A 55,875-nucleotide genomic window follows, 5' to 3' on the forward strand; every position below is an offset into this window, starting at 1 on the left:
AGCAGATGCCGGATGCCACTGATCGCGACGTCGTCGAAGGCCGGCTGCGTCCCGAACGCGACCGCGGCCAGGATCGACAGCTTGTGCGCCGCATCGACGCCGTCGATGTCGAAACTTGGATCGGACTCCGCAAACCCAAGCGTCTGTGCCTCCGCTAACACCTCGGCAAAGTCGCGGCCTTCGGATTCCATCTTCGACAGGATGAAATTGCAGGTGCCGTTGAGGATCCCGTACACACGGGCGATCTCGTTTGCCGCGGCGCCTTCCCGCAGCCCCTTGATGACCGGGATGCCGCCCGCGACCGCGGCCTCGAACTTCAGCGCGACCCCGGCTGACTCCGCCGCCTGCGCGAGTTCGAGCCCGTGATGCGCGATCATCGCCTTGTTCGCGGTGACGAAACTCCGCCCTGCCCCAAGCGTGCTACGCGCAAGCGTAAGCGCCGGTCCGTCCGACCCACCGATCAGTTCGACCACGACATCCGCACTCGGCTGTTTCGCCAGCGCGGTCGTGTCATCGACCCACGCGAACCGCGACAGATCAACGCCGCGATCCTTGCCACGATCGCGTGCGGATACCGCGACGACCTCAATCTCGCGCCCGGCCCGCCGCGCAATTAACTCGCGGTTCGCATCGAGCAGCCGGATCACCCCGCCGCCTACCGTCCCCAGCCCGGCCAGGGCTACGCGCAATGGTTCACTCATTTTCGTCCTCCACTCGCACGTCCGGTTACGTTTCGGCGGGCGTTTGCGCAATCCTGATGACGCACGCGCGCGGCGCCCCTATCTGGGCATCATGTCAGGCCGCTTCGATCATCTCCCCAACCGTCGCACGATCATCGATCGCCGTGCCGTCGCCGAAACCATCGCAGCCTTGGAAGGCGTCGACGCGGCCGCACTCCGCCGCGACGCGACCACGCTACTGAAGGCCGGGCTAGACAAGGGCCGGGTCGAGGTTGAGCGCCGTCTTGTCGAACATCCGTCGCGCGGGTTGGAAGCGTCCAGCGCACAGGCCTATCTGATCGATGCGCTGATCCGCATCCTATTCGAATTCACGACGCAGCGGCTCTACCCCCTGCCCAACCCGACGATCGGCGAACGGCTCACGTTGATCGCGGTCGGCGGATATGGCCGCGCTGAAATGGCACCGCACTCTGACGTCGATATCGGCTTCCTCACCCCCGGCAAGCAGACGCCTTGGGCGGAGCGGGTGATCGAATCGATGTTGTACGCGCTTTGGGATCTCGGGCTGAAGCTCGGCCAGTCCAGCCGCTCGCTCGACGAGATGGTCCGCCAAGCAAAGGCCGACGTCACCGTCCGCACAGCCTTGCTCGAAGCGCGCTACGTCTGTGGCGATACCGAGCTGTATGAACAGGCATCGCACCGCTTCAAGACCGAGGTCCAAACGGACACCGCGCGCACCTTCATCGCCGACAAGCTCGCCGAACGCGACGCCCGCCACCGGAAGATGGGCGACACGCGCTATGTCGTCGAACCCAACGTCAAGGAGGGCAAGGGAGGCCTGCGCGATCTCCACGCATTGTTCTGGATCGGCAAATACATCTACGACGTCCAGCGCGCTGCTGAACTGGTCGAGGTCGGGTTGTTCACCAAGGCCGAATACCGGCTGTTCCACCGCGCCGACAATTTCTTCCAGGCGGTGCGCTGCCACCTGCACAGCATCACCGGCCGCGCCGAGGATAGACTGACCTTCGACCTGCAACGTGAGATCGCCGACCGGATGCGGTTCTCGGATCGACCCGGCAAGTCTAAGGTCGAGCGCTTCATGCAGTTCTACTTCCTGCAGGCCAAGACGGTCGGTACGCTCAGCGGCGTCTTCCTCGCGCATCTCGACGAGAAGTTCGCCGCGCGTGGGCGAAGGTTCGGGTTGCCGACGATCCGCCGGTCCCCGCGCAAACTCAACGGGTTCGTGCTCGATCGCGGACGGTTGGCATTGCCTAGCGATGACTTCTTCCGGGCCGATCCCGAACGCCTGATCGAGATCTTCCAGCTGGCCGATAAGCACGGCGTTGAGATCCACCCACTTGCGATGCGCGCCGCGGCGCGAGACGCCAAGCTGGTCGACGACGTGCGCAACAGCCCGACCGCGAACGCGCTGTTTCTCGACGTGCTGACCTCGCCGCGCGATCCCGAACTCGTGCTGCGCTGGATGAACGAGGCGGGCGTGTTCGGCCGGTTCGTGCCCGATTTCGCGCGCGTCGTCGCGCAGATGCAGTTCGACATGTACCATCACTACACCGTCGATGAGCACACCATTCGTGCGATCGGCCTGCTCGCGCGCATCGAGAGCGGCGTATTGAAGGAAGAGCATCCACTCGCCAGTGCGATCTTCGAACAGATCGTGTCGCGGCGTGCGCTGTATGTCGCGGTGCTGCTCCACGACATCGCCAAGGGCCGCGGCGGCGATCACTCGATCCTGGGCGCAGAGGTGGCGCAGCGGCTTTGCCCGCGTTTTGGCCTCACGCCCGCCGAAACCGAGACAGTCGCCTGGCTCGTGCGGTGGCATTTGCTCATGTCCGCCACTGCGTTCAAGCGCGACCTTAGCGACTTCAAGACGATCCTCGATTTCTGCGACCTGGTGCAGAGTCCGGAGCGCCTCCGCCTGCTGTTGACGCTGACGATCGTCGACATCCGCGCGGTCGGTCCGGGCGTCTGGAACGGCTGGAAACGGCAGTTGCTCGGCGACCTGTACGAGTCGGCGGAAGAGGTCCTACGCCTCGGTCACAAGCAGAAAGGGCGCGCCGAGCGGATCGCCGCCAAGCAGGCGCATCTGCGCGAGGAACTCGGCTGGACCGAAGAGGTCTTTGCAACGCTCGTCCACCGGCTACCGGAGGCATACTGGATTGCCGAACCCGAGGACGTGCTCGCCCACAATGCGCGCTTCCTCGCCGATACCGGCGATGCACAACTCGCGATCGACGCACACGTCTATCCTGGGCGCGGTGCAACGCTGGTAACGATCTACGCGGCCGATCATCCCGGGCTGTTCTACCGGATTGCCGGGGCCATCCACGTGGCAGGCGGCAACATTATCGACGCGCGAATCCATACGACACGCGACGGCATGGCGATCGATAACTTCCTCGTGCAGGATCCGTTCGGGCGGCCGTTCGACGAATCCGGTCAGCTCTCGCGACTAAAAACCGCGATCGAGGACGCGCTGGCCAACCGCGGCAAGCTCGCCGACCGTCTGGTAGCCAAGCCCCTGCCGCGTACGCGTGCGGAAGCGTTCGACATCGTCCCGAACGCGCTGGTCGACAACAAGGCTTCGAACCGCTTCACCGTCGTCGAGGTCAATGCGCGCGATCGGCCCGCCTTGCTCAATCAACTCGCCAACGCGCTGTTTCAGTCGAAGGTGACGATCCATTCCGCGCATGTCGCGACCTACGGCGAGCGCGCTGTGGATACGTTCTACATCACCGATCTGACGGGGGATCGGATCACCCAGCCCGCGCGGTTGAGGACGCTGGAGCGGCGGCTGCTGGCGGCGGCGGCGGGCGAAGAGATCGATCTCGCGGCGTAAGGGCCGCCTTGGTTTCCCGCGAAAGCGGGAGCCCAGGGTAATGTCAAGAAACCCTGGACTCCCACGTTACCGGAAAGAACAAGTCGGAGGCCCCACGCGCTTCCAACAAGAAAAAGCCCGCCCGCAGCGAACTGCGGACGGACTTTCATTCAGTCACCCGATCAGAAACGCGAGCGCAGCGTCAGGCCGTAGGTGCGTGGCTCGGCGAGGAATGCCGAGTAAAGCGCGTTGCCGGTGCCGCCGAAGCGCTGCACGTTTGCCGAAGAGCCCGCACCCTGGAACGGCGTGTTGAACGCCACTTGGATGTAGTTCTTGTTAAACACATTCTGAGCCCAGAATTCGAGCGCCCAAGCCTGGTCCTTGCCACGCAGGCCGACGCGGGCGTTCACCAGCGCGAAGCCATCCTGCTTCTTCTCCGGTGCCAGATCCGAGCCGGTGTTATAATCGGACGTCAGGCGGCTATCGATATAAAACAGGCCAGACATACCGTTCGCGCCAATATCCGGGGTCCAGGCGAACGACGTTGTAACGACGTTCTTGGGGGCATTCGACAACTGGCTGCCCGGCAGCAGGAACAGCGCGCGGTCGAGTGCCTCTCCGGTCGTCGAGCTGCCGATCAGGTTCTTTCGGAAATGCGTGTCGGCATAGGTATAGCCCGCGGTGAACGTGACCTGCTTGATCGGCGATATCGTCGCTTCGAGCTCGACACCCTGCGAAATAACTCCAGGCTTCTTCGAGCGGTTCGTTGGGCAGGTGCCGGTCTGTGCACCGGTGACGGGATTGAAGCCGTTGTCGGTGTCGAGGCCGTTGAGATTGTCCTTACACGCCTCGATATTCTGCACGACGAAGATAGAGCCGTTGAAGGTGTTCAGCTGGAAATCGGTGAATTCTTCGCGGAATGCAGCGACGTTTAAGGTGAAGCCGCGCGTGTTGAACTTCGCACCGATCTCGTAGTTGTTCACCTTCTCGGCGTTGAAGCGGAGACCCGCTGCATCGGCGTTGCTGCGCCCCGAGAGCACACCGTTGACGCCGCCCAGATCCGAACGATCGAGGTTGTAGCCGCCGGCCTTGTAGCCTTTTGCGTACGAAGCATAGGTCAGCAACTTGGTGAACGGCTTCCACGACAGGACCGCAGTGCCGGTGAACTCACCGTCGCCAAAGCTGTCGTTGAGGCTGAGCGCATTCAGCGCAGGGCTGGAGTTGCCTGTGCAGGTCAGCGTGACGATACCCTGCGCAAACGCGGTCGCGCCACTCTGCGACATGGTCAGCGGTGCCAGGGCGGCCTGCTGGATCGGGCAGACAGTGTTGTTGTTGTTGAACTTGGCGTTGAACTTCTTCGTTTCATGCGTGTAGCGAAGACCGCCCGTCAGCGACAAGGTATCGGTCAGGTGCAGGATATTGTGCGTGAAGAACGCGTAGTTCTCGCTCTTCTGGCGATAGATTGAGCCTGCGTCGCCGACGCTGTTCACGCCACCGCCGAGACCGACGCCACCGGTCAGACGGTCAAGCGCCGACGTGATCAACGGACCCGCAACGGTGCCGAACGCACCATTCAGCGTTGCCCGTCCGGCAGCGCTCAAGCAACCCGGATTGTTCTGGTTCTGGAGCGCGGCAACCGGGCTGACCGTCGCGACGAGGCGGCAGGCGGCGAACTGCCCGTATTGCGAACCGAACGACGCGTTATCGACGAGCTTCAGCTTCTCGTTCGAATAGAAGCCGCCGACCAACCAGTCGAGCTTGTCGTTGAACAGCGAACCCTGCAAGCGTGCTTCCTGCGTGAAGGTCTTGAACTGACGATACGCGTTGCCGTCGTCGGCACGGTGGGTCAGATCGATATTGGTATAGTCGATGTCGCTTGCGTTGCCCGACTTGTACTCGCGGTACGCGGTGATGGAGGTAAAGGTAGCGCCGCCCAGATCCCAATCGGCCTGTAACGAACCACCGTAATCCTTGGTCAGGTTCCGATAGGTCTGGCCGGGCGTGACGGCGACCTGACGGCTGTACGGATCGGGCGTGTTGCCGGCCAGCGGGAACACTGCGCCTTGGCGACGCAGGATATCGACGATGCGGTTCGTCGTGTTGTTGGTGACCGCGCCATCGGTGTTGACCGTGGCGAAGAACGGCGCGACGCCGGCTGCGTTCGGGGTGGGATCGGTCGTCTCGACCTGGTTGTAATAGACCGCGCCGCAGCAGCTTTCCTTGCGGTGCGAATAGTCGCCAATCAGGCGGAAGCTCAAGGCATCGGTGGGCTTGAACAACAACTGGCCGCGGACGAAATACCGATCGCGGTCGTTGACACGGCTCTCGCTGCCGTTGGCCGCCGTGACGTTCTTGTAGAACCCGTTGCGATTCACGTAGACGCCGTCGACCCGGAAGGCGAGCTTGTCGGCGATCAGCGGGCCGGTGATGCCGCCCGCAAGCCGCTTCTGGTCGTAATTGCCGTAGGTCGCCTCGGCGTTGCCATGCCAGTCGAACTCAGGCGAGCGCGTGATGATGTTGATCAGGCCTGCGGACGCATTGCGACCGAACAATGTGCCCTGAGGTCCACGAAGCACTTCGACGCGGTCGATTTCGCCCAGTTCGTTGAGGCCAACGCCCGTACGGCTGCGATACACGCCGTCGATGAACACCGCGACCGAGCTTTCGAGGCCGGGATTGTCGCCCACCGTACCGATCCCGCGAATACGGGCAGACGCGTTCGATTCGTTGCCGGTCGACGAGATCAACAGCGACGGCGCGAGCTGGTTCAGCGAGCGGATATCGCTGCCGCCTGAATTCTGGAGCGCTTCCTGGCCGACGGCCGACACCGCGATCGGTACGTTCGACAGACGCTCGGAGCGACGCGTCGCAGTAATGACGATGTCGCTGGCGTTACCACCCGTGTCGGCCGCGGCACTGGCTGCGCGCGTCGTGTCGGCATCGGTAGCACCATTGGTCTGGCCTGCGACCGATGCGTTTGCAGTCCCTTGCGACGGCGTGGCCTGTGCCTCGACTGTGGAAGTCGCCTGCTGAGCGAAGGCCGGCGTGACGATCGCCGCGGTCGCAACGGCGGACAACAGATATGCGGTCATACGCATCGGCATTCTCTCCCTAGACGTGTTCGAATGTTTTCGAACTTATGGTTTGGACGTTAGGTAGAGATACATGGCCATGATCGTCTAGCGATTTCCGCATACGGAAAGAGATTTTTGAACATTGTGTCTCCAAATCGCCACAGAGCGACAGACAGCAAACCCTAGTTTCGAAATGCAACTTTTCAGGAAAGTAACGGTCATTCGCATGCCATGCTAATCGTGCTGCGACGTCCGCAGTGCGCCGCGCCCGTGAATCTGGGGTAGCGCGAACGGCAGACCGTAGGCGCGTACCTTGGCCTCCAGCGAAAGCGAGGGTCCGGCTTGGATCGCTGCCTTCGTGGGAAACACCGCTACCGCTCTACTGGGAAACGTGCGGTCTCTGGCCCTCACTCTTCACATAGCGAGAGCCGCCGCCCCGTCCGTCTTCCGTTAGGAGAAGCAGATGGCGAAGCCGGCAATGGGTGAGGACGCGCTACGAGCGTGGCAGATGTGAAAAAGGCCGGCTAGTCCTGTCGGACTGGCCAGCCTTTCGAACGTCACATCGTTGCGGCCGAAGCCGTATCGCCATTACTTAGGTGCGAGCACCATCAGCATCTGGCGGCCTTCCATGCGCGGATACGCCTCGATCTTGGCGATCTCCGCGACGTCGTCCTGAACGCGCTTCAACAGGTTCATGCCGAGCTGGCCATGGCTGAGTTCGCGACCGCGGAACCGCAGCGTGATCTTGACCTTGTCGCCCTCGCCGATGAAGTCGTTCACCTTCTTCATCTTGGTGTCGTAGTCATGGTCATCGATGTTCGGACGCATCTTGATCTCCTTGATCTCCTGCGTCTTCTGCGACTTGCGTGCGAGGTTGGCCTTCTTCTGCGCCTCGTACTTGAACTTGCCGACATCGAGGAACTTGGCGACGGGCGGATCGGCGTTAGGCGACACTTCGACCAGGTCGAGGCCATGCTCAGCTGCCTGCTCAATCGCTTCGCGCGTGTACATCACGCCCAGATTCTCGCCCTCGTGATCGATCACGCGGACCTTCTGGCTCTGGATGAATTCGTTGAATCGCGGGCCGTTCATTGCGGGCGTCTGCATCGGCCGGCGCATCGTGGGAGGACGTATGGGGTTTGCTCCTGAAGTTTCTGACGAAGTATTTGGGCCGGCCTATAGCGCAGAAACGCCCGCGCGGAAAGCCGGCCCCGTTGGATCACATATCGGGTGCGCGCGCCTCGTCCGCAAGACGTGCGATCGCTTCGTCGAGCGTCAGGATGGTCTGCGCCTGGCTGCCGAGCGTGCGCAGCGCGACCTTGCCCTCCTCGGCCTCGCGCTTGCCGACGACCAGCAGGTTCGGCACCTTCGCCAGCGAATGCTCGCGCACTTTGTAGTTGATCTTCTCGTTGCGCAGATCCGTCTCGATGCGGATGCCCGCCGCCTTCAGCTTCGCCGCAACCTCAAGTGCATAATCGTCGGCATCCGACACGATCGTCGCGACGACCGCCTGCACCGGCGCGAGCCAGAGCGGGAAGCGGCCGGCATGGTGCTCGATCAGGATGCCGATGAAGCGCTCGAACGTACCGAGGATCGCGCGATGCAGCATCACCGGGCGATGCCGTTCGCCGTCCGCGCCCACATACGACGCATCGAGTCGCTCGGGCAGCACGCGGTCCGACTGGATTGTGCCGACCTGCCACGTCCGGCCGATCGCGTCGGTCAGGTGGAATTCGAGCTTCGGAGCATAGAACGCACCCTCGCCCGGCAGTTCCTCGAAGTTCGCCTTGATCGTGTCGCTCAGGCCCGACTGCATCACCGCCTCGCGCAGTTCGGCCTCTGCCTTGTCCCACATCGAGTCTTCGCCGAACCGCTTCTCGGGGCGCAGCGCGAGCTTCACCGCGTAATCGTCGAAACCGAGGTCCTTGTAGACGCTATCGAGTAGCTCGCAGAACTTGCGCACTTCCTCGACCAGCTGATCCTCGCGGACGAAGATATGCGCGTCGTCTTGCGTGAACTGGCGGACGCGCATGATGCCGTGCAGCGCGCCGTGCGGCTCGTTGCGGTGGCAGCAGCCGAACTCCGCCATCCGGATCGGCAGGTCGCGGTACGACTTGATCCCCTGCTTGAAGATCAGCACGTGTGCCGGGCAATTCATCGGTTTCAGCGCCATCAGGTCGCCTTCACCCGACAGCACGGCGCCCTCATCCTCGACGTTCGGAATCTCGTCCGGCACGACGAACATGTTCTCGCGGTACTTGCCCCAGTGGCCCGACTGCTCCCACTGCTTGGCGTCCATCAGCTGCGGAGTCTTGACCTCGGCATAGTCGGCAGCATCGAGGCGACGCCGCATGTACGCCTCCATCTGGCGCCAGAGCACGAAGCCCTTGGGATGCCAGAACACCGAGCCCTGCGCTTCGGACTGGAGGTGGAACAGGTCCATCTCCGCGCCAATCTTGCGGTGATCGCGCTTGGCGGCTTCCTCGAGGCGGAAGAGATGCTGATCGAGCTGCTTCTTGTTGAGCCAGCCGGTGCCGTAGATGCGGCTGAGCATCGCGTTCTTCTGATCGCCACGCCAATACGCGCCAGACACGCGCGTCAGCTTGAACGCGGCAGGATCGAGTTTGCCGGTCGACGCCATGTGCGGCCCGCGGCACATGTCGAGCCACTCGCCCTGACGGTAGATCGTCAGTTCCTCGCCCTCGGGAAGTTCGGCGGCCCACTCAGCCTTGAAGCTCTCGCCCTGCTGCGTCCAGCGATCGATCAATTGCTGACGCGACCAGACCTCGCGCAGGAACGGCTCGTTCCGGGCGATGATCGCGCGCATCTCGGCTTCGATCGCGGGCAGGTCCTCGTCGGTGAACGGGCGGTCTTTCGGCGCGAAGTCGTAATAGAAGCCGTCGTCGGTGGCAGGGCCGAAGGTGATCTGCGTACCTGGGAACAGGTGCTGCACCGCCTCCGCCATGACATGCGCGAGGTCGTGGCGAACGAGTTCGAGCGCATCGGCCTCGTCGCGCGCGGTCACCAGCGCGAGCGCGGTGTCGCCCTCGAACGGCCGGTTGAGATCGCGCACCTGCCCGTCGATGCGCGCGGCGAGCGCGGCCTTGGCGAGGCCCGGGCCGATCGCAGCGGCGACATCCGCGGGGGTAGTCCCGGGCGCAACCTCGCGGACGGAACCGTCGGGCAGCGTGATTCGGAACATTGCAGACATGGGAGACTTTCTCTCGGGATGACGTGCGCGGACCGATCCGCGCACGGCGTGTATATAAGGTGATACGCGCACAGGGCTACTCCAGACGGACATGCGCCGGACTGGGGAGTGTCTGGGCGTTTTGAGAGAGTGCTATGCTGGGTCTGCTGATGATGCTGTCCGCCGCTGCCGCGCCTGCTGCGCCTGCTGCGGGCCCTGCTGCGACCTGCTGCGACCTGCTGCGACCTGCTGCGACCTGCGCGCCCGCGGTTGGCGGCCTGCCGCGACACGAACCAGTTGATCACGGCGCCAGCGTTCACCGCGGCAGTCCGGCGGTTCATCGGCAAGCGCAAGGCGTCGTATCTTTATGCGAACGGCGATGTCACGGATCAGCAGATCGAGGTGCTGCATGGGCCGCCCGACGAACCGACCCGGATCGGGGCGCTGTACCGCTTCACCGCGTGCCGGGCGCATAGTTGTCCTGAGAAGGGCGCAGCGGTGCTCGATCCGGCCGGAAAGATTGTGGCGCTGGCGATCCTGTATTCGCCGTGCGCGACCGCCGACACGCGCGACTGCAACCGGCGCGAGGATCTGGTGGTGTTCATGCGGGAGCGGGAGCGGTTGCAGCGGGTGGAGGTGGTGGCGAATCTGCGCCTGGGCGGTGGAGCAGGCGGCGGGGAGCTATACGCTGCCGGGTCAGCCGAAGGTGCGGTTCAGGGGATGCAGGTGATCGATCCGGCGGCGGCGCGGTGAAGCGTAATTCGGGAAAGAGCACCACCTCCGCGGAGGCCGGGGCCTAGGTGGGGAACGTCGCTAACGGAGGGCGCGCTCGGTTACCTCCACCTTTCCAACTGGGCCCCGGCCTCCGCCGGGGTGACGCTAGCTATTTTGAGATGCGAGGCTCCGCTCAAATCAACCCGAACGGCACCACATGGTTCGCCTGCGTATGCCCGACCTCCGCCCGCCCCAGATACGGCACCCCCATGTCCCGCGACCAGCGGATCATCATGTAGTCGAGCGTCTCGCCCCAGGGCGGATCATTCTCCTGCACCGCGGTCACCGCACCCAGCCGCAGCCCCGCGATGCCCTTCAACTGCGTGGCGTTGGCGACTTTGAACAGCATCCGATCGATCGCGTACATCGGCTCCGACACCTCCTCGACGATCAGCACGTGATCAGTGAGATCAGGCAGCCACGGCGTGCCGATCAGCGAGGTCAGGATGCTGAGGTTGAATGCGGCCGACGGCCGCCCGTCTAGCCCCGGCTCCAGCCCTGCCCGATCGCCGTGCACCATCCAGCCTAGCGACCGTGCGACCGTCGCCTCGCCGTCATGTCGGTTGACGTCGCTGACCATTGGCCCGTGCACCGGCCGCCCGATCCGCCGGGCATATAGCGCGCCGAGCAGGAACCCGACGTCCGAATAACCGAGATAGGTCTTGTGCCGCGCGGCACGGCCGAGCTCGGGCATGACCATCGCCAGGATGCGGTTCGCGCCATAGCCGCCGCGTAGGAACCAGAGCGCATCGAATCCCGGATCGTTGGCGTATTCGAGGAACGCCCCTGCCCGCCGAAAGTCCGAGCCAGCGAAATGGCCGTCGGTCTCCAGGCATTGCGGGTGGAAGACCAGCTCGACCTCGGGGAACGCGCTAGCCGCATACGCGGTGATCTTGGCGATCGCCGCGGGATTGGTCCGGCTCGACGCGGCGAGGACACCGATGCGCATTGTTCGTGTTCCCGACCTTGCCCCGTTACCAAACCGCCCATATCGCGGGCCGATGGATATCAGCAAACCCTGTTTCTTCGTAGGCATCGGTGGCTCGGGCATGATGCCGCTCGCGATGATCCTCGCGGGGCGCGGCGCGACCGTCGCCGGCTCCGATCGCAACCTCGACCAGGGCCGCGTACCTGCCAAGTTCGACGACCTTGCCGCGAAGGGCGTCGCGCTGTTCCCCCAAAACGGCAGCGGGATCGTCTCGGCCGACCAGCTCGTCATTGCCTCCGCGGCGATCGAGGCGACCGTGCCCGACATGATCGCGGCGGACGCTCTGGGCTGCACGCGCTCGTCCCGCGCGGCGATGCTGGCGTCACTGTTCAACGACAGCCGGTTGCCGATCGGCGTCGCGGGGACGAGCGGCAAGTCGACCGTAACAGGCATGATCGGCTGGATACTCCATGCGGTCGGGCGCGATCCGACGGTGATGAACGGCGCGGTGATGAAGAACTTCACCACCCCCGACGCGCCGTTCGCCAGCGCGCTGGTCGGAGAGGGTGATGCGTTCGTCAGCGAAGTAGACGAGAGCGATGGATCGATCGCCGGCTATGCGCCGAAGATCGCGGTGCTCAACAATGTCAGCCTCGACCACAAGTCGCTGGAGGAACTGCGCGTACTGTTCGGGGACTTCATCGCGAAGGCCGAGACGGCGGTCGTGAATGCCAACGATCCCGATGCGGCGGGCCTCGCCTCTCGCCTGCCGCGCGGTCAGATCACGACGTTCGCGATCGATGCGTCGGCAGATCTGCGTGCCGAGAATTTGAAGCCGGAGCCGTTCGCGATCCGCTTCGACATCGTCTCGCGCGGCGTACGGACGCCAGTGAAGCTTGCCGTCCCGGGTCGCCACAACGTGTCGAACGCGCTCGCTGCGATCGGGGCGGCGATGGCGGCGGACGTGTCGCTGGCGGATGCGGTGAAGGCGATCGCGGGATTCACGGGTCTGCGCCGCCGCTTCGATCTGGTCGGAGAGGCGGGCGGGGTCGCGGTGATCGACGATTTCGGGCACAACCCGGACAAGATCGCCGCGACGCTCGACACGCTTCACGCGTTCCCGGGGCGACTGCTGCTGTTCTTCCAGCCGCACGGCTATGGCCCGTTGAAGGTGATGGGCCGCGAACTCGTCGCCACCTTCGTCGAGCGGATGGCGGCGGACGACGTCCTCGTCCTCCCCGACCCTGCCTATTACGGCGGGATGGTCGCGCGGGAGGTCACCAGCGCGGACATCGTCGCGCAGATCGTCGAGGGTGGGCGCGATGCCCGGCACATCGCCGACCGCGCGGAGGCCGCCGCCGTGCTGGTGGCCGAGGCACGACCGGGCGACCGGATCGTGGTGATGGGCGCGCGCGACGATACGCTGAGCATGCTGGCGGCGGGGATGGTCGACGCGCTGGCCGCCGGCTGATACAGAGCAGGCAGGAGACTGCCGATGTTCCGCCGCCTGTTCCTCGACCATCCCGCCACCGTCGGCGAAAGCTATGCCGAGCATTTCGGCGTCGCCGGACGCTTCGGCATGACGATGATCAAGGGTGGCCTCGGTGCGCTGATCCACGCCTTTATCCCCGCGCTGTGCAAGACGCGCGGAAGCGACACGGTCGCCGAACTGCACCGCCAGATGGTGCTGAAGCGCGGCGCGGTCGCGGCCGACCAGACGCAGATGAAGACGGTCGAATTCATCATCTGACGATGCCAGGCGAGCCCGCCGGCTTTCCAAAGGTTACGATAAGGTCACACCTGGAACGCATTCGTGCGCACCTGACACGTGCGTCTAGCTGACGTGCGCGCCTGTCTTTTTGTAAAGGTCGGTTGACTCTAATCTCTGGCGCAGTGTAAAGCACACTTGTCCTATCTCTGGCGCAGTGTAAAGCACACTTGTCCTAAAACAGGGAGACCGTTCCGTGCTGACCATGCGACAAGCCAACCGCCGCTATCTCACTCGCTTCATCCCCAGCATGACCTGTTATGCGGTGTTCCTGTTGGGATCGAACATGGTCGAGGCTGCCTATAAGCCGACCGGGACCGCGCTCATCGCTCTGGCGATCCTCCCCGCCCTGCCGATCATCGCCGTCATCTGGGCGATGGGGATGGCGATCGTCGAACAGCCGGACGAGTATGTGCGGGCCAAGCTGATCCACGCCATGCTGATCGCGACCGCATTGATGCTGTCGGTCATGACGGTATGGAGCTTCCTCGAGGATACCGGCGCGGTGCCGCACAAGCCCGTGCATCTTGCCTTTCCCCTGTGGTGCGCCGGCTTGCTGCTTGGCCAAGCCTGGCTGTGGTCGCGCGACCGGTTCGCCGGTCATGAGGCATGAAGAACCGGCTCAAGATATTACGCGCCGAGCGCAACTGGAGCCAGGGCGACCTTGCCGAGCGGCTCGAAGTGTCGCGGCAGAGCGTCAATGCGATCGAGACGGGGCGCTACGATCCGTCGCTGCCGCTGGCATTCAAGATCGCCGAACTGTTCGAGCAGGCCATAGAAGACATCTTCACCAGTCCCTCAAAGACGGTCTAAAGCTGGCGGCATGACCGATATCGCTCCTGCCGCCCCCGCCCCGCCCCCCTTGAATACGCCGCCCGTCAAGGAACGCCCTCGCCTCGCCTACCACCATAGTCCCGGCACCGGCCCGACGATCGTATTCCTGTCGGGGTACGCATCCGACATGACGGGGACCAAGGCGGTGACGCTGGGGGCGTGGGCGAAGTCCGAGGGGCGCGCCTTCCTGCGGTTCGATTATGGCGGCTGCGGGCAGAGCGAGGGCGCGTTCGAGGACCAGACGCTGGTCGACTGGCGCGACGACGTGCTGGCGATGATCGATGCGCTCGTGGAAGACTCCGCGATCCTCGTCGGGTCGTCGCTCGGCGGGTGGCTGATGCTGCTGGCGGCGAAGATGCGGCCCGATCTCGTAAAGGGGTTGGTCGGAATCGCGCCGGCGCCGGACTTCACCGACTGGGGCTTCACCACCGACGAGAAGATGGCGCTGCTCACCAATGGCCGGATCGAGCGCAAGAACCCTTACGGCCCCGAGCCGACGGTCTACACCCGCGCGTTCTGGTCTTCGGGCGAAGCCAACCGGCTGATGTTCGGCGAGATCGCCTTCGACGGCCCGGTGCGGCTCGTCCAGGGCCAGCGCGATCCGGACGTGCCGTGGCACCGTACCGCGCGGCTCGCCGAGCTGTTGCGTTCAGCGGATGTGCAGACATGGCTGGTCAAGGACGGCGACCACCGCCTGTCGCGCGATCCCGATATCGCGCTCATCATCCGGGCGGTCGAGGATGTGATCGCCGCCTTATGATCCTTACGCTGCTGCTCGCCGCTGCTTCCGTTCAAGCTGGCCCCCTTCAAGCTGGCCGCCGTCAAGCTGGACCCGTCGATGCGCAGGAGGGGCGGTTTCGGCAATGCGTCGCGCTGACCCAGACAGATCCGGCGGCGGCGCGGGCCGAGGCCGGGCGCTGGCGGATTTCGGGCGGGCGGTATTTCGCGCGGGAATGCGCGGGAATCGCGTTTGCGGCAGAAAAGAGCTGGCCTTCGGCGGCGGGCGAGTTCGAGGAGGCGGCACGCGAGGCGCAGCTTGCCAAGGACGCGCGAGCGGCGAATTACTGGGCGCAGGCGGGCAATGCCTGGCTCGCTGCGGCGCAACCGGCCAAGGCGCGGACGGCGCTCGATTCGGCGCTGACGGCGGGGACGCTGACCGGGTTGCCGCTGGGTGAAGCACAGCTGGATCATGCGCGGGCATTGGTGGCGATAGGCGATCTGGAGTCTGCGCGGACCGATATCGATCTGGCGCTGACCAATGCGGCGGACGATCCGCTCGCGTGGCTGTTGTCGGCGACGCTGGCGCGGCGCGAGGGAAATCCGGCGCGGGCGAAGAAGGATATCGGCGAGGCGTTGAAGCGATCGGCGGACGATGCTTCGGTACAGCTGGAGGCGGGAAATATCGCTGCGCTGGCGGGCGACGAGACCGGGGCACGCGCGGCGTGGGGTCAGGCGGCGCGGTTGGCGCCGGATACGCCGGTGGGACGGAGTGCGGTTACGGCATTGCGGCAGTTCGACGGGCAAGGCACGGCTCCTCGTCCCAGCGCTCCGAACAGCGGCGCTCCGATCGGCCGCTAGCGCCACCACCCCGGCGGAGGCCGGGGCCCAGTTGGAAAGGTGGTTGTAACGAAGCGCCGTCCTTAATCAGCAACGTCCCATCTGGTCCCGGCCTTCGCCGGGGTGGTGGCTTTATGCCCCCCAGCAGTTGCAGCCCTTTCCCCCCACGGCCCCCATCCCTATCTGCGCTTCCGAACAACCCTCGGAGCCAGCATGAAATATCTCCACACGATGATCCGCGTGACCGACCCGGCGAAGACGATCGCGTTCTTCGAGACGCTGGGCCTGAAGGAGGTCCGCCGGATGGAGAACGAGAAGGGTCGGTTCACGCTGATCTTCCTGTCGGTCCCCGGCGACGAGGATGCGGAAGTCGAGCTGACGCACAATTGGGATCCCGAGGAATATGGCGAGGGTCGCAACTTCGGTCACCTCGCCTACCGCGTCGACAACATCTACGACACGTGCCAGCGGCTAATGGACTCGGGCGTGACGATCAACCGGCCGCCGCGCGATGGCCACATGGCGTTCGTGCGGACGCCGGACAACATCTCGATCGAGCTGTTGCAGGCGGACGGCGCGCTCGATCCCGCCGAGCCATGGGCATCGATGCCGAACACCGGCAAGTGGTGACACGCTGATGCTTGATATCGTCCGCGTGCCGGTGCTGGCTGACAATTACGCCTGGTTGATTCACGACACCATCTCGGGCGAGACGGTGGTGGTCGATCCGGGCGAGGCGGGGCCGGTGATCGCCGCCGCGAAGAAGCGCGACTGGCGGATCGACCGGGTGTGGACGACGCACTGGCATGCCGATCACACTGGCGGCAATGCCGAGATGAAGGCGTATGGCGCCACCGTCGTCGGACCGGCAGCGGAGGCTGACAAGATCCCGACGCTCGACGAGCAGGTCGGCGAAGGCGATGTCGTTCGTCTCGGTGCGCACGAGGCGACCGTGATGACGGTGCCGGGGCATACGCAGGGGCATATCGCGTTCCACTTTGCCAACGACGCAGCGATCTTCACCGGGGATACGCTGTTCGCGATGGGCTGTGGGCGGCTGTTTGAGGGGACGCCCGCCGACATGTTCGCGAACATGCAGCGATACGCGACGCTTTCGGATGAGACCGAGGTGTTCTGCGGGCATGAATATACGCAGAGCAACGGGCGGTATGCGCTGGTTGCCGAGCCGGACAATGCCGAGATCGTTGCACGGATGACCGAGGTCGATGCGTTGCGTTCGAAGGGTGAGCCTACCGTGCCGACCACGATCGGGCTGGAGCGAGCGACCAACCCGTTTCTGCGGGCGACGTCGGTCGAGCAGCTTGCGGGCTATCGTGCGGCAAAGGATGCGTTTCGCGGATAAAAGGCGCATGAGGGTGGCGGGGATTTTTAGGAGCGTTGTGATGCGGATGCGGACCCTGCCACTCTTGATTTTCCCGGTCGTCATGCTGGGCGCGTGTACGCAGACTCAGGCGGAGGTCGAGCGTGCACAGGTGCGCGAGGCGGGCGTGCAGGAGAAGCTCGCGAAGGAACTCGCCGGGCTGGTACCGGGCAAGCCCGAGACGTGCATCAGCCAGATCCCGCAGAAGCAGAGTTCGGGCTATGGCGCGACGATCCTGTACCGCGTGAATAATAGCCTGGTGTATCGCAGCGATACGGCCGGTGGGTGCGAGGGCATCGCGCGCGGGGACATTCTCGTTACGCGGACGCCGACTGGGCAACTTTGCCGTGGCGATATTGCGCAGACGCTCGACCAAAATACGCGTTTTCCGACCGGGGGTTGCAGCTTCGGCGACTTTGTCCCGTATCGCCGGCCATGACGCGTGTGCTTCTGCTCGCCGCGTTGTCGCTGACGTTGGTGGCGGGCAAATCGGATCCGCTTGCGGGGCGGGTCGCCGGGGCGCCGGTGCGGTGCATCGATATCCAGCAGAATAGCGGCCCGGAGATCGTCGATGCGCAGACGATCCTGTATCGGCAGTCGGGTAAACGGACGTGGAAGACCGGGCCGGTGGGCGAGTGCCCTTCGTTGCGGCCTTTCGATACGCTGATCGTCGATGTTCACGGCGGGCAATTGTGTCGGAATGATCGGTTTCGGACGGTGTCGCCGGGCATGTCGATCCCGTCGGGGTATTGCCGGTTCCGGGATTTCACGCCGTATGACAAGGTGAGGTAGAGAACATCCAACGCAACCCGAACTACACCACCCCGGCGAAGGCCGGGGCCCAATTGGGAAACGATACTGGCTGAGGATGGCGCTCCTTAATATCGACCTTTCCAATTGGGCCCCGGCCTTCGCCGGGGTGGTTGGTAGTGAGTAGCGCCTTTCGATCACCAGCCGCCCCCCCCCCCCCCCCGTCATCCTGACGAAAGTCAGGATCCCGGGTTACTCAAAGCGGCGCGTGGTACTCTGGATCCTGACTTTCGTTAGGATGACGGGAGTCAGTCGGTGAACACCGCAGCCCGCTTCTCCATGTTGGCGCGAACCTGTTCGACCTGGTTGGACGTACGGATTACCTTCAGTTGCTCTTCGGTTTCCGCATGCAGGACCGCCGCCGCGTCAGCATCCGCCGCGAGGTTGTAGAGCGCCTTCGAGCCGCGGATCGCGTGGGGGTTCCTTGCCGCGATCTCGCGGGCGAGCATCATCGCCTCGCCGAGCGGGTCTTCCGACAGCCGCGTGACGAAGCCGTGCCGCAACGCTTCCGCACCGTCGAACTCGCGTGCGGTGTAGGTCAGTTCGCGCAGCACGTCGTCGCGGGCTAGCGTGCGCCAGAGGGCGATGCCGGCCATGTCGGGGACCAGCCCCCAGTAGCTTTCGCGGATGGCGAAGCGCGCTTGCGGGTGGGCGATGCGGATGTCGGCGCCCGACATGATCTGGAAGCCGCCGCCGAACGCGACGCCGTGGACCGCGGCAATCACCGGCATCGGCAAGGTGCGCCAGCCCCAGGCGACCTGCTGGACGAGGTTCGCGCCCTCTTCGGTGCGGTCGCCGAGGGCCAGCCCGGAACCGCCGTTCGCCATCGATGCCATGTCGAGCCCGGCGCAAAACGCCTTGCCCTCGCCGGACAGCACGACGCAGCGGACGTCGGTCATCCCCTTGAGCCGGTCGATCGCGGCGGCGATGCCCTCGAACATGGCGGGGTCGATCGCGTTCATCTTGTCCGCACGCGCGAGGCGGACGTCGGCGATGCCGTCCGTGACGGAGATGGTGACCCGGTCGTTCATATTGGCGATCCTCTCGATCTTTGTGGGGACGCTAACCGGCCCCGCTGCCTCCCGCAATGTTGCGCGCGGCCACTCGGCGTGTAGAGGCTCGCGCATGGCTGGTTTTAATCCACAATGGTTTGCGACGCGCGGGTTCGGCGGGCACGGTTCAGCGCTGGGGATGCGCTATCACGCGCATGGCGACGACTGGGCGGAGCTGGCGCTGCCCTATGACGAACGGCTGATCGGCGACCGCGCGAGCGGCGTGATCGCGTCGGGGCCGATCATCACGATGATGGACATGGCGACGAGTCTGGCGATCTGGATCAAGCGCAATGCGTTCGTGCCGCATGCGACGCTCGACCTGCGGGTGGATTATCTGCGGCCGGCGACACCGGGGAAGACGGTGATCGGGCGCGGCGAATGCTACCGGATCACGCGGTCGATCGCGTTCGTGCGGGGGCAGGCGCATGACGGCGATCCGAGCGATCCGCTCGCGCATGTCGCGGGGACGTTCATGGTGGTGGGTGACGTTGCCGGCATGGGTCTCAACAGAAGGATCGAGGCATGACGATCGGTTTGCCGCCCTATGCGGAGATTCTCCGCGTGTCGGTCGAAGCCGAGGACGGCGCGCCACCGGTATTGCTAATGCCGTTTGCCGACGACGTGCTGGGGCGGCCGGGGTTTTTGCATGGGGGTGCGATCTCGGGGTTGCTGGAGATGGCGGCAATCGCGGCGTTGCAGCATGCGTTGGAGGCTGAGGGTGCCACCGGCTCCGAAGCCCGGATCAAGCCGGTCAACGTCACGGTCGATTTCATGCGGGGTGGTCGGGACAAGCCGACGCGGGCGGCGGGCGTGGTGACCCGGTTGGGGACGCGGGTGGCGAACGTCGAGGCGACGGCGTGGCAGGATGAGCGGGACAAGCCTATTGCCGCGGCACGGATGAATTACCTGATCGTGCGGGACTGATCTTCCTCCCCTCCCGCAAGCGGGAGGGGACCGAGGGGTGGGCACGCGGCTTCAGCGTTAGCTGCCGTGGCGATGATCCCGCCAAACTGCACCGTCAGCATTGGAGGTGAGCGCGTGCCCACCCCTAGCCCCTCCCGCTGGCGGGAGGGGGATGGTGTTGTGACTTACTTCGCGGTCAGTTTTATCAGGCGGCCTTGCGAGTCTCCGCCGTCTTCGAGCACCCAGATCGCGCCGTCGGGGCCTTGTTCGACTTCGCGGATTCTTGCCCCCATGTCCCATTGGTCGCCCTTGGCGGCGTTGGTACCGGTGAGGTGGACGCGGACGAGGGACTTCGACGACAACCCACCGATGAACGCATCGCCCTTCCACTGCGGGAACATGCTGCCCGAATAGATCATCAGGCCACCGGGCGATATCACCGGGTTCCAGAACACCTTGGGAGGTTCGTAACCATCGCCGGGCTTGTGATCGGGGATATCCGAGCCGTCGTAATTGCTGCCGTTCGAGGCGTTGGGCCAGCCATAGTTGAGGCCGGGCTTGATGAGATTGACCTCGTCGCCGCCCTTAGGTCCCATCTCCTGCTCCCAGAGATTGCCCTGCGCGTCGAACGCGATGCCGAGCAGGTTGCGGTGGCCGTAGCTCCAGATCTCGGGCGCGAAACCTTTTGCCACGAGCGGATTGCCGGGGGCGGGCTTGCCGTCGAGCGTGAGGCGCAACACCTTGCCGAGCGTCATCTTCGGGTCCTGCGCAGGGGTGAACTTCTGGCGCTCGCCGTTGGTGAAGAACAGGTATCTGCCGTCGGGCGAGAACGCGATGCGGCCGGAATAATGGCCGTTGCCCTCGACGAACGGCCGCGCGCTGAACAGCGCCTCGATCTCGCCAAGACGCTGGCCGCCGCCGCCATCCGGACGCAGGCGACCGCGAGCCAGGACGACGCCCTTGCCGCCCTCGCCTGCGGTCGAATAGCTGAAATAGACGCGCTGGCTAGTCGCGAAGTCGGGCGCGAGGACGACGTCCATCAGCCCGCCCTGCCCTGCCGAATCGACGGTGATCGTCGCGACCGTCTGGCGCGATTTACCGTCGGCGGAGACGAGCAGCATCTGCCCCTTCTTTTCGGTCACCAGCATCCGCTTGTCGGGCAGGACCGTCATCGCCCAGGGCGAATCGAAGTCGGCGACCACCGTCTCCTTGAACGGCTTGCCCGCCGCGGCCGGTTGCGCGGAACAGGCGGTCGAGGCGAGCAGCGTGGTTGTCAGCAACCCAGTGGCGAACAGCGTTTTGCGAATCATGATCTTCTCCCGGAAATCCCTGCGCTAACGCAGCGTACTAAACGAAGGTTGCTCCCGCTTGCGGAGCAGCGCCACCCCGCGTATAGAGGCACCACTTCTCTACATCGCCAGATGAAGAGGCTGCGGGGCTTGCTCCGCGGCGGCAATCACCTGTGCTTTGGCCCTGTTTGGAATTTCGATGGCGAATATCGCCCTGCTGACCGACCTGATCGAACCCGAGGCCAAGGCGCTCGGCCTCAGCCTCGTGCGCGTGCGCATGCAGGGCGGCAAGTCCGATCCGACGTTGCAGGTGATGGCCGAGCGCCCCGACACCCGCCAGCTGGTGATCGAGGATTGCGCCGAGCTGTCGCGCCGCATCTCCGACAAGTTCGATGCGCTCGAAGCCGAGGGCAAGGACCCGGTCGGCGAGGACGCATATCGTCTCGAAGTATCGAGCCCCGGTATCGATCGTCCGCTGACCCGGCTCCAGGACTTTGCCGACTGGGAAGGTCAGGAGGCACGCATCCGCCTCGTCGAGCCGTTCGAGGACCGCAAGCAGATCTCGGGCAATCTGATGGGCGTCGAGGGGACGAAGATCACCGTCGACGTCAACAAGCACAAGCTCATGACGATCGACTTTTCGCAGGTCGCCGACGCCAAGCTCGTCATGACCGACCGACTCATCGCCGCGACCGCGCCGCTTTCGATCGAAGGCGCGGACGAGGTTTTCTATCAAGATACGCCCACCGATGAGCCCGATGCTCACGAGGCCGACACCGAAGAAGGACAGCATTGATGGCCACGGCAGTCACCGCAAACCGCGCGGAACTGATCGCGATCGCGAATTCGGTCGCGTCGGAGAAGATGATCGACAAGGCGATCGTGATCGAGGCGATGGAGGACGCGATCCAGCGCGCCGCCCGCTCGCGCTACGGCGCCGAGAACGACATCCGCGCGAAGCTCGATCCGAACACCGGCGATCTGCGCTTGTGGCGCGTCGTCGAAGTGGTCGAGGCGGTCGACGATTATTTCAAGCAGGTCGACGTCAAGGGCGCGCAGAAGCTCCAGAAGGATGCGGCGCTGGGCGACTTCATCGTCGATCCGCTGCCCCCGATCGAGTTCGGCCGCATCGCCGCACAGGCCGCCAAGCAGGTCATCTTCCAGAAGGTCCGCGACGCCGAGCGCGAGCGCCAGTTCGAAGAGTATAAGGATCGCGCCGGCGAGATCATCACCGGCGTCGTCAAGCGTGTCGAGTTCGGCCATGTCGTCGTCGACCTGGGCCGCGCAGAAGGCGTGATCCGCCGCGACGCGCAGATCCCGCGCGAAGTGGTGCGCGTCAACGACCGCATCCGCTCGCTGATCCTCAACGTCCGCCGCGAGAACCGTGGGCCGCAGATTTTCCTCAGCCGCGCGCACCCCGATTTCATGAAGAAGCTGTTCGCGCAGGAAGTGCCCGAGATCTACGACGGCATCATCGAGATCAAGGCCGCGGCCCGCGATCCGGGTTCGCGCGCGAAGATCGGCGTCATCTCGCATGACTCGTCGATCGATCCGGTCGGCGCGTGCGTCGGCATGAAGGGCTCGCGAGTCCAGGCCGTCGTGCAGGAAATGCAGGGCGAGAAGATCGACATCATCCCCTGGTCGCCCGACATCGCGACCTTCGTCGTCAACGCCTTGCAGCCGGCTTCTGTGTCGCGCGTCGTGATCGACGAGGAAGAAGAGCGTATCGAGGTGGTCGTTCCCGATGACCAGCTTTCGCTGGCGATCGGCCGACGTGGCCAGAACGTGCGGCTCGCGTCGCAGCTGACCGGCAAGGCGATCGACATCCTCACCGAGGCCGATGCGTCGGAGAAGCGCCAGAAGGACTTCGTCGAGCGCTCGGCGATGTTCGAGAAGGAGCTCGACGTAGACGAGACGCTCGCGCAGCTGCTGGTTGCCGAAGGGTTCACGAACCTCGAAGAGGTCGCCTATGTCGAGGTCGAGGAGATCGCCGGCATCGAGGGCTTCGACGAGGACCTAGCGGGCGAGCTTCAGAACCGTGCGACCGAGGCGCTCGAACGTCGCGACGCTGCGAGCCGTGAGGAGCGTACCGCGCTCGGCGTCGAGGATGCACTGGCCGGCATGCCGTATCTCAACGAGGCGATGCTGGTCACGCTCGGCAAGGCGGGCATCAAGACGCTCGACGACCTCGCCGATCTCGCGACCGACGAACTGGTCGAGAAGAAGCGCGTCGAGCCGCGTCGTCGGAATGAAGACGCGCCGAAGCGGCCTGAGCCCAAGGGCGGGATTCTCGCGGAGTACGGCCTCAGCGACGAGCAGGGCAACGAGATCATCATGGCCGCTCGCGCGCACTGGTTCGAGGACGAGGCTCCCGAGGCTTCGGCTGATGACGCCGAGGCGGACGAAACTTCGGTGGAAGAGGCTTCGGCTGATGACGCCGTGGTCGAGGACGCTGCGACTGAAGAGACGACGGCCGACGAAGCCGTGGCTGAGGACGCTTCGGCTGATGACGTTGTGGTCGAGGACGCTGCGGACAAGACCGACACGAAGAACGAGGGCGACAAGGCCTGATGCCCTTCGTCAGCATCCGCATCTCGGGGTCCGCCACCAAGGACCAGAAGTCCGGCATCGTCGCCGACGTCACCCAGTCGCTCGTGCAGCGGCTGGGAAAGAACCCGGCTGCGGTGCAGATCGTGATCGAAGAGGTCTCGACCGAGAATTACGGCGCGGGCGGCCAGCTGCTGGTCGACCGCGACGCTCCGAAGACTCCCCCCACGGCTCAAGCGCAGGAGGACGCACATGCGGAACCCTCCCGATGAGGCGCTAGGCGCTACCGACACCCTACCTTCCTCCTCTCCCGCAAGCGGGAGGGGACCGAGGGGTGGGCGCCCGGCTTCGGCCAAGGGCGACGCTTCGGCCAAATCTCACGCGTCCAAGGCGAAAGCCAAGGGCGGCAATAAGGGTGAGCGCGAGCCCACCCCTAGCCCCTCCCGCTTGCGGGAGGGGGATGACGACTTGCCCGTTCGCAAGTGCATCCTTTCGGGTGAACGCGATGTGCGGCCGCATCTGGTACGACTCGCGTTGTCGCCCGATGGCCAGATCCTTCCCGACGTGCGCGCCAAGGCTCCAGGCCGTGGCGCGTGGATCGGTGTCACGCGAGTCGAGCTTGAGGCCGCGATCAAGAAGGGCAAGCTCAAGGGCGCTCTTTCTCGCGCGTTCAAGACCGGCGAGTTCACCATCGATCCCGAGCTTCCGGCCAAGATCGCATCCGCGCTCGAGCGTAACGCGCTCGATCGGCTCGGACTCGAATCGCGCTCCGGCACGGTGCTGATCGGCTCTGACCGGATCGAGCAGAACGCACGCCAGGGCAAGCTTAAGGCGCTGTATCACGCGTCCGACGCCGCCGAGGACGGCAACCGCAAGCTCGATCAGGCGTGGCGCATCGGCAACGATGTCGAGGGCTCGGGTTTGCGGGGGTTGGCACTCCCGGTGTCACGCACCATATTGGCGTTGGCGCTGGGGCGGGAAAATGTGGTACACATTGGCCTGACCGACCGCGCTGCAGCAAAGCGGGTGAGCGAAGCGCTCGACCGTTGGCTGCATTTTATCGGCCCCGAACCTTCTTCCGTGTCTTGCGAAACGGCCTCGCAGGGCGCATCGGCGTCACCACAAAATGGGGCGCCACCGATACAACAGGCGTCCGGATCGACCGGAACACGCCCGGCCGTGGACATGACTGAGGAATTTGAGTGAGCGACACGGACAACGAGAAGCCGAAACTTGGCATGCGCGCACCTTTGGGTGTGAAGCGCACGGTCGAGACCGGCCAGGTGAAGCAGAGCTTCAGCCACGGCCGATCGAATACGGTGATCGTGGAAACCAAGCGCGCGCGCGTCCTGCGCCGTCCGGGCGAGCCCGACGTGCAGGTCGCGGATGCCGCACCGGTTGCCGCGCCCGCCCCGGCGGCTGCCCCCGCAGCCCCGGCACCGCAGGCGCGCGCGCCGCAGCCTGCGCCCGCCCCCGTGCGTCAGCAGCAGAGCAATCTGTCGCCGCAGGAGCGTCAGGCCAAGCTGCTCCGCGAGGCTGAAGAGCAGCGCATGAACACGCTGGAAGAAGGGCGTCGTCGCCAAGAGGCCGAACGGGCCAAGGCGATCGAAGACGAGCGTAATCGCGTCGCCGATCGTGCGCGTGCCGAGGCTGAAGCCAAGGCGCCGAAGCCCGTCGAGGCGCCTTCGCCCGCACCGGCACCCGTGGTCGAAGCGGCTCCTGCTCCGGTTGCGGCACCGACGCCTGCGCCTGCGCCGGCTCCGGTCGAAGCTCCCGTTGCTGCGGCGCCTGCCCCGGCACCGGTTGCCGCGGCGCCTGCACCGAAGCCCGCTCCGGTTGTGGCTGCTCCTGCGCCGGCTCCCAAGCCTGCGCCGGCTCCCGTCGCGCCGCCGGCACCGCCGCCCATTCTCGAACTGACCCGCGATCCGGCGTTCCCGGCTCCGCGCCGGTTCTCGCCGGTGGCACGTCCCGAGCGTCCTCCGCCGCCGCCGAAGCCTGTCGCAGCACCCGCTGCCGCAGCGCCGACCACGGCTGCGAATGCCGGCACGACCGCGGCTCGTCCCGGTGCGACCGGCGTCAATGCTCCGGCCGGTGGCGTTCGTCGCGACGCAGTGCCAGCACGTCCGCAGCAGCGTGACCGCAAGGGTGACGATCGTCGCACTTCGGGCAAGCTTACCGTCAACCGCGCGCTCGGCGATGGTGATGGTGCACGCGCTCGCTCGCTCGCCGCACTGAAGCGTGCGCGCGAGAAGGAGCGTCGTGGTAGCGGCGGTCCGCGCGAGGCGCAGGCCAAGCAGATCCGCGACGTCGTCGTCCCAGAGGCGATCACGGTGCAGGAACTCGCCAACCGCATGGCCGAGAAGGGTGCCGACCTCGTCAAGGCGCTGTTCAAGATGGGCATGCCCGTCACGATGACGCAGACGATCGACCAGGATACCGCCGAGTTGCTCGTCACCGAGTTCGGCCACAACCTGACGCGCGTCAGCGATGTCGACCAGGATCTGGCCAACGACACGATCGACGATGCCGAGGAGACGCTGAAGCCGCGTGCCCCCGTCGTCACGATCATGGGTCACGTCGATCACGGCAAGACGTCGCTGCTCGATGCCCTGCGCGGCACCGACGTGGTGCGCGGCGAAGCGGGTGGCATCACCCAGCATATCGGCGCGTACCAGGTCACGCTAAAGGACAAGTCGAAGATCACCTTCCTCGACACGCCGGGCCACGAGGCGTTCACGCAGATGCGTGCGCGTGGCGCGGACGTCACCGACATCGTCATCCTGGTGGTGGCAGCGGACGACGGCCTGATGCCGCAGACGGTGGAGGCGATCGCCCACACCAAGGCGGCGGGCGTGCCGATGATCGTTGCGATCAACAAGATCGACAAGGAAGGCGCCAATGCCCAGAAGGTGCGCGAGCGCCTGCTGAGCGAGGAGATCGTGGTCGAGGACATGGGCGGAGACGTCCAGGACGTCGAAGTCTCCGCGACCAAGAAGATCGGTCTCGATGCGTTGATCGAGAAGATCCAGCTCCAGGCCGAACTGCTCGAACTGCGCGCCAATCCGGATCGCGCGGCCGAGGGTACGGTGATCGAGGCCAAGCTCGACAAGGGTCGTGGCCCGGTCGCGACCATCCTCGTCAACCGCGGCACCTTGAAGGTCGGCGACATCTTCGTGGTCGGCGGCGAGAGCGGCAAGGTCCGCGCGCTGGTCGACGACAAGGGCAAGCAGATCAAGGAAGCGGGTCCGGCGATGCCGGTCGAGGTCCTCGGTCTGTCGGGTGTTCCGCAGGCGGGCGATCCGTTCCAGGTCGTCGAGAACGAGGCACGCGCCCGCGAAGTCGCGGAATATCGTCGCAGCGTGAAGACCGACAAGCGGACCGCCTCGGTTCCGGCAAGCCTCGAGAGCATGTTCTCGGCGCTGAAGGAAAAGCAGGCGATCGAATATCCGCTGGTCGTGAAGGCGGATACGCAGGGCACGGTCGAGGCGATCGTCGGGGCGATCAACAAGATCTCCACCGACCTAATCAAGGCGCGCGTGCTGAGCTCGGGCGTCGGCGGCATCACCGAGTCGGACGTCACGTTGGCGGCCGCTTCGGGGGCTCCGATCATCGGCTTCAACGTTCGTCCGAACGCCAAGGCACGTGAAATCGCCGAGCGCCAGAAGGTCGCGTTCAAGTATTACGACGTGATCTACGACCTGATCGACGAGATCCGGGCGGGGATGGCAGGCGAGCTTGGGCCGGAAGCGTTCGAGACGGTCGTCGGTCGTGCCGATATCCGCGAGGTCTTCTCGGCGGGCAAGCACGGCAAGGCGGCAGGTCTGCTCGTTACCGAAGGCAACATCCGCAAGGCGCTCAAGGCACGCATCACGCGGAACGACGTCATCATCTACCAGGGCGAAATCGCATCGCTGCGTCGCTTCAAGGATGATGTCGCCGAGGTCCGTGCGGGGCTCGAGTGCGGCGTGACGTTCACGTCGAACTTCGTCGACATCAAGGCCGGCGACGTCCTCGAGACGTTCGAAGTCGAGATGCGCGAACGTACGCTTTGAGGCCGAGAGCCCTCTCCCCTGCGGGGAGAGGGTTGGGTGAGGGGCAGTACCGCGCGACAGCGTTCGTGGCAGCCCCTCACCCCCACCCTCTCCCCGGAGGGGCGAGGGAGTTAGAAGAATGAAGACCGATACCCCAGAAGCAAAAGCCGTCCGCTCGCTACGAGTCGGCGAACAGGCGCGTCATGCGCTGTCCGACATCCTAGCGCGCGGCGACGTGCACGATCCGGTGCTGGAGAAGCACCTCGTGACGATCACCGAAGTCCGCATGTCCCCCGACCTCCGCCACGCCACTGTCTTCGTGAAGCCGTTGCTCGGCAAGGACGAGGAAAAGGTGCTGAAGGCGCTCCGCACCAACACCGCCTACCTCCAGCGCGAAGTCGCGAACCGAGTGCAGATGCGGTATGCCGCAAAACTGAAGTTCCTCGCGGACGAAAGCTTCGACGAGGGCACGCACATCGACCAGTTGTTGCGCGATCCGCACGTCGCGCGAGATTTGGCGGCCGACGAGAGCTAGGCGAAGACGCTTCGCCGTCCCCGTTGGACAAGCGTGCCGCAGCGGGCCCACAGGATAATTGCGCAAGGAATACCGGTCGCCAAGTACCGGTTCGCCGCGGGCAGCAACAATGCAACCGCTCCTACCGCGATCATAGCCAACCCCGTCGCTTAGTAGACCGGCATCGGTATTCCCCGAGCGAGCGGCAGGAAGTGTAGGCCGACGATAATTGCTAAAATCGGCACCGCAGCGTCGGGAATACCGAGCTTCGGGCTCAAAGCGAACGTCGCGAATATCGCGATCCCCTGGACTACGGTCCAGGTTCCGATCAGCCGACCGATGCGCTTGGCGTCCGCCGCTGTCCGTACACGCGCCGGTACACGGCTTGCCCAGACGATCAACGCGGTCGAGATCACGATCGGAACAGCCATTGCCGGCCATCCGAACCCAGCGAGACCGATAGTGGCCCAGATCGCTGCGAAGATATTAAGAACCCAGATGGCACCGCGCATAATCGTTCCCCGCTATCGTGACCGATGGTATCGGGTCGGCGTGCAATGTCCATCCGCGCGGTGGACGCATCCCGTAGCGCACGCCTAGAGACGTCCGATGGCCAAGCTGTATTTCTACTACGCCTCGATGAACGCGGGGAAGTCGACGAACCTGTTGCAGGCGGACTTCAACTACCGTGAGCGGGGCATGCGGACGATGTTGTTCACGGCGGCGATCGACGACCGGTTCGCGGCGGGGACGATCACGTCGCGGATCGGGCTGGAGGCGCCGGCAATCGCGTTCGATGCGGGGACGGATATCGGGGCCTGCGTTGTTCGACAGCACGGCGAGGATGCGATTTCCTGCGTGTTGGTGGATGAGGCACAGTTTTTGACGTCTGCGCAGGTCGATCAACTCGCGTATATCTGCGATGTCGTTGGCATTCCGGTGCTGGCCTACGGGTTGCGGACCGACTTCCAGGGGGCGCTGTTTCCGGGGTCGGCGCGGTTGCTGGCGCTGGCGGACTCGCTGGTGGAGATCAAGTCGGTTTGCGGGTGTGGGCGGAAAGCTACGATGAACCTGCGGGTCGACGGGAGCGGGCGGGCGATCGCCGAGGGGCAGCAGACGGAGATTGGCGGGAACGACCGCTATGTCGCACTATGTCGGCGGCATTTTTGTGAGGCTTTGGGGTAGCATCCCCACTCCCGTCATCCTGACGAAAGTCAGGACCCAGGGTACCGGACACCGTCGCTTGTGGCTCTGGGTCCTGACTTTCGTCAGGATGACGGAGTGGGTGGGGAACGGTCCCGCCTCGATAAGCGCCGTCGCCCGCTACTCGCTCGATACTGTAGGACTTACGCGCATGCATGGCTGGATCATTCTCGACAAGCCGCTGGGGCTTGGCTCGACGCAGGGGGTGTCGGCGGTGAAGCGTGCCTTGCGCAGCAGCGGGTATGGGAAGTTCAAGGTGGGGCATGGGGGGACGCTCGATCCGCTTGCTACCGGTGTTTTGCCGATTGCCGTCGGGGAGGCGACGAAGCTGGCTGGGCGGATGCTCGATAGCGACAAGATCTATGATTTTACGGTGATGTTCGGGGTTCAGACGGATACGCTGGATGCTGAAGGCGTGAGCATCGCCACGTCAGATGTGCGGCCTACTATGGCGGCGGTGGAGGCGGTGCTTACGCAGTTCACCGGGCCTATTTCGCAGGTGCCGCCCGCCTATTCTGCGCTGAAGGTGGATGGAGAGCGGGCTTATGACTTGGCGCGGGCCGGGCATGAGGTGGTGCTCGCGAGCCGGAATGTTACGATCCATTCGCTATCCTCCCCGGTACGGGGAGGGGGACCAGCTCAGCTGGTGGAGGGGGGCTTCCGCGAGCGTTCCGCTGGTGGCCAGCCCCCCTCCCCCCCCGTCCAAACGGACGGCGGTCCCCCTCCCCGTGCCGGGGAGGAATTGCAGGATGCACCTCCGCCCCACTCCCGCCTGGGGGAGATCACACTTACCGCGCACGTCTCGAAGGGCACCTACATCCGCTCCCTCGCGCGCGACATCGCGCTCGCCCTCGGCACCGTCGGCCACGTCACCATGCTCCGCCGCACCAAGGCAGGTCCGTTCGACCTCACCGCCGCGATATCGCTGGACAAACTGTACGAACTCGCTAAGGCCTCCGCGCTTGAAGATGTACTTCTGCCCTTGAGGGTGGCGCTGGACGACATCCCGGCTCTCTCCCTCACCCCCGACCAGGCAGGGGCGCTCCGACAGGGGCGTATCTTGGCCGGGATCGCCGCAGACGATGGCCAATACTTCGCCGAACTGGACGCTGTCCCGGTCGCGCTGGTCGAGGTCGAGGACGGAGACGTCCGGGTCGTTCGCGGTTTCAATCTGTGATGTCGAGGACATGAATTCATGACGATTACCGCTGAACGCAAGACCGAGCTCGTCAAGGAGCATTCGCGCGCCGAGGGTGACACCGGTTCGCCGGAAGTCCAGGTCGCGATCCTGACCGAGCGCATCAAGAACCTGACCGAGCATTTCAAGGGCCACAAGAAGGACAACCACTCGCGTCGTGGTCTTCTCATGATGGTCAACAAGCGCCGGACGCTGCTGGATTATCTCCGTCACAAGGACGGCCAGCGCTATCTGGATCTGATCGCGAAGCTCGGTCTCCGCAAGTAACTTAGACGGCTCCCCTCGGGGGGCCGTTTTCGTATATAGGGTTTGCCTCCGCGCATTTCGCGCGGAGGCAAACGCCAGAGCGCAATTCGGCGCAATGGCAAGGAGCGACAACTCGCTCCACACCGCCGCGGGCCGGCTAAGCCCGCACATAGGCCCCAAACGCATCTGGCGTTTGGAGTGAAGGAAAAAGAATGTTCGATACCAAGACCGTAAGCGCCCAGTGGGGCGGCAAGACGCTGACGCTCGAGACCGGCCGCGTTGCGCGCCAGGCAAACGGCGCAGTGCTCGCTACCCTCGGCGAGACCGTCGTTCTGTGCGCCGTGACGGCTGCACGGACCGTCAAGGAAGGGCAGGATTTCTTCCCGCTCACCGTCCATTACCAGGAGAAGTTCTCCGCGAGCGGCCGCATTCCCGGCGGCTTCTTCAAGCGTGAGCGCGGCGCGACCGAAAAGGAGACGCTGACCAGCCGTCTCATCGATCGCCCGATCCGTCCCCTCTTCCCAGAGGGTTTCTACAACGAGATCAACGTGATCTGCCAGGTTCTGTCGTATGACGGCGAGAACGAGCCGGACGTCCTCGCGATGGTCGCGGCCTCCGCGGCGCTGACGATCTCGGGCGTGCCGTTCATGGGCCCGATCGGCGCAGCCCGCGTCGGTTACGTCGATGGCGCGTACATCCTCAACCCGACGCTGGAAGAAGCCAAGGCTGGCGACCTCGACCTCGTCGTCGCCGCCACCGGCCAGGCCGTGATGATGGTCGAATCGGAAGCCAAGGAGCTTTCGGAAGAGATCATGCTCGGCGCCGTGCAGTTCGCCCACAAGGCCTGCCGCGAAGCCGCCAACCTGATCATCGATCTGGCCGAGATGGCTGCCAAGGATCCTTGGGAAATGGCCGAGCAGGCTGACCTGTCGACCGCCAAGGACAAGCTGAAGAAGCTGATCGGCAAGGACATCGCGGCCGCCTACAAGGTGACCGACAAGTCCAAGCGGTCTGACCTGCTGAACGCGGCTCGTGCGAAGGGCAAGACGGCGTTCGCCGATGCGTCCCCGCAGGACCAGATGGCTGCCGGCAAGCTGATGAAGAAGCTGGAGGCGGAGATCGTCCGCGGCGCCATCCTCAAGGACGGCACCCGCATCGACGGTCGCACCACCACGCAGATCCGTCCGATCGAGGCTATGGTTCACTTTCTCCCGCGTACGCACGGCTCTGCCCTGTTCACGCGCGGCGAGACGCAGTCGATCTGCACCACCACGCTCGGCACGCGCGATGCAGAGCAGATGATCGACGGTCTCAACGGCCTGTCGTACGAAAACTTCATGCTGCACTACAACTTCCCTCCCTATTCGGTTGGTGAAGTCGGTCGCTTCGGTGCGCCGGGTCGCCGCGAAGTCGGTCACGGCAAGCTCGCATGGCGCGCGCTGCACCCGGTGCTGCCGACCAAGGAAGAGTTCCCGTACACGATCCGCGTCCTGTCGGACATTACCGAGAGCAACGGTTCGTCGTCGATGGCGACGGTCTGCGGCGGTTCGCTGAGCATGATGGATGCGGGCGTTCCGCTGAAGCGTCCCGTGTCGGGCATCGCGATGGGCCTGATCCTCGAGGGCAAGAACTTCGCGGTTCTGTCGGACATCCTCGGCGACGAGGATCACCTCGGCGACATGGACTTCAAGGTTGCGGGCACGTCCGAGGGCATCACCACGATGCAGATGGACATCAAGATCGCCGGCATCACCGAGGAGATCATGGGCAAGGCGCTGGCGCAGGCCAAGGAAGGCCGCGCGCACATCCTGGGCGAGATGGCCAAGGCACTCGACCACACCCGTGAGGAACTCAGCGCCCACGCACCGCGCATCGAGAGCTTCCAGATCGACAAGTCGAAGATCCGTGAAGTCATCGGCACCGGCGGCAAGGTGATCCGCGAGATCGTCGCGCAGACCGGCGCCAAGGTCGACATCGACGACGAGGGCGTAATCAAGGTTTCGTCGTCCGACCCCGCGCAGATCGAAGCCGCGATCAAGTGGATCAAGGGCCTCGTCGAGGAAGCCGAAGTCGGCAAGGTGTATGACGGCAAGGTCGTCAACCTGGTCGATTTCGGGGCGTTCGTGAATTTCATGGGTGGCAAGGACGGTCTCGTCCACGTGTCCGAAATCAAGAACGAGCGCGTCGAGAAGGTCTCGGACGCCCTGACCGAAGGCCAGGAGGTCAAGGTCAAGGTTCTCGAGATCGATCCGCGCGGCAAGGTTCGCCTGTCGATGCGCGTCGTCGACCAGACGACCGGCGAAGAGCTGGAGGACACGCGTCCTGCTCGTGAGCCGCGCGAAGGCGGTGATCGTGGTCCGCGCGGTCCGCGTCGTGATGGCGATGGCGGTCGTGATGCTGGCGGCAACGGCGGCGGTGGTCGTGGCCCGCGTGGCGAAGGCGGCGCCGGTCGTGATGGGGGTGACCGCGGCTCGCGTGGCCCGCGTCGTGACGGCGATGGCGGCCGTGACGCAGGCGGCAACGGCGGTGGCCGTGGTCCGCGCCGCGACGGCGGCGGCAATGGCGGCGGCGAGCGTGCTGCACGCACCGACGGCGACAAGGCCCCCGAGTTCGCTCCGGCCTTCCTGACCGGCGATCGCGACTAAGCCTTTGCCGCCTAACGGCAAATGATGAAGGGGCTCGGGAAACCGGGCCCCTTTTTCGTGGGACGCTCGCTCTGCCCCATTTGTCGGTTCAAACGCGGGCGTTAGGGGAACGGACGACCGTGCCGTCTGTTCGAACGACTATGAATGCCATTCCAAAGTCCGTTGTTCTTGTCGTCGATGATGACCCGCTGGTTCGCGTCCACTCGCTTTTCGCGCTTGAGGATGCTGGGTATGAAGTCGTGGAAGCCGGCAATGCTGCCGATGCGCTGGCGTGCCTCGAACGGCGACCGGATATCGGCGCGCTATTTACCGACATCCGGATGCACGGTTCGCTCGATGGTGTCGCCTTGGCCAATGTCGTTCACGAACGCCGGCCAGACATAGCGATCCTCGTGACGTCGGGTGCTGAAGACGTCGCCGATGGGACGCTACCCGCGACCGCAAATTTCGTACGCAAACCCTATACCGGTGCGCAACTCAGCCGCTTACTGCCGCTGGACGACGCGTTCGCCAGAAGGTCCAAGCAGGTCTGAATTGCGCGGGCTTCGCGCCGCTGAGGATTCTATCTCGTTGAATCGAGGACATCTCTTAACCTTTAGCTTACGCCCGTTGGCTAGACCGGCGCGACGGCAACGGGTGAGGCGCAGTGGCGCAAGGCGATTTTCAGACATTGACGGCCGGACATACCGGCGATCGGGATTGCGCGCCGATCTGGGCAACGATCGCCAAGCTGTGCGTCGCAATGGCGGTGTTCGGTTGCGTATTCGGGGGATGGCTGTTCGTTGTGCAGTCCCGCGCAGAGACGCGCGCCGCCGAAGCACGGCTTCCCGGCGGCGGTGTTGCCGACCAATGCGCAATATGGTTCATCGGCAGTTCGTCGATCCACAAATGGACGACGTTGGAAACGGACATGATGCCGTGGCAGGCACGCAACCGCGGCGTTAACGGCGCCAGAATGCCCGAGTTGCTCGATATGCTCCGCAACGAACCGCGTCGGTCCCGGCCACAAGCGATCGTCTATTATGCAGGCGAGAACGACATCGCGAAGGGCGCGACCGCGGCCGACGATGTCGTCAACCTGCGTGCCTTCCTAGCGTTCCGGATGCATCGCTGGCGGGACGTTCCAGTCGTCGTCGTGGCGTTGAAGCCGTCCCCGACCCGCTGGGGCAATCTGCCCGAACAGACGCTGTTCAACACGGCGGCTCGGACAATCGCAGCGCAAACCCCCGGCGTGACGTTCGTCAACATCGTCCCCTACTTCCTAATCGCCCACCGCCCCGGACCCTATTATGTCGATGACGGCATTCACCTCAACCCGGCCGGATATGCGCGAATGACGCAAGCGATCCGGCCCGCGTTGCAGGCCGCGCTTCGGCACGACGACCGAGCCTCCTGTACACAACGTTCGCCGCAACCATGACCTGTTCCGTGCGTCACCGAGCATGAAACCCGGCGCCACAATCAGCAGGATCGAAGGCCTGTCGGTATGGCGCGCGATTCTGATGCTTGGTGGCGTCGTGCTGCATGGCGCCATGGGGTTGGAACACCTTCCTGTCTTTGTGGCGATACCGTTGATATCCCACGCGTTTCGGATGGGAAGCTTTATGCTGATCTCGGGATTGCTGTGCGGCCACGCGCTGGGCCGGCGCCGATCGCCGCTGGTCTGGCTTGGCCGACGCAGTGTCCAGATCGGCGTCCCATTGCTGTTCGGCTTGCTGGTGATCTGCCCCCTCATCGGCTGGATGATTGGCGACCTCGCTGATCCGACGCATGGGCCGTTCACGCTGGCGCACGACTGGTATCATCTCTGGTTCCTAGTGGCGCTGCTCGGTTATGCACCGCTGAGCTATGCCTTTCATCGCCTCGACCAGCGTAGGGATCTGATCGGGACGCTGGAGCGCATACTTGCCAACGCCCGCGGAGAAGCCGGTTCGGTGCAGACCGTCGCACTGCTCGCATCCGCATTCGCCTGCTGTGCGCTCATGATGATGACGCGGCAGATTTTGGCGGGGCACGCGCCGACGCCCTACGCGTCCGCCTTGTCGCATGTGCAGCTGATGCTGGGCTATGCCCCCTTCTATCTGCTCGGTTTCATACTCGCACGATCGCCGATGCTGTACCGCGCGGTGACGGCTTCGATCCGTACCCCGCTCATAATCCTGACGGCAGTTGGCGGACTTTACGCATGCTGGTTCGGCGGAATGGGCAGCAGGCTCGATCCGACGGAGCAGGCTGTCCTCGGCGACCTGATCGAACTCGTCGGCATGTCGCTGTGCCCGCCTGCCGCCTCGGTCCTGATCCTCCGATCCGCGGTCGCGATCCGAACCGTTCCACCGATCGTGCGCCGCCTCTCGGATGCATCCTTCACGATCTATATCCTGCATTTTCCCGTCATCATCGCGGCGAAACTCGCGCTGCTGAACGTGGCGTGGAACCCTTATGTAGAGTTTCTCATAGCGATCGTCGTCGGGTCGGTGATATCTTACGCAGCGCACGCGCTGTTGGTCGACCGGTATCCGGCGATATCGTTCATTCTCAACGGTAAGCTAGCAGACCCGGTACGAGCAAAAATCGCCGCGTCCGCCTAGGCCTGGAACGCCCTCGATCCACCGCGAAGTTGCGACCTACCCTTCGGCGCCTAGGCCGGACAGGATAGCCAACGTCACGACACGGCAATGACGCGGCATCGATAACCGTTTCGTCAGTAACGCCCGAACCAAGTTGCCAGCGGATCGCGGATTGACCGAGCAGTCTCCGATGCCATCGACATGCGAGTCGGCCGTTTGCGCCATGCTCGATGGGCTGGATACAATCGGAATAGTGGGGAGCTTCTGTTGCTCGGTGCCCCCCGTACCGCCGGTGTCCACTTCTGTTGCCCGGTGTGGCCCGAACCGCGCTTTCGTCCGTATAACTTAGGTCGTTAGACCGTCAGTTATGCGGCAATTGCGAGTGCTTCGTTATCGTTGGCACTTGTGTATGGGCCGTTGCGGTGGTCCCATTCCGAGCGAAACATAGCGTCGTTGAACACACGTCGATCCTAGTTCGACCCCGTCATCGTCCCCCTCTTGCGAAGAGGGCGGTGGTGGAGTCGCCGGGTACTGCCCCCGGGTCCGCTGTGTCTATGACACGCCACGGTTTATCGCCATAGCCGCCAAGAGAAGATTCCCCCGACGGCGTCACCGATATAGGGGGGCCGCATCGATCTGAAAAGCCCGGCCAAATGAAAAGACTGGCGCGGTGGGCGCCCTCCCCCGAATAAATCTCCGAAGGGTTAGCACACAGCGTGCCAAACCGCCTTCCGCTCGCCACAAAGCGCGTGCATAGCAACCTACATTATGTTGACGCAGCGCTCCCGCTACGCGCTCCGCGCGATGATCTTCCTTGGCGGCGCCCCCGCCGGTGGCCCTCCCATCCCGATGACGCGGATCGCCGCCGAGGCGAACGTGCCGCGCAAATTCCTCGAGCTGATCCTCGCCGACCTGCGCGAGTCCGGCCTGTTGCACAGCCATCGCGGCAAGATGGGCGGGTATCGCCTGTCACGGCCGAGCCACTTGATTTCGCTCGGCGAGATCATCCGGATCATCGAGGGGCCGCTGGCACTGGTGCCGTGCGTGAGCCGGACCGCGTACCGGCCGTGCCTCGACTGCAAGAGCGAGGCAGACTGCGCGATCCGCTTTGCGATGATGCGGGTGCGGGACGAGACCGCGCGGATCCTCGATGGGACGAGCTTGGCGGATGCCAACGCCGAGGAACTGGTAGCAGCGTAACCCTATCCTTCTCCCCTAGGGGAGAAGGTGGCGCGGCAGCGCCGGATGAGGGGGAGTTGGGATGCGCTCCCAAGCCTCACTCCCGTCCCCCTTCCGTCGCCTATGGCTCCTCCCTCCCTCTCCCCGACGGGGAGAGGGACAAGGCGATCACGCCCGCGCCTTCAGCTCGTCGCGAATCTCGCGAAGCAGCGCGATCTCGACCGGCTCCGGCGCAGGCGCAACGGCCACCGCCTCTTCCTCGCGCTTCAACCGCGCCGTCTCACGCTCGATCAGCGCCGCCGTCCGGTTCACCACGCGCAGGATCATGAAGATGATACCCGCGACGATCACGAAATTGACCAGCTGCGTCGCGAACGCGCCATAGCCGAGCAGCGGCACGCCCGCCTTCTTCAACGCCGCGTAATCGCTCAGCGAGCCCGCATAGTTCGCCGGCACCGGCCCCATCCGCCAGAAATAGCTCGAGAAATCGAGCCCGCCGAAGATTTTGCCGATCACCGGCATCAGCACGTCGTCGGTCAGCGACGTGACGATCTTCCCAAACGCCGCGCCGATGATCACCGCGATGGCGAGATCGAGCACGTTACCGCGCATGATGAACGCCTTGAATTCCTTGAGCATGTCGCCCCCTTTGTTGCCGGGCAAGGCTAACCACCGATTTCGGTTTCGCCAACCCTGCGGACTGTCCTATGAGGGTGACACAGGTATTCAGGAGAGCCCCGATGTCACGTGCCCCAATCGCCCGCGGTACCGCCGCGATCCTCCTCGCATCGGCGCTGGCCGGGTGCGGGATCAACAGCATTCCGACCGCGGAAGAGACCGCGAAGGCACGCTGGGCTGACGTCCAGAACAATTATCAACGCCGCGCGGACTTGATTCCCAACCTCGTCGCGACGGTGAAGGCAGCGGGCGCACAGGAAAAGGATATCCTCGTCCAGGTGACGCAGGCACGCTCGGCTGCGAACTCCGTACAGGTTTCAGCCGCCGATCTGTCCGATCCAGCGAAGATGGAGCAGTATCAGCGCGTCCAGGGTGCCGTCGGCGTGTCGCTCCAGCGTTTGCAGGAGGCGTATCCCGAGCTGAAGAGCCAGGCCAATTACACCACGCTGATGAGCCAGCTCGAAGGTACCGAGAACCGCATCACGATCGCACGGCGCGACTATAACGGCGCGGTGCAGGCGTATAACACCAAGATCCGCACCTTCCCCGACGCGGTCGGCGCGAAGATCTTCTACGGCGCCAAGCCGATGGTGCCGTTCGCGGCCACCACGCCGGGTGCCGAGACCGCGCCGACGGTGAACTTCGGCAACGCGAGCTGATCGGGGGCCCTATGCTCCGCCACCTCCTGACGCTCGCGTTCGCGGGGTTGCTGGGAAGCAATGCTGCGACCGCGCAGACGCTTCCCAAGTTCACCGGCTTCGTCGTCGATGCGGCGAACGTCATTCCGCCCGATCAGGAAGCGGCGCTGACCAAGCGGCTCGACGACCTGCAAAAGACGACCGGCCACCAGCTGGTGGTCGCGACGGTGCCCGATCTCGAAGGCTATCCGATCGAGGATTACGGCAATCGCCTGCTGCGGAGCTGGGGCGTCGGGCTGAAGGATGCGAACAACGGCGCGATCCTGCTGGTGGCGCCGAACGACCGGAAAGTGCGGATCGAGGTCGGCTATGGGCTCGAACCGGTGCTCACCGATGCGTTCTCCAGCGTCGTCATCAACCAGCAGATCCTGCCGCGCTTCAAGGCCGGCGACATTCCCGGCGGGATCGTCGCAGGCACGAACGCGGTGGCGGACCAGCTTGCGCTCCCCGATGCCGAAGCGCGCGCGAAGGTGGCGGCGGCTGCAGCCGAGTATGACAAGACGCATCGCCGGTCGAATTCAGGCGGCGGCGGCGTGCCGATCGGGCTGATCTTCTTCGGGATCGTGCTGGCGGCAATCGTCATCCCGATGATCTCGCGGCGCGCGGGCGGCAAGCATTACGTCGATGGCGGCAGCCGGAGCGGTGGCAGTGGCGCCTTGCCGATCGTGTTGTGGAGCATCGCCGACGCGATGACCCGCGGCGGCGGGAGTGGCGGCGGAGGCTGGGGCGGTGGCGACGACAGCGGTGGTGGCGGCTGGGGCGGCGGTGGTTTTGGCGGCGGCGGCGGGGGATCCGGCGGCGGCGGCGGCGCATCGGGGGGGTGGTGACATGCGATTGAGCGACACCGACCACGACCGCGTCACGGCGGCGGTCACCCAGGCGGAGACCGCGACGACCGGCGAGATCGTCACGATCGTCGCGCGGCAGTCCGATGCCTATCACGACGTGTCGATGCACTGGGGTGTGCTGGCGATGCTGCTGACGTTGGCGCTGCTCGCGTACCGCCCGGTCGCAGCGGACCATATCTACGCGCTGGTCGATCCCTGGCAGGCGGCGCCGCAGGGTGCGCTGTACGTGGTCGCGCTGGTGCTGGTGACTCTGGTGTTCCTGGCAGTGCGGCTCGTGCTGACGTGGACACCGGCAAGGCTCGCGCTGACGCCGGGCGCGACCAAGGCGCGGCGCGTGCGGCGGCGGGCTTTGCTCCTGTTCCGTGCGGGCGCCGAGAAGCGCACCAAGGGTTCCACCGGCGTCTTGCTGTACCTGTCGCTCGCCGAGCACCGCGCGGAGATCATCGCCGACGACGCGATCCACTCGCGCGTGCCGAACGAGACCTGGGGCGCGGCGATGGCGGCGGTGCTCGTCGGCGTTCGCGACGATCGCCCGGCCGATGGCATGGCGGATGCGGTCGCGCAGATCGGCGCGGTGCTGGCCGAACATTTCCCCCGCACCGGTGCGCCGGTGAACGAACTTCCGGACAGGCTGATCGAACTATGAGCAAGACCGTATGGGCCGGGAAATTCCTGACCGTGCAGACCGAGGGTACTTGGGAGTTCGCCGCGCGCCAGAGCGACATCGCGGCGGCGGTGATCGTCGCGATCGACGAGGGCGACGTGATTTTGGTGGAGCAGTTCCGCGTGCCGCTCGGCCGCACGTGTCTCGAACTGCCGGCCGGGCTGGTCGGTGACGAGACCGCGGGCGAAAGCGTCGCGGTGGCGGCTGGTCGTGAGTTGGAGGAGGAGACCGGCTACCGCGCTGACGCGATCGAGGATCTCGGCGAGTTCTACTCGTCGCCGGGGATGACGTCGGAATGCTTCACGCTGGTCCGCGCGACCGGGCTGACGAAGGTCAGCGATGGCGGCGGGGATGGCGACGAGAACATAACCGTGCACCGGGTGCCGCTGGGGGACGTGCCGGCGTTCGTGGCGGAGAAGCGGAAGGCTGGCGTGGCAATCGACACCAAGATGCTGCTGATCCTGGCTGGGTCGATACTCTAACCATGACCTGTTTCCCCGCGAAGGCGGGGACCCAGACTGGGCTCCCGCCTTGCGGGAGAACAAGTTGGTGCGGGAGGGCCTAGCGCCGCTCCCTCCAAGCTTACTTGAAGTTATCCGCGTAGCTCTGGAGCTTCAGCGTCTTCTGCGGCGCCGGCACCACCGTGTAGCCGAACCCCTCGCGCTCGCAGTGCGCGATCGCCGCCTCGGCAGTCGGGAACAGCAGGCGCAGCTGATCGCGCGTGTCGCCGCTACCGGCCCAGCCGGTGAGCGGGTCGGGGCGCTTGGGCTCCGACGGTTCGAATTCGAGCTGCCAGGCGTCGGTCCGGTGCTTGCCGGACTGCATGGCGTTCTTGGGGCGCTGGAAGATACGGGCGGTTGGCATGAGCCCCCCTTATCGCGAACCGGCGGCCCTTGCATCCGCCTTTTTCGTGCGCAGCGTCGCGGACGCCGCGGCGGGGTCGTCGGGCCAGGGGTGCTTGGGGTAGCGCCCGCGCATTTCCTTCGCCACCGCGGTCCAGCTGCCTGCCCAGAATCCGGGGAGGTCGCGCGTAGTCTGGATCGGGCGGCCGGCGGGGGATGTGAGGCTCAGCACCAGCGGCACGCGCGCCTCGCCGATCACCGGGTGGACCGCGAGGCCGAACAGGGCTTGCACGCGGAGTTCGACCCGGGGGCCGCCTTCCGCGGCGTAGTCGATCGCGTGCGTGCTGCCGGCCGGGCTGGTGAAATCGGGTGGCGCGAGGCGGTTGATCGTCTGCATCGCGTCCCAGCCGAGCAGGTTGCGCAAGGCTTCGGCGAGTGCGCCGGGGGCGATCGCGTCGAGTCGGCGCTTGCCGGTCAGGAGCGGGGCGAGCCATTCTTCGGCGCGGTCGAGCAGGGTCGCGTCGTCGAGCGGTACGCCGGCATAGGCGGCGCGGTCGCGCAGGGCTTGGGCGCCGTCGCTCCACGGTAGCAGCGCGAGGCCGTGCTCGCGGACGCCGTCGATCAGCGCGGCAAGAATCGCGTCGGGGTCCGCGCCGCTATCGGGGCCGCTCGACAGCCGGATCGCGCCGAGGCGGCGTTCGCGGAGCGCCTGGATGCCGCCGGTCGTGGGGTCGAACGTGACGATGCGGCGGGATTCGATGCGGTCGGCGAAGAGGGTTTCGACGGTGGCCTGATCGATCGCCACGGCGGAGAGAATGCGCGCGCCGGCGGCCGAGCCTTGCGTGTCGGCGACGGCGAGCCATTCGGAGCGGGCGAGCGGCGAGGTCGGGTCGAGCTTGAACCCGCGTCCGCCGACGGAGGCCCAGGTTTCGCCGGATGGGTCGCGGCGGCGGGCGACCCGGTCGGGGAAGCCAAGCGCGACGCAAACTTCTGCCCCCCCTCCCGCAGGCGGGAGGGGGTTGGGGGGTGGGCGCCCGGCTTCGGCGTCGCGCGAGGAGGATGGCGCGAGCCCACCCCCCAGCCCCCTCCCGCTTGCGGGAGGGGGGGCAAGTTTCGCCCACCTATCCGCCATGGCGCGTGCCGCCTGCGCCTTCGGACCACGTTCGGTTTTCCAGCGGCGGAGGCGGGTTTCCAGGTCGACGTCCTGTCCACCGATCCCGCGCTCGCCGAGCAGCACCGCGATTTGCGCCGCTACGTTCGCCAAGCCGCGTTCCCCCGCCCTCAGCAGCATATGCGCCAGTCTCGGCGGCATCGGCAGCTTGGCAATCGCGCGGCCATGCGACGTCGGGCGACCGTCTTCGATCGCCTCCAGCGTCGTCAGCCGCGCCATCGCCTCGTCGATAGCCGCGGCGGGGGGCGGGTCGATCCAGCGGAGGTCTCGCGGATCACCGACGCCCCAAAGTGCGCAGGCAAGGACTAGCGCGGACAGGTCCGCCTCCAGGATTTCTGGCGGGTCGTACCGTGGAAGGCCGGCCGTCGCCGCCTCCTCCCACAAGCGATACGCGATCCCCGGCCCAAGGCGCGCGGCGCGGCCGGCACGTTGGGTTACCGCGGCCTGGCTCGCACGTTCGGTGACCAGGCGCGTCATACCGGCGGCGCGGTCGTAGCGGGGGCGTCTCGCCAGCCCGGAGTCGACGACGATGCGGATGCCGTCGAGCGTCAAGCTGGTCTCGGCGATGCTGGTGGCGAGCACGACCTTCCGCCGGCCGTCTGGTTCGGGGAGGATGGCGGAGCGTTGCGCGGCGGGGTCGAGGCTGCCGTGAAGTTCGTGCAAGACGATGTCGTCGGGCAGATTGGCGAGGCGGTCGGCGGTGCGCTCGATCTCCGCGACGCCGGGGAGGAAGGCGAGCACGCCGCCGTCCGCCTCACCGAGCGCGCGGCGGACCGCGGCGGCGACCGAGTCCTCGATCCGTAGTTCGGCTTGGCGGCCGATGTGGCGGAGGGTCAGCGGGTAGCTTCGGCCTTCGCTCTCGATCACCGGGGCGCCGTCCATCAGCGCCGCGAACCTTGCGCCGTCGAGCGTTGCGGACATCGCGACGATGCGGAGGTCGGGGCGGAAGCCGGCTTGCACGTCGAGCGCCAACGCAAGGCCGAAGTCGCCGTCAAGGCTGCGTTCGTGGACTTCGTCGAACAGCACCGCGGACACGCTGGCGAGTTCGGGATCGGCCTGGATACGGGCGACGAAGATGCCCTCCGTAATGACCGTCACGCGGGTCGCGGCGGAGCGTTTGCTGTCCATGCGGGTGGCGTAGCCGAAGGTCTGGCCGACGGGTTCGCCCGCGGTGGAGGCCATGCGTTCGGCGGCGGCACGGGCGGCGAGGCGGCGGGGGGATAGGAGGAGGATCTCGCCGGTGCACCAGGGTTCGGTGAGGAGGGCCGGCGCGACTGCGGTGGTTTTGCCGGCGCCTGGGGGAGCGACAAGGACCGCGGAAGTGCGGTCGCGGAGGGTGGCGAGGAGGTCGGGGAGTACGGCTAGGATCGGGAGCGGCGGCGGGGTCATGCGCGCCTGCTGCCACAGTAGCGGGGTTGGCGACAGGTTTTGCTTGGGCGGTCCCTTGGGAAGGTGCGGGTTCAAACCGATGATCGCGCGCCTTAGATCCTCCCCCGCCAGGGGGAGGTGGCGCCGAAGGTGACGGAGGGGGAGGGCACGGAACAGATGTCGTTCCTTACCTCCCCCTCCGTCTGGCAAGTGCCAGCCACCTCCCCCTGGCGGGGGAGGATCGAAGGGCCTTGAGAAGGTCGATGGCTACCCGTCATCTAAAGACACCGCCCCGGCGAAGGCCGGGGTCCAATTGGGAAACGGCGGTGAAGGCCATTGCGCTCCGTTACTGCCACCTTTCCAATTGGGCCCCGGCCTTCGCCGGGGTGGCGCGCATATGCGCATGGATCGATCACCCCACGAGTTTGTCGCTGCCGAACGCGTTGCGACAGCCCACCCCGCCCCTATCCCACCGAAGGCTGGCAAGCGCCCGCGAACCTGCTAGACGCTGCGGCAGTAATCATGGCGTCCGATCCCTCCCCCACCTCGACAACGGCGACAGGCCGCACTTCCGACCGGCTGCGCGGCAGGGTTGCGCGCGCCTGGGCGAGTCGGTGGACCAAGGCGGCTCTTGTGCTGGTGGTGCTCGGCTTCGTCGCGATCTTCGCGTTCTGGTTCGCGGTCATGCGCGACCTGCCGTCGGTCGACACGCTGCGCACCTACGAGCCACCGTTGCCGACCAACGTGCGCGGGATCGATGGCGCACCGATCCACTCGTACGCGCGCGAACGCCGCGTGGAACTAAGCTATGCCGAATATCCGCCGCTGCTCGTAAAGGCGTTCCTCGCCGCGGAGGACAAGTCGTTCTTCGAGCATCACGGCGTCGATTATCCCGGCCTCGCCGGCGCGGTGTACGATTATGCGACCAAGCTAGGCACCGGCAAGCGCGCCAAGGGTGGCTCGACGATCACGCAGCAGGTCGCGAAGAACCTGTTGATCGGCAACGCCTATTCGCCATCGCGGAAGCTGCGCGAGGCGGTGCTGGCGTACAAGATCGAGGATACGCTGACCAAGGAGCAGATCCTCGAGCTGTACCTCAACCAGATCGCGCTCGGGCGTAACGCGTTCGGCGTCGAGGCGGCGAGCCACGCGTATTTCGACAAGGAGCTCGACCAGCTCGATCTCGCGCAGATGGCGTATCTCGCGATCCTGCCGAAGGGTCCGTCGAACTACGATCCGGTGCGCAACACGGAGCGCGCGATGATCCGGCGCAACTATGTGCTCAACCGGATGCTCGACAACGGCTTCATCACGCGCCCGCAGCATGATCAGGCGAATGCCGAGCCACTCGGCGCGGTGATGCGCCGCACGCCGAAGTTCGAGAGCGTCGGCGGCTATTTTGTCGAGGAAGTCCGTCGCCAGCTGATGGCGAAGTTCGGCGAGAACGCGAAGGACGGGCCTTACAGCGTCTATTCGGGCGGACTGTGGGTGCGCACCTCGTTCGACGCGAAGCTGCAGGATCTGGCGCAGCAGGCGTTGCGTGATGGTCTGGTGCGGTTCGACAGCGGGCGCGGCTGGAACGGTCCCATCCGTCATGTCGAAATCGAGGACGACAACTGGCTCCAGCCGTTGCTCAACAGCAATATCGCACTCGACTACCGCGATTGGGTCGCGGCGATCGTGACGGGCAAGGACGGCAATGCCTGGAGCCTAGGCTTCCGCACCGGCAAGACCGGCACGCTGCCGCGCTATGCGGCGCAGATGCCGGTGCGCGGCAAGGGCGGCAATGCGTTCGGCGCGATCGAGGTCGGCGACATCATCGCGGTGGCGCCGGATGGCGGCGAATTCTCGCTGCGGGCGATCCCCAAGGTCTCGGGTGCGTTCGTCGTCGAGGAGCCCGCGTCGGGCCGCGTGCTCGCGATGCAGGGCGGGTTCGACGACCGCTTGCAGGCGTTCAACCGCGCGACGCAGGCGATGCGCCAGCCGGGCTCGACCATCAAGCCGATCGTCTATTCCGCCGCGCTGGACAACGGCATGACGCCCGCGTCGATCATCGTCGACGGGCCGTTCTGCGTCTATCAGGGCGCGCGGCTGGGGCAGAAATGCTTCCGCAACTTCGGCAATTCGCGCGGGTCCGGCCCGCACACTATGCGCTGGGGCATCGAGCAGTCGCGCAACCTGATGACGGTGCGCGCCGCCGCGCAGACCGGCATGCCGAAGGTCGTCGCGACGATCAAGAAGATGGGCGTCGGCGATTACGCTCCGTATCTGTCCTACGCGCTCGGCGCCGGCGAGACGACCGTCGGTCGGATGGTCAACGCGTATTCGATCCTCGCCAACAACGGCAAGGGCGGCCCGCCGTCGCTGATCGACTTCGTGCAGGATCGTCACGGCAAGGTAATCTGGCCGGAGAACTGGCGGCCGTGCGATCGCTGCAACGCGCCCGACTGGGACGGCAAGCCGATGCCGCGGCCGATCACGCGCCAGCGCCAGGTGCTCGACGCGATGACCGCCTACCAGATGGTCCACATCACCGAAGGCGTCGTCCAGCGCGGTACCGCGGTGACGCTGCGCGATCTCGACCGGCCGATGTTCGGCAAGACCGGCACGAACAACGGCCCGACCGACGTGTGGTTCGTGGGCGGCACGCCGCAGTTCGTCGGCGGGCTATATATCGGTTTCGACACGCCGAAGAACCTAGGTGGTGCGGCACAGGGCGGCACGCTCGCCGCGCCGATCTTCAAGCAGTTCGCGGTGAAGGCGTATGAGGACCTCCCCAAGCTGCCGTTCCGCGCGCCGGCGGGGATCCGCATGGTCCGGATCGATCGCGCGAGCGGCCGGCCGGTCTATGGCACATGGCCCGACACCAGCGATCCCAAGCCCGCGGTGATCTGGGAAGCGTTCAAGCCCGAGAGCGAACCGCGGCGTGCGGCGCGACGCTCGGATATAGCCCCCACGGCTGCCACGACGACGACCGCGGTGAAGAAGGCCGAAGCCCCGCGCGACAGCGATTTCTTGCAAAGACAAGGCGGAATCTACTAGCGCGCTTATATAGACGTCATCCCGGCGGCCGCCGGAGACCCGCCCCGCTCGCTTGGGACGGCGATCCCGGCCTCCGCTGGGAAGACGGAATTTTTGGAGAATATCATGCGCGCCGAAGCGCAGGCTCACGTAGACACCATCAACGACGCGCTGGCGCTGCTGCGCCGCTTCCTCGACTGGGACCGCGCGCTGCGTCGTCTCGACGAGCTGAACGCGCGCGTCGAGGATCAGGCGCTCTGGTCCGATCCCAAGGCCGCGCAGGAGGTGATGCGCGAGCGTCGTCGTCTCGACGAGGCGATCAGCGCGACGCGCGCGATCCAGAGCGAGCTGTCGGACACGTCTGAGCTGATCGAGATGGCCGAGGCCGAGGGCGATACCGAGATGGAGGCGGACGGCGTTGCGTCGCTCGCCGAACTCGCCGCGCGTGCCGACAAGGACAAGATCAAGGCGCTGCTCGCGGGCGAAGCCGACGCCAACGACACCTATATCGAGGTGAACGCCGGCGCCGGCGGGACCGAGAGCCAGGACTGGGCCGGCATGCTCAGCCGGATGTATTCGCGCTGGGGCGAGCGCCACGGGCTGAAGGTCGAGCTGGTCGACCAGCATTCGGGCGAGCAAGCGGGAATCAAGTCCGCCACGCTGCTGCTCAAGGGCGAGAACGCGTACGGTTACGCGAAGACCGAGAGCGGCGTGCACCGGCTGGTCCGAATCAGCCCGTACGACTCGGCGGCGCGGCGGCACACGTCGTTCGCGAGCGTCTGGGTGTACCCGGTCGTCGACGACAATATCGAGGTCGAATACAACGAGAGCGACCTGCGCATCGACACGTATCGCGCGTCGGGCGCCGGTGGTCAGCACATCAACACAACCGATTCGGCGGTGCGCATCACGCACATTCCGACCGGCATTGTCGTGCAGTGTCAGAACCAGCGCTCGCAGCACAAGAACAAGGCCGAGGCGTACAACCAGCTCCGCGCGCGTCTGTACGAACGCGAACTGGCGATCCGCGAGACTGCTGCCAACGCTGAGAATGCCGGCAAGACCGATATCGGCTGGGGTCACCAGATCCGTTCGTACGTGCTGCAACCGTACCAGATGGTGAAGGACCTGCGCACCGGCGTGGTGTCGACCAGCCCGTCGGACGTGCTCGACGGCGACCTCGAGATGTTCATGGCGGCGGCGCTGTCGCAACGCGTGACCGGCGAGGCCGTCGAGGTGGAGGACGTCGATTGAGCTTGCGGGGCGCCCTTGCCCTGATGGTCCTGCCGATGCTTGCGTTATGCGCGTGTGACGGCAGCAAGCCGCTGATCAAGCGCGAGCCGAAGGAGCCGGTGTTCCCCGCCGCGGATCGTCCGGTCGCGTCGATCGTCTCGACGCGCTGGTCCAACGAGGAAGCGCGCGATCGGCTGAACGAGGCCGGCGAGGTCATGAACAAGGGCGAGATCCGCAAGGGCATGACGGTCGCGGATATCGGCGCGGGCGAAGGCTATTACACGATCCGTCTCGCGGCGCGCGTCGGCAAGGACGGCCGCGTGCTCGCGGAAGACATCATCCCGGCAGTGCGCGACCAGCTCGCGGAACGCGTCGCGCGCGAGGATCTGGCGAACGTCAGCGTGAAGCTGGGCGAGGCGAACGATCCCAAGCTGCCCGAGGCGAGCTTCGACCGCGTGCTGATGGTGCACATGTATCATGAGATCGAACAGCCGTACGAGTTCCTGTGGCGGTTGCGGCCATCGCTGAAGCCTGACGGGCTGGTGGTGGTGGTCGATGCGAACCGGCCGACGCAGAACCACGGCACGCCGCCGGCGCTGCTGAAGTGCGAGTTCGCGGCGGTGGGCTATACGCAGGTCGATACCGACGACATGCCCTCAGCCGGAGGCTATATCGCGACGTTCCGTGCAAACGGGCCGCGGCCGGCGCCGGAAGCGATCCGGGCGTGCCGGCTGGGGTGAGATTGGGTTCGGGTCGTGACTCAACCAAGCACGCCACTCCGGCGAAGGCCGGGGCCCAGTTGGGAAGGCAGCGGTAACGGCGTTAGGCGCTAAGTTGGCGCCGTCCCCCAACTGGGCCCCGGCCTTCGCTGGGGTGGTAGAATTGGGGGGCAAGTGCTCCTCACACTCTCACATCATCCCTCTCGCACGCAGATCTATGCACCGGTCGCCGGCAATCCGACGGCGGCCCACACTTCCTTGTTCTCCCGCGAAGGCGGGAGCCCAGTCTGGGTCCCCGCCTTCGCGGGGAAACAAACTTTTCTGTCGTCATCTGAAAGCTGACGCCCCATCTCGCTGATGCCAGCCTCAGTTCGGTCGGGATCGATGCGACAAGTCAGACGATCCCCATCGCTCGCAAACTCGTCACCTCGTCCCCCGCGATCACTAGGTGATCGAGCAAAACCACTTCCAACGTCCGCAACCCCGCCTCCAGCGCCCGCGTGAACGCCACATCGCGCGCGCTCGGCGTCGCATCGCCGCTCGGATGGTTGTGCGCCAGGATCACCCCGTGAGCGCCGAACGCCAGCGCATCTACCGCGATCGTTCGGATCGAGATCGCCACCTGATCCCGCCCGCCGATGACATGCCGCATTCCGAGAAGTCTCCGATTCGGATCAAGATAGGCCACCGCGACCATCTCGACGGTCGCATCTCGCAACCCGGAGAACAGCGCGCGAGCTGCCAAGAGGTCCGCGATACGAGGAGATGGCACGAGCAACGGCAGCACGTACCCGCCTGCCCCGCGGCACCGGCTACGGCATGCGCAACTGCATCCGCTTGAGCCTCCGGCCCCGCGCCGCTACGCCCCCAGCATGCGCCAATATCTAAACCTCATGGACCGCGTGCTCTCGACCGGCGTCGAGACGATGGACCGCACCGGCACCGGCACGCTCAGCGTGTTCGGCGCGCAGATGCGCTTCGATCTCGCGCAGGGCTTCCCCGTGCTCACGACCAAGAAGCTTCACCTCCGCTCGATCATCGTCGAGCTGCTGTGGTTCCTGCGCGGCGACACTAACGTCCGCTGGTTGCAGGACCGCAAAGTCGCGATTTGGGATGAGTGGGCGGACGAGAATGGCGACCTCGGCCCGGTCTACGGCAAGCAGTGGCGCGACTGGGTCGCCGCGGATGGGCGCCACATCGACCAGATCGCCGAGCTGATCGCGCAGATCAGGACCAACCCCGCCTCGCGCCGCCAGATCGTCAGCGCTTGGAATCCGGGCGACCTCCACGCAATGGCGCTCGCGCCGTGCCACTGCCTGTTCCAGACGCACGTCGCCAACGGCAAGCTTTCGCTGCAACTCTACCAGCGCTCGGGCGACATCTTCCTCGGCGTGCCGTTCAACATCGCAAGCTACGCACTGCTCACGCACATCCTCGCGCAACAATGCGGGCTCAAGGTCGGCGAGTTCATCTGGACCGGCGGCGATTGCCATCTCTATTCGAATCATCTCGAGCAGGCGCAGTTGCAACTGACCCGCTCGCCGGGACCTCTCCCGCGTCTTGAGATCGTGCGGAAGCCGGACTCGATCGACGCGTACGAGTATGAGGATTTCGTCCTCCACGATTACGTCGCGCAGGCGCATATCAAGGCCCCGGTCGCGGTCTGAACAGAGAGCGAATCGCAATAGGAACCGGGCTGGCGCTGTGCGGTTCAGATGCGCATGGACATTACACAGCTCATTCTCGACGAACACGCGCAGCAGCGTGCACTGTTCGCGCAGATCGATTCGATCGACGCCAAGGATACCGAGGCGCTGTCGGCGCTCTGGACCCGCCTCAAGAACCTGCTCGACGCGCATGCCGAGGCGGAGGAACGCTTCTTCTACCCGCGGCTGATGAAGATCGGCACCGGCGGCAACGACGCCGAGTCCGCCGCCGAGGAGACCGAGGACGCGATCGAGGATCACAACGACATCCGCGATACCGGCGAGGCGGTCGACAAGCACCCGGTCGGCTCGGACGCGTGGTTCGCGGCCGTCGGCGAGTGCAACAAGGCGAACAGCGATCATCTGGCGGAGGAAGAACGCCAGGGCCTGACCGACTTCCGCAAGCATGCGACGCTGGAAGAGCGGCATGAGCTTGGCGTGCGGTTCGCGGCGTTCGAGGCGAATCATCTGAATGGCGTGAAGGTCGTCGACAAGGATCCCGAGGCGTATGTGAAGGAGCACGCGCCGGGGTAACCCGCCCACTTCCTTACCACCCCGGCGAAGGCCGGGGCCCAATTGGGGAACGCCGCTGATTAGCGTTGCGTGCCGTGACCGCGACCTCTCCAATTGGGCCCCGGCCTTCGCCGGGGTGGTTTCTCGTGAGGCGGGGTATGCCGACTAAAACGCGGGAGTAGCTCTCCGCCCTTCATTCCGGCATGACCGCCACATGATCATCTTCTACCTCGCCCGCGCCACCAACGGCGTGATCGGTCGCGACGGCCAGCTCCCCTGGCGCCTCCCCGCCGACCTGAAGCGCTTCAAGGCGCTGACGATGGGGAAGCCGATGGTGATGGGCCGGAAAACGTTCGAGAGCTTCCCGAGCCCCCTCCCCGGTCGCCGTCACATCGTCCTCACGCGCGGCGACTGGACTGCTGACGGTGCAGAGGTCTCGCATTCGGTCGAAGAAGCGCTCGCAATGGCGGGCGACGACGTCGCGGTGATCGGCGGCGAGCAGATTTACGCGCAGTTCCTTCCCCGCGCAGACCGCATCGAACTGACCGAAGTCCACGCCGCCCCCGAAGGCGACGCGACCGTCCCCGCCTTCGACGGCTGGCACGAGATCGCCCGCGAAGACCACCCCGCCGAAAACGACCGCCCGGCCTACAGCTTCGTCACGCTAACTCGCGTCTGAGCTGTTCTCCCGCGAAGGCGGGAGCCCAGACTGGACTCCCGCCTTTGCGGGAGAACAAGACGCGCAGCAGACAACCGCACAGAAGGACTATCGCCTTTCGCGACGGCTGGTTACTGACCCGCGCATGCAACGTCTCGACGGCGGTGCGGTGCTCCCGTCGTATCTGGCGAACGGGATCGTCGCGCTGGGGAATTTCGATGGATTTCACCTCGGTCACCAGGCGGTGGTCGCGCGCGCGGTCGCCTGGGCGCGGGCCGAGGGGCGTCCGGCGCTGGTGGCGACGTTCGATCCGCATCCGGTTCGCCACTTCCGACCCGATACCCCGCCGTTCCGCCTGACTACGCTCGATCAGCGCCAACAGCTTTTCAAGAAGGCCGGCGCCGATGCGATGGTCGTTTTCAATTTCGACGGCGATCTCGCCGCGCTGACCGCCGAGCGCTTCATCACCGAGCGCCTCGAACGCAACCTCCGCGTCGCGGGCGTCGTCACCGGCGAGGACTTCACCTTCGGCAAGGGCAAGGCCGGCACCGTCCGCACGCTCGCCTCGCGTGGGCCCGCGCACGGATTTCGCGCGGAGACGGTGAGCGCGATCGAGCTGGAGGGCGAGACCGTCTCGTCCACCCGCATCCGCGAGGCGCTGCGCGCTGGCGACATGGCCACCGCCACCCGCCTGCTGACCCGACCGTTCACGATCCAGGGTTTCGTCCAGCACGGCGACAAGGTCGGCCGCACGATCGGCTATCCGACCGCCAATCTCGACATGGGCAATTACCTGCGCCCCGCCTACGGGATCTACGCGGTGACCGGGCGGCTGGAGGACGGTCGCGTGCTGAAAGGCGCCGCGAACCTCGGCATCCGCCCGAGCTTCGATCCGCCCAAGGAACTGCTCGAGCCGTATTTCTTCGATTTCGGCGAAGACCTGTACGGCCAGCGGATCGAGGTTGCGCTGATCGAGTATCTCCGCCCTGAGGCCAAGTTCGCCAACCTCAATGCACTTATCATGCAGATGGACGCCGACTGCGCGCGCGCGCGGACGATCCTGGCATAACCGCGCCCCTCTCCGCGAGGGAGAGGGATGGCAACGTGAGCCGCTACCGGCTACAGCCCGGCCCACTTATGACCGATACTCCTGCGCCCGCCCGCGATTACCGCGATACCGTCTTCCTGCCGAAGACCGACTTCCCGATGAAGGCGGGCCTCGCCGCCAAGGAGCCGGCGATCTTGGAGCGCTGGGCGAAACTCGGCATCTACGACCGGTTGCGCGAACAGCGGCTCGGGCGCGAGCGGTTCATCCTGCATGATGGCCCCCCGTACGCGAACGGCGACATCCACATGGGCCACGCGATGAACAAGGTCCTGAAGGACATCATCGTCCGCTCGCAGTCGCTGATGGGCAAGGACGCGCCCTATGTCCCCGGCTGGGACTGTCACGGCCTGCCGATCGAGTGGAAGGTCGAGGAAGCGTATCGCGCGAAGAAGCTGAACAAGGACGACGTCCCGGTCGACCAGTTCCGCGCCGAATGCCGCGCCTATGCCGAGAAATGGGTCGCCGTGCAGAAGGCCGAGTTCGAACGGCTCGGCGTGATGGGCGACTGGGCCGATCCGTACCTGACGATGAAGTACGAGGCCGAGGCCGCGATCGTCGGCGAGCTGCTCAAGTTCGCCGAGAGCGGCCAGCTGTACCGCGGCGCCAAGCCGGTGATGTGGTCGCCGGTCGAGAAGACCGCACTCGCCGAGGCCGAGGTCGAGTATGAGGACATCGTCTCCACGCAGATCGACGTCGCGTTCGAGATCGACTCTGCGCCGAACGCGCCCGAACTGGTTGGCGCGCATGCGGTAATCTGGACGACGACACCGTGGACGATCCCGGTGAACCAGGCGCTGAGCTATGGGCCTGAGATTGAGTATGTTGCCGTTGAGGCAAGCTGGGATCGCGAGCTAACGGATGCGTCGTTCGAGAATGGCGGCAATGTCATCAACAAGAAGTTGGTTATTGCAGAAGTGCTCCTGCCGCTGGTCGCGAAGCGTATGGGCTTCACCAGCAGCAATGTGATTTGGCGCGGCAAGGGCTCCGACCTCGCTGACGCCACCGCGCGTCATCCGATGCACGCACTCGGCGGGTTCTTCGCGAAGCCGCGGCCGTTCCTCCCCGGCGCGTTCGTCACGACCGATGCGGGCACCGGGCTCGTGCACATGGCGCCGGACCACGGCGAGGACGATTTCGAACTCTGCAAGCAATACGGGCTCGACCCGGTCTTCGCGATCGACGGCGCGGGGATGTACCGCGCCGACTGGGCATGGCTCGGCGGCCAGGGCAGCGTCATCAACAAGAAGTTCGTGAGCGCGGACGGTCCGATCTGCACCGACCTGCGCGAGGCCGGCGCGCTGCTGGCGGCAAGCGACGACTTCAAGCACAGCTACCCGCATTCGTGGCGCTCGAAGGCCAAGGTGATCTTCCGCGCGACCCCGCAATGGTTCATCCCGATGGATGCCTCTTCTTCCCCCCTCCCGCAGGCGGGAGGGGCCGGGGATGGGCACGCGCTCTCGACCGGCGCTGACGCGGATGGCGCGAGCCCACCCCCCAGCCCCCTCCCGCAAGCGGGCGGGGGAGCAGAAAGTGGCAACGGCGCCACGCTCCGCGAGATCGCGCTCGACGCGATCGCCGCCACCACCTGGATCCCCGCGCGCTCCGAAAACCGGATCACGTCGATGGTCCAGGGCCGTCCCGACTGGGTCATCTCGCGCCAGCGTGCCTGGGGCGTGCCGATCGCGCTGTTCGTGAACCGCGCCACCGGTCAATACCTCAACGACCCCGCGGTCAACGCGCGGATCGTCGAATCCTTCCGCGAGAACGGCGCGGATGCGTGGTATGCGGACGGCCATCAGGCGCTGCTCGGCCCCGACTACGACCTCGCCGACTATGAGGTCGTGAAGGACATCCTCGACGTCTGGTTCGACTCGGGCTGCACGCACGTCTTCACGGTCGAGGCGCGGTACGGCGAAGGCACGCGCGCCAATCTCTACCTCGAAGGTTCGGACCAGCATCGCGGCTGGTTCCAGTCGTCGCTGCTCGAAAGCTGCGGCACGCGTGGTCGCGCACCGTACGACGCGGTCCTCACCCACGGCTTCGCGCTCGACGGTCAGGGCCGGAAGATGTCGAAGTCGCTTGGCAACGTCGTCGACCCGTTGAAGATCATCGGCGAATCCGGCGCGGACATTCTCCGCATGTGGGTCGCCTCGACCGACTATTTCGACGACGTGAAGATCGGCAAGGAGGTGCTCGCCACCGCCTCCGACGCGTATCGGAAGCTGCGCAACACCTTCCGCTACATGCTCGGCGCGCTCGAAGACTTCGATGAGTCGGAGCGCGTCGCGGTGTCCGACATGCCCGAGCTGGAACGCTACGTGCTTCACCGCCTCGGCATGATCGACACCGAACTGCGCCAGGCGGCCGAAGCGTACGAGTTCAACCGCTACACGCGCCTGCTGACCGACTTCGCGAACGAGGACCTGTCCGCGTTCTTCTTCGATATCCGCAAGGACTCGCTCTATTGCGACGCGCCGAGCGACATCAAGCGCCGGTCGTACCGCACGGTGCTGGACGTGCTGTTCCACGCACTCGTCCGCTACGCCGCGCCGGTGCTCTGCTTCACCGCGGAAGAAGTGTGGCAGTCGCGCTTTCCCAACGACGACAGCTCGGTGCACTACCTCGAATGGCCGTCGCTGCCCGAGGTGGAGGATGGCGTCGAAGTCGGGAAGAAGTGGACGCAAATCCGTGCACTTCGCGAAACGGTTACCGAAGCCATCGAACCCATGCGTCGCGAAAAGACCGTGCGTTCGAGTTTGGAGGCAGAGGTCACGATCAAATCGATGTCGCCTCTCGCGCCGACTGAAGCAGCGGAATTGGCCGAAGCGTTCATCGTCGCCAAGGTCACGCCGGGCGACGCGGTCACCGTAAACCGCACCGACTTCTACAAATGCGGCCGCTGCTGGCGCCACCTCCCCGAGGTGACCGTCGATGGCGAACTCTGCAACCGATGCGACGAGGTGGTGGCCGATGCGTAACCTGCCCAAAGCCGGATTCGGCGCGGCGATCGCGCTCTTCCTCGCCGACCAGCTCAGCAAATGGGCGGTGACCAAGCCGCTCGGGATCGACTCGCTTGGCGATTCGCAGACGATCACGTCGTTCTTCGACCTGCGCTTCGTGCCGAACATCGGCATCTCGCTCGGACTGCTCCCCGCCGACGGGCACCTGACCCGCTGGGCGCTGGTGCTGCTGACCGGCGCGATCGCGATCGGCGTCGCGGTGTGGATGACGCGCGAGAAGAACCCCGCCGACCAGGTCGCGCTCGGCTTCGTGCTCGGTGGGGCGATCGGCAATATCCTCGACCGGATCCGGCTCGGTTATGTGATCGATTTCGCCGACCTGCATATCGGCGAGTGGCGTCCGTTTTTGGTCTTCAATGTCGCCGATGCAGCGATTACTGTCGGCGTGCTCGTCCTGCTTGTTCGGGCGCTCCTCG

At 65.4% G+C, this 55,875-nt stretch carries 53 protein-coding genes and 1 other RNA gene (2 of these 54 cut by a window edge); 41 read left to right on the forward strand and 13 right to left on the reverse strand.

Going from position 1 to position 55,875, the window contains the following annotated elements:
• Positions 1-701, reverse strand: the 5' portion of a protein-coding gene (locus O6W96_RS07905) for a homoserine dehydrogenase (RefSeq protein ID WP_353469034.1). 589 nt of this gene lie to the left of the window's left edge; the window shows 701 of its 1,290 coding nt (coding positions 1-701); its start codon is at positions 699-701; its stop codon lies beyond the left edge, outside the window.
• Between the two features lie 91 nt (positions 702-792).
• Between O6W96_RS07905 and O6W96_RS07910 the strand changes: the two genes are divergently transcribed.
• Positions 793-3,540, forward strand: a complete 2,748-nt coding sequence (locus tag O6W96_RS07910) for a [protein-PII] uridylyltransferase (protein ID WP_353469035.1) — start codon at positions 793-795, stop codon at positions 3,538-3,540.
• A 161-nt stretch (positions 3,541-3,701) separates the two neighbouring features.
• On the opposite strand, the gene O6W96_RS07915 is transcribed toward O6W96_RS07910, so the two are convergent.
• The 3 genes from O6W96_RS07915 to thrS all read right to left on the reverse strand — a co-directional run bounded on the left by O6W96_RS07915 (position 3,702) and on the right by thrS (position 9,804).
• Positions 3,702-6,617 (reverse strand): TonB-dependent receptor, encoded by a 2,916-nt coding sequence (locus O6W96_RS07915; protein ID WP_353469036.1) that lies wholly within the window; start codon positions 6,615-6,617, stop codon positions 3,702-3,704.
• Positions 6,618-7,181: 564 nt separating this feature from the next.
• Positions 7,182-7,712 (reverse strand): translation initiation factor IF-3, encoded by a 531-nt coding sequence (gene infC, locus O6W96_RS07920; RefSeq protein ID WP_031396176.1) that lies wholly within the window; start codon positions 7,710-7,712, stop codon positions 7,182-7,184.
• A 100-nt stretch (positions 7,713-7,812) separates the two neighbouring features.
• Positions 7,813-9,804, reverse strand: coding sequence for a threonine--tRNA ligase (thrS, locus tag O6W96_RS07925; RefSeq protein ID WP_353469037.1), 1,992 nt, complete (start codon positions 9,802-9,804; stop codon positions 7,813-7,815).
• A gap of 276 nt (positions 9,805-10,080) precedes the next feature.
• On the opposite strand from thrS, the gene O6W96_RS07930 reads away from it, so the two are divergent.
• The gene (locus tag O6W96_RS07930) at positions 10,081-10,536 is read left to right on the forward strand and encodes a hypothetical protein (protein WP_353469038.1); all 456 of its coding nucleotides are present in this window, start codon (positions 10,081-10,083) and stop codon (positions 10,534-10,536) included.
• Positions 10,537-10,690: 154 nt separating this feature from the next.
• Here O6W96_RS07930 and O6W96_RS07935 read toward each other — a convergent pair whose 3' ends face one another.
• Entirely contained in the window at positions 10,691-11,506 is an 816-nt protein-coding gene (locus O6W96_RS07935) for an LD-carboxypeptidase (RefSeq protein ID WP_353469039.1), read from the reverse strand.
• Between the two features lie 52 nt (positions 11,507-11,558).
• Here O6W96_RS07935 and O6W96_RS07940 point away from each other — a divergent pair, with 52 nt between their 5' ends.
• The 10 genes from O6W96_RS07940 (at position 11,559) to O6W96_RS07985 (ending at position 17,817) form a co-directional block, all read left to right on the forward strand.
• Positions 11,559-12,956, forward strand: coding sequence for a UDP-N-acetylmuramate--L-alanine ligase (locus O6W96_RS07940; RefSeq protein ID WP_353469040.1), 1,398 nt, complete (start codon positions 11,559-11,561; stop codon positions 12,954-12,956).
• A gap of 24 nt (positions 12,957-12,980) precedes the next feature.
• Complete coding sequence (locus O6W96_RS07945; protein ID WP_353469041.1) at positions 12,981-13,235, forward strand: DUF6356 family protein; 255 nt, start codon at positions 12,981-12,983, stop codon at positions 13,233-13,235.
• A gap of 214 nt (positions 13,236-13,449) precedes the next feature.
• The gene (locus O6W96_RS07950; protein WP_353469042.1) at positions 13,450-13,866 is read left to right on the forward strand and encodes a hypothetical protein; all 417 of its coding nucleotides are present in this window, start codon (positions 13,450-13,452) and stop codon (positions 13,864-13,866) included.
• Complete coding sequence (locus O6W96_RS07955; RefSeq protein WP_353469043.1) at positions 13,863-14,066, forward strand: helix-turn-helix transcriptional regulator; 204 nt, start codon at positions 13,863-13,865, stop codon at positions 14,064-14,066. Before O6W96_RS07950 ends, O6W96_RS07955 begins: the two co-directional genes overlap by 4 nt.
• 10 nt (positions 14,067-14,076) lie before the next feature.
• On the forward strand, positions 14,077-14,847 hold the full coding sequence (locus O6W96_RS07960) for an alpha/beta fold hydrolase (RefSeq protein WP_353469044.1): 771 nt from the start codon (positions 14,077-14,079) through the stop codon (positions 14,845-14,847).
• Positions 14,844-15,665 carry a hypothetical protein gene (locus O6W96_RS07965; protein WP_353469045.1) on the forward strand — a complete coding sequence of 274 codons (822 nt, stop codon included), beginning with the start codon at positions 14,844-14,846 and terminating at the stop codon, positions 15,663-15,665. Before O6W96_RS07960 ends, O6W96_RS07965 begins: the two co-directional genes overlap by 4 nt.
• A 192-nt stretch (positions 15,666-15,857) precedes the next feature.
• On the forward strand, positions 15,858-16,274 hold the full coding sequence (locus O6W96_RS07970) for a VOC family protein (RefSeq protein ID WP_353469046.1): 417 nt from the start codon (positions 15,858-15,860) through the stop codon (positions 16,272-16,274).
• 7 nt (positions 16,275-16,281) lie between these two features.
• The gene (gloB, locus tag O6W96_RS07975; protein ID WP_353469047.1) at positions 16,282-17,007 is read left to right on the forward strand and encodes a hydroxyacylglutathione hydrolase; all 726 of its coding nucleotides are present in this window, start codon (positions 16,282-16,284) and stop codon (positions 17,005-17,007) included.
• 40 nt (positions 17,008-17,047) lie between these two features.
• Positions 17,048-17,464 carry a hypothetical protein gene (locus O6W96_RS07980; RefSeq protein ID WP_353469048.1) on the forward strand — a complete coding sequence of 139 codons (417 nt, stop codon included), beginning with the start codon at positions 17,048-17,050 and terminating at the stop codon, positions 17,462-17,464.
• Positions 17,461-17,817 carry a hypothetical protein gene (locus O6W96_RS07985; protein ID WP_353469049.1) on the forward strand — a complete coding sequence of 119 codons (357 nt, stop codon included), beginning with the start codon at positions 17,461-17,463 and terminating at the stop codon, positions 17,815-17,817. The genes O6W96_RS07980 and O6W96_RS07985 overlap by 4 nt, the downstream gene beginning before the upstream one ends.
• A gap of 266 nt (positions 17,818-18,083) precedes the next feature.
• Here O6W96_RS07985 and O6W96_RS07990 read toward each other — a convergent pair whose 3' ends face one another.
• A complete protein-coding gene (locus tag O6W96_RS07990) occupies positions 18,084-18,866 on the reverse strand; it encodes a crotonase/enoyl-CoA hydratase family protein (RefSeq protein WP_353469050.1) in 783 nt (260 codons plus the stop codon).
• Positions 18,867-18,960: 94 nt separating this feature from the next.
• Between O6W96_RS07990 and O6W96_RS07995 the strand changes: the two genes are divergently transcribed.
• Entirely contained in the window at positions 18,961-19,416 is a 456-nt protein-coding gene (locus O6W96_RS07995) for a PaaI family thioesterase (RefSeq protein WP_353469051.1), read from the forward strand.
• Positions 19,413-19,814 carry a PaaI family thioesterase gene (locus tag O6W96_RS08000; protein WP_353469052.1) on the forward strand — a complete coding sequence of 134 codons (402 nt, stop codon included), beginning with the start codon at positions 19,413-19,415 and terminating at the stop codon, positions 19,812-19,814. The genes O6W96_RS07995 and O6W96_RS08000 overlap by 4 nt, the downstream gene beginning before the upstream one ends.
• Before the next feature lie 164 nt (positions 19,815-19,978).
• Here the strand turns inward: O6W96_RS08000 and O6W96_RS08005 are convergent, their stop codons facing one another.
• Positions 19,979-21,103 (reverse strand): PQQ-dependent sugar dehydrogenase, encoded by a 1,125-nt coding sequence (locus O6W96_RS08005; protein WP_353469053.1) that lies wholly within the window; start codon positions 21,101-21,103, stop codon positions 19,979-19,981.
• A gap of 178 nt (positions 21,104-21,281) precedes the next feature.
• On the opposite strand from O6W96_RS08005, the gene rimP reads away from it, so the two are divergent.
• From rimP to rbfA, 6 genes are all read left to right on the forward strand, one after another.
• Positions 21,282-21,878: a ribosome maturation protein RimP gene (gene rimP / locus O6W96_RS08010; RefSeq protein ID WP_353469054.1), complete on the forward strand. Its 597-nt coding sequence runs from the start codon at positions 21,282-21,284 to the stop codon at positions 21,876-21,878.
• Complete coding sequence (nusA, locus tag O6W96_RS08015) at positions 21,878-23,653, forward strand: transcription termination factor NusA (RefSeq protein ID WP_353469055.1); 1,776 nt, start codon at positions 21,878-21,880, stop codon at positions 23,651-23,653. Before rimP ends, nusA begins: the two co-directional genes overlap by 1 nt.
• A complete protein-coding gene (locus tag O6W96_RS08020; RefSeq protein ID WP_353469056.1) occupies positions 23,653-23,901 on the forward strand; it encodes a tautomerase family protein in 249 nt (82 codons plus the stop codon). Before nusA ends, O6W96_RS08020 begins: the two co-directional genes overlap by 1 nt.
• Positions 23,902-24,076: 175 nt before the next feature.
• Positions 24,077-24,835, forward strand: coding sequence for a DUF448 domain-containing protein (locus tag O6W96_RS08025; RefSeq protein WP_435372207.1), 759 nt, complete (start codon positions 24,077-24,079; stop codon positions 24,833-24,835).
• Positions 24,832-27,681, forward strand: coding sequence for a translation initiation factor IF-2 (gene infB / locus O6W96_RS08030; RefSeq protein ID WP_353469057.1), 2,850 nt, complete (start codon positions 24,832-24,834; stop codon positions 27,679-27,681). The genes O6W96_RS08025 and infB overlap by 4 nt, the downstream gene beginning before the upstream one ends.
• Before the next feature lie 118 nt (positions 27,682-27,799).
• Positions 27,800-28,195 carry a 30S ribosome-binding factor RbfA gene (rbfA, locus tag O6W96_RS08035; RefSeq protein WP_353469058.1) on the forward strand — a complete coding sequence of 132 codons (396 nt, stop codon included), beginning with the start codon at positions 27,800-27,802 and terminating at the stop codon, positions 28,193-28,195.
• 149 nt (positions 28,196-28,344) lie between these two features.
• Here the strand turns inward: rbfA and O6W96_RS08040 are convergent, their stop codons facing one another.
• Entirely contained in the window at positions 28,345-28,605 is a 261-nt protein-coding gene (locus O6W96_RS08040) for a hypothetical protein (RefSeq protein ID WP_353469059.1), read from the reverse strand.
• 178 nt (positions 28,606-28,783) lie between these two features.
• Here O6W96_RS08040 and O6W96_RS08045 point away from each other — a divergent pair, with 178 nt between their 5' ends.
• From O6W96_RS08045 to O6W96_RS08075, 7 genes are all read left to right on the forward strand, one after another.
• The gene (locus O6W96_RS08045; protein WP_353469060.1) at positions 28,784-29,359 is read left to right on the forward strand and encodes a thymidine kinase; all 576 of its coding nucleotides are present in this window, start codon (positions 28,784-28,786) and stop codon (positions 29,357-29,359) included.
• Between the two features lie 169 nt (positions 29,360-29,528).
• Positions 29,529-30,554, forward strand: a complete 1,026-nt coding sequence (gene truB / locus O6W96_RS08050; protein ID WP_353469061.1) for a tRNA pseudouridine(55) synthase TruB — start codon at positions 29,529-29,531, stop codon at positions 30,552-30,554.
• 18 nt (positions 30,555-30,572) lie between these two features.
• On the forward strand, positions 30,573-30,842 hold the full coding sequence (gene rpsO, locus O6W96_RS08055) for a 30S ribosomal protein S15 (RefSeq protein ID WP_055881152.1): 270 nt from the start codon (positions 30,573-30,575) through the stop codon (positions 30,840-30,842).
• A 191-nt stretch (positions 30,843-31,033) separates the two neighbouring features.
• Positions 31,034-33,466: a polyribonucleotide nucleotidyltransferase gene (pnp, locus tag O6W96_RS08060; protein WP_353469062.1), complete on the forward strand. Its 2,433-nt coding sequence runs from the start codon at positions 31,034-31,036 to the stop codon at positions 33,464-33,466.
• A 140-nt stretch (positions 33,467-33,606) separates the two neighbouring features.
• Entirely contained in the window at positions 33,607-33,999 is a 393-nt protein-coding gene (locus tag O6W96_RS08065) for a response regulator (RefSeq protein WP_353469063.1), read from the forward strand.
• Positions 34,000-34,136: 137 nt separating this feature from the next.
• Positions 34,137-34,886, forward strand: coding sequence for a GDSL-type esterase/lipase family protein (locus O6W96_RS08070; protein ID WP_353469064.1), 750 nt, complete (start codon positions 34,137-34,139; stop codon positions 34,884-34,886).
• 22 nt (positions 34,887-34,908) lie between these two features.
• Positions 34,909-36,054 (forward strand): acyltransferase family protein, encoded by a 1,146-nt coding sequence (locus tag O6W96_RS08075; RefSeq protein ID WP_353469065.1) that lies wholly within the window; start codon positions 34,909-34,911, stop codon positions 36,052-36,054.
• 270 nt (positions 36,055-36,324) lie between these two features.
• Here the strand turns inward: O6W96_RS08075 and ssrA are convergent.
• Positions 36,325-36,680: a transfer-messenger RNA gene (gene ssrA / locus O6W96_RS08080) on the reverse strand.
• Positions 36,681-36,801: 121 nt separating this feature from the next.
• Here ssrA and O6W96_RS08085 point away from each other — a divergent pair.
• Complete coding sequence (locus O6W96_RS08085; protein WP_107954747.1) at positions 36,802-37,233, forward strand: RrF2 family transcriptional regulator; 432 nt, start codon at positions 36,802-36,804, stop codon at positions 37,231-37,233.
• 147 nt (positions 37,234-37,380) lie between these two features.
• Here the strand turns inward: O6W96_RS08085 and mscL are convergent, their stop codons facing one another.
• Positions 37,381-37,851: a large conductance mechanosensitive channel protein MscL gene (gene mscL, locus O6W96_RS08090; protein WP_353469067.1), complete on the reverse strand. Its 471-nt coding sequence runs from the start codon at positions 37,849-37,851 to the stop codon at positions 37,381-37,383.
• Positions 37,852-37,952: 101 nt separating this feature from the next.
• On the opposite strand from mscL, the gene O6W96_RS08095 reads away from it, so the two are divergent.
• The 4 genes from O6W96_RS08095 to O6W96_RS08110 are packed head-to-tail and all read left to right on the forward strand — an operon-like array spanning position 37,953 to position 40,582.
• On the forward strand, positions 37,953-38,549 hold the full coding sequence (locus tag O6W96_RS08095) for a LemA family protein (RefSeq protein WP_056051590.1): 597 nt from the start codon (positions 37,953-37,955) through the stop codon (positions 38,547-38,549).
• Positions 38,550-38,560: 11 nt separating this feature from the next.
• A complete protein-coding gene (locus O6W96_RS08100; protein WP_353469068.1) occupies positions 38,561-39,415 on the forward strand; it encodes a TPM domain-containing protein in 855 nt (284 codons plus the stop codon).
• A 1-nt stretch (position 39,416) separates the two neighbouring features.
• Positions 39,417-40,082, forward strand: a complete 666-nt coding sequence (locus tag O6W96_RS08105; protein ID WP_353469069.1) for a TPM domain-containing protein — start codon at positions 39,417-39,419, stop codon at positions 40,080-40,082.
• A complete protein-coding gene (locus O6W96_RS08110; RefSeq protein ID WP_353469071.1) occupies positions 40,079-40,582 on the forward strand; it encodes an NUDIX hydrolase in 504 nt (167 codons plus the stop codon). The genes O6W96_RS08105 and O6W96_RS08110 overlap by 4 nt, the downstream gene beginning before the upstream one ends.
• A gap of 100 nt (positions 40,583-40,682) precedes the next feature.
• Here the strand turns inward: O6W96_RS08110 and O6W96_RS08115 are convergent, their stop codons facing one another.
• Together O6W96_RS08115 and hrpB are read right to left on the reverse strand one after the other, a co-directional pair.
• Positions 40,683-40,964 carry an ETC complex I subunit gene (locus tag O6W96_RS08115; protein WP_056051595.1) on the reverse strand — a complete coding sequence of 94 codons (282 nt, stop codon included), beginning with the start codon at positions 40,962-40,964 and terminating at the stop codon, positions 40,683-40,685.
• A 9-nt stretch (positions 40,965-40,973) separates the two neighbouring features.
• Complete coding sequence (hrpB, locus tag O6W96_RS08120) at positions 40,974-43,502, reverse strand: ATP-dependent helicase HrpB (RefSeq protein ID WP_353469072.1); 2,529 nt, start codon at positions 43,500-43,502, stop codon at positions 40,974-40,976.
• Between the two features lie 501 nt (positions 43,503-44,003).
• Here hrpB and O6W96_RS08125 point away from each other — a divergent pair.
• From O6W96_RS08125 to O6W96_RS08135, 3 genes are all read left to right on the forward strand, one after another.
• Positions 44,004-46,523: a penicillin-binding protein 1A gene (locus tag O6W96_RS08125; protein ID WP_353469073.1), complete on the forward strand. Its 2,520-nt coding sequence runs from the start codon at positions 44,004-44,006 to the stop codon at positions 46,521-46,523.
• A gap of 105 nt (positions 46,524-46,628) precedes the next feature.
• Positions 46,629-47,756, forward strand: a complete 1,128-nt coding sequence (gene prfB, locus O6W96_RS08130; protein WP_056065876.1) for a peptide chain release factor 2 — start codon at positions 46,629-46,631, stop codon at positions 47,754-47,756.
• A gap of 23 nt (positions 47,757-47,779) precedes the next feature.
• Positions 47,780-48,475 carry a class I SAM-dependent methyltransferase gene (locus O6W96_RS08135; protein ID WP_107954741.1) on the forward strand — a complete coding sequence of 232 codons (696 nt, stop codon included), beginning with the start codon at positions 47,780-47,782 and terminating at the stop codon, positions 48,473-48,475.
• Between the two features lie 373 nt (positions 48,476-48,848).
• Here O6W96_RS08135 and O6W96_RS08140 read toward each other — a convergent pair whose 3' ends face one another.
• A complete protein-coding gene (locus tag O6W96_RS08140) occupies positions 48,849-49,199 on the reverse strand; it encodes a JAB domain-containing protein (protein ID WP_353469074.1) in 351 nt (116 codons plus the stop codon).
• A gap of 127 nt (positions 49,200-49,326) precedes the next feature.
• On the opposite strand from O6W96_RS08140, the gene O6W96_RS08145 reads away from it, so the two are divergent.
• From O6W96_RS08145 to lspA, 6 genes are all read left to right on the forward strand, one after another.
• Entirely contained in the window at positions 49,327-50,121 is a 795-nt protein-coding gene (locus O6W96_RS08145) for a thymidylate synthase (RefSeq protein WP_353469075.1), read from the forward strand.
• A 54-nt stretch (positions 50,122-50,175) separates the two neighbouring features.
• Positions 50,176-50,694 (forward strand): hemerythrin domain-containing protein, encoded by a 519-nt coding sequence (locus O6W96_RS08150; RefSeq protein ID WP_353469076.1) that lies wholly within the window; start codon positions 50,176-50,178, stop codon positions 50,692-50,694.
• 193 nt (positions 50,695-50,887) lie between these two features.
• Positions 50,888-51,352: a dihydrofolate reductase gene (locus O6W96_RS08155; RefSeq protein WP_353469077.1), complete on the forward strand. Its 465-nt coding sequence runs from the start codon at positions 50,888-50,890 to the stop codon at positions 51,350-51,352.
• Positions 51,353-51,476: 124 nt separating this feature from the next.
• Entirely contained in the window at positions 51,477-52,400 is a 924-nt protein-coding gene (locus tag O6W96_RS08160) for a bifunctional riboflavin kinase/FAD synthetase (RefSeq protein WP_353469078.1), read from the forward strand.
• Between the two features lie 68 nt (positions 52,401-52,468).
• Complete coding sequence (ileS, locus tag O6W96_RS08165) at positions 52,469-55,417, forward strand: isoleucine--tRNA ligase (RefSeq protein ID WP_353469079.1); 2,949 nt, start codon at positions 52,469-52,471, stop codon at positions 55,415-55,417.
• Positions 55,410-55,875 carry the 5' portion of a signal peptidase II gene (lspA, locus tag O6W96_RS08170; RefSeq protein ID WP_353469080.1) on the forward strand. The gene runs 38 nt beyond the window's last position, so 466 of the gene's 504 nt are visible here — the first part of the coding sequence; the start codon lies at positions 55,410-55,412; the stop codon falls past the right edge of the window. The genes ileS and lspA overlap by 8 nt, the downstream gene beginning before the upstream one ends.

The sequence above is a fragment of the Sphingomonas faeni genome (assembly GCF_040407495.1).
Classification (GTDB): Bacteria; Pseudomonadota; Alphaproteobacteria; order Sphingomonadales; family Sphingomonadaceae; genus Sphingomonas; species Sphingomonas faeni_D.

What these genes read in the sequence shown, in the direction of transcription:
- O6W96_RS07910 (WP_353469035.1), top strand. Translation starts at nt 793, where the DNA reads ATGTCAGGCCGCTTCGATCATCTCCCCAACCGTCGCACGATCATCGAT.
- O6W96_RS07915 (WP_353469036.1), bottom strand. Translation starts at nt 6,617, where the DNA reads ATGCGTATGACCGCATATCTGTTGTCCGCCGTTGCGACCGCGGCGATC.
- infC (WP_031396176.1), bottom strand. Translation starts at nt 7,712, where the DNA reads ATGCGCCGGCCGATGCAGACGCCCGCAATGAACGGCCCGCGATTCAAC.
- thrS (WP_353469037.1), bottom strand. Translation starts at nt 9,804, where the DNA reads ATGTCTGCAATGTTCCGAATCACGCTGCCCGACGGTTCCGTCCGCGAG.
- O6W96_RS07935 (WP_353469039.1), bottom strand. Translation starts at nt 11,506, where the DNA reads ATGCGCATCGGTGTCCTCGCCGCGTCGAGCCGGACCAATCCCGCGGCG.
- O6W96_RS07940 (WP_353469040.1), top strand. Translation starts at nt 11,559, where the DNA reads ATGGATATCAGCAAACCCTGTTTCTTCGTAGGCATCGGTGGCTCGGGC.
- O6W96_RS07945 (WP_353469041.1), top strand. Translation starts at nt 12,981, where the DNA reads ATGTTCCGCCGCCTGTTCCTCGACCATCCCGCCACCGTCGGCGAAAGC.
- O6W96_RS07955 (WP_353469043.1), top strand. Translation starts at nt 13,863, where the DNA reads ATGAAGAACCGGCTCAAGATATTACGCGCCGAGCGCAACTGGAGCCAG.
- O6W96_RS07960 (WP_353469044.1), top strand. Translation starts at nt 14,077, where the DNA reads ATGACCGATATCGCTCCTGCCGCCCCCGCCCCGCCCCCCTTGAATACG.
- O6W96_RS07965 (WP_353469045.1), top strand. Translation starts at nt 14,844, where the DNA reads ATGATCCTTACGCTGCTGCTCGCCGCTGCTTCCGTTCAAGCTGGCCCC.
- O6W96_RS07970 (WP_353469046.1), top strand. Translation starts at nt 15,858, where the DNA reads ATGAAATATCTCCACACGATGATCCGCGTGACCGACCCGGCGAAGACG.
- gloB (WP_353469047.1), top strand. Translation starts at nt 16,282, where the DNA reads ATGCTTGATATCGTCCGCGTGCCGGTGCTGGCTGACAATTACGCCTGG.
- O6W96_RS07980 (WP_353469048.1), top strand. Translation starts at nt 17,048, where the DNA reads ATGCGGATGCGGACCCTGCCACTCTTGATTTTCCCGGTCGTCATGCTG.
- O6W96_RS07985 (WP_353469049.1), top strand. Translation starts at nt 17,461, where the DNA reads ATGACGCGTGTGCTTCTGCTCGCCGCGTTGTCGCTGACGTTGGTGGCG.
- O6W96_RS07990 (WP_353469050.1), bottom strand. Translation starts at nt 18,866, where the DNA reads ATGAACGACCGGGTCACCATCTCCGTCACGGACGGCATCGCCGACGTC.
- O6W96_RS07995 (WP_353469051.1), top strand. Translation starts at nt 18,961, where the DNA reads ATGGCTGGTTTTAATCCACAATGGTTTGCGACGCGCGGGTTCGGCGGG.
- O6W96_RS08000 (WP_353469052.1), top strand. Translation starts at nt 19,413, where the DNA reads ATGACGATCGGTTTGCCGCCCTATGCGGAGATTCTCCGCGTGTCGGTC.
- O6W96_RS08005 (WP_353469053.1), bottom strand. Translation starts at nt 21,103, where the DNA reads ATGATTCGCAAAACGCTGTTCGCCACTGGGTTGCTGACAACCACGCTG.
- rimP (WP_353469054.1), top strand. Translation starts at nt 21,282, where the DNA reads ATGGCGAATATCGCCCTGCTGACCGACCTGATCGAACCCGAGGCCAAG.
- nusA (WP_353469055.1), top strand. Translation starts at nt 21,878, where the DNA reads ATGGCCACGGCAGTCACCGCAAACCGCGCGGAACTGATCGCGATCGCG.
- O6W96_RS08020 (WP_353469056.1), top strand. Translation starts at nt 23,653, where the DNA reads ATGCCCTTCGTCAGCATCCGCATCTCGGGGTCCGCCACCAAGGACCAG.
- rbfA (WP_353469058.1), top strand. Translation starts at nt 27,800, where the DNA reads ATGAAGACCGATACCCCAGAAGCAAAAGCCGTCCGCTCGCTACGAGTC.
- O6W96_RS08040 (WP_353469059.1), bottom strand. Translation starts at nt 28,605, where the DNA reads ATGGCTGTTCCGATCGTGATCTCGACCGCGTTGATCGTCTGGGCAAGC.
- O6W96_RS08045 (WP_353469060.1), top strand. Translation starts at nt 28,784, where the DNA reads ATGGCCAAGCTGTATTTCTACTACGCCTCGATGAACGCGGGGAAGTCG.
- truB (WP_353469061.1), top strand. Translation starts at nt 29,529, where the DNA reads ATGCATGGCTGGATCATTCTCGACAAGCCGCTGGGGCTTGGCTCGACG.
- rpsO (WP_055881152.1), top strand. Translation starts at nt 30,573, where the DNA reads ATGACGATTACCGCTGAACGCAAGACCGAGCTCGTCAAGGAGCATTCG.
- pnp (WP_353469062.1), top strand. Translation starts at nt 31,034, where the DNA reads ATGTTCGATACCAAGACCGTAAGCGCCCAGTGGGGCGGCAAGACGCTG.
- O6W96_RS08065 (WP_353469063.1), top strand. Translation starts at nt 33,607, where the DNA reads ATGAATGCCATTCCAAAGTCCGTTGTTCTTGTCGTCGATGATGACCCG.
- O6W96_RS08075 (WP_353469065.1), top strand. Translation starts at nt 34,909, where the DNA reads ATGAAACCCGGCGCCACAATCAGCAGGATCGAAGGCCTGTCGGTATGG.
- O6W96_RS08085 (WP_107954747.1), top strand. Translation starts at nt 36,802, where the DNA reads ATGTTGACGCAGCGCTCCCGCTACGCGCTCCGCGCGATGATCTTCCTT.
- mscL (WP_353469067.1), bottom strand. Translation starts at nt 37,851, where the DNA reads ATGCTCAAGGAATTCAAGGCGTTCATCATGCGCGGTAACGTGCTCGAT.
- O6W96_RS08095 (WP_056051590.1), top strand. Translation starts at nt 37,953, where the DNA reads ATGTCACGTGCCCCAATCGCCCGCGGTACCGCCGCGATCCTCCTCGCA.
- O6W96_RS08100 (WP_353469068.1), top strand. Translation starts at nt 38,561, where the DNA reads ATGCTCCGCCACCTCCTGACGCTCGCGTTCGCGGGGTTGCTGGGAAGC.
- O6W96_RS08105 (WP_353469069.1), top strand. Translation starts at nt 39,417, where the DNA reads ATGCGATTGAGCGACACCGACCACGACCGCGTCACGGCGGCGGTCACC.
- O6W96_RS08110 (WP_353469071.1), top strand. Translation starts at nt 40,079, where the DNA reads ATGAGCAAGACCGTATGGGCCGGGAAATTCCTGACCGTGCAGACCGAG.
- O6W96_RS08115 (WP_056051595.1), bottom strand. Translation starts at nt 40,964, where the DNA reads ATGCCAACCGCCCGTATCTTCCAGCGCCCCAAGAACGCCATGCAGTCC.
- hrpB (WP_353469072.1), bottom strand. Translation starts at nt 43,502, where the DNA reads ATGACCCCGCCGCCGCTCCCGATCCTAGCCGTACTCCCCGACCTCCTC.
- O6W96_RS08125 (WP_353469073.1), top strand. Translation starts at nt 44,004, where the DNA reads ATGGCGTCCGATCCCTCCCCCACCTCGACAACGGCGACAGGCCGCACT.
- prfB (WP_056065876.1), top strand. Translation starts at nt 46,629, where the DNA reads ATGCGCGCCGAAGCGCAGGCTCACGTAGACACCATCAACGACGCGCTG.
- O6W96_RS08135 (WP_107954741.1), top strand. Translation starts at nt 47,780, where the DNA reads ATGGTCCTGCCGATGCTTGCGTTATGCGCGTGTGACGGCAGCAAGCCG.
- O6W96_RS08145 (WP_353469075.1), top strand. Translation starts at nt 49,327, where the DNA reads ATGCGCCAATATCTAAACCTCATGGACCGCGTGCTCTCGACCGGCGTC.
- O6W96_RS08150 (WP_353469076.1), top strand. Translation starts at nt 50,176, where the DNA reads ATGGACATTACACAGCTCATTCTCGACGAACACGCGCAGCAGCGTGCA.
- O6W96_RS08155 (WP_353469077.1), top strand. Translation starts at nt 50,888, where the DNA reads ATGATCATCTTCTACCTCGCCCGCGCCACCAACGGCGTGATCGGTCGC.
- O6W96_RS08160 (WP_353469078.1), top strand. Translation starts at nt 51,477, where the DNA reads ATGCAACGTCTCGACGGCGGTGCGGTGCTCCCGTCGTATCTGGCGAAC.
- ileS (WP_353469079.1), top strand. Translation starts at nt 52,469, where the DNA reads ATGACCGATACTCCTGCGCCCGCCCGCGATTACCGCGATACCGTCTTC.